The sequence below is a fragment of the Cohnella faecalis genome (assembly GCF_003570905.1).
GTDB lineage: Bacteria > Bacillota > Bacilli > Paenibacillales > Paenibacillaceae > Cohnella > Cohnella faecalis.
The window spans coordinates 1-57671 of record NZ_QXJM01000017.1 but is presented as its reverse complement, the minus strand read 5'-3'; the positions used below and the strand labels follow the sequence as shown (position 1 = coordinate 57671).

At 49.3% G+C, this 57671-nt stretch carries 21 protein-coding genes and 7 pseudogenes (1 of these 28 running past the window's edge); all 28 read left to right on the top strand.

Translation table 11 applies throughout. The features are described 5' to 3' along the window. A protein-coding gene (locus D3H35_RS03300) for an ABC transporter ATP-binding protein (protein WP_158593931.1) crosses the window boundary here: on the top strand, positions 1-349 show its 3' end. The gene continues 1430 nt to the left of window position 1, outside the view; only the last 349 of its 1779 coding nucleotides appear in the window; the start codon falls outside the window, past its left edge; the stop codon is at positions 347-349. Beyond that, positions 349-1473 (top strand): ABC transporter transmembrane domain-containing protein, encoded by a 1125-nt coding sequence (locus D3H35_RS03295; protein ID WP_233567735.1) that lies wholly within the window; start codon positions 349-351, stop codon positions 1471-1473. The genes D3H35_RS03300 and D3H35_RS03295 overlap by 1 nt, the downstream gene beginning before the upstream one ends. Further along, positions 1434-2225 (top strand): ABC transporter ATP-binding protein, encoded by a 792-nt coding sequence (locus tag D3H35_RS03290; RefSeq protein ID WP_158593929.1) that lies wholly within the window; start codon positions 1434-1436, stop codon positions 2223-2225. Before D3H35_RS03295 ends, D3H35_RS03290 begins: the two co-directional genes overlap by 40 nt. Then, positions 2206-2730, top strand: coding sequence for a chorismate pyruvate-lyase family protein (locus D3H35_RS03285; protein WP_119147763.1), 525 nt, complete (start codon positions 2206-2208; stop codon positions 2728-2730). The genes D3H35_RS03290 and D3H35_RS03285 overlap by 20 nt, the downstream gene beginning before the upstream one ends. A 4-nt stretch (positions 2731-2734) precedes the next feature. Continuing rightward, the gene (locus tag D3H35_RS03280) at positions 2735-3937 is read left to right on the top strand and encodes a condensation domain-containing protein (RefSeq protein ID WP_158593928.1); all 1203 of its coding nucleotides are present in this window, start codon (positions 2735-2737) and stop codon (positions 3935-3937) included. Beyond that, positions 3916-5154 carry an AMP-binding protein gene (locus tag D3H35_RS03275; protein ID WP_147355729.1) on the top strand — a complete coding sequence of 413 codons (1239 nt, stop codon included), beginning with the start codon at positions 3916-3918 and terminating at the stop codon, positions 5152-5154. The genes D3H35_RS03280 and D3H35_RS03275 overlap by 22 nt, the downstream gene beginning before the upstream one ends. Before the next feature lie 44 nt (positions 5155-5198). Beyond that, a complete protein-coding gene (locus D3H35_RS03270) occupies positions 5199-7112 on the top strand; it encodes a condensation domain-containing protein (RefSeq protein WP_147355728.1) in 1914 nt (637 codons plus the stop codon). Next, positions 7093-9768, top strand: a complete 2676-nt coding sequence (locus D3H35_RS03265; protein WP_119147759.1) for a non-ribosomal peptide synthetase — start codon at positions 7093-7095, stop codon at positions 9766-9768. The genes D3H35_RS03270 and D3H35_RS03265 overlap by 20 nt, the downstream gene beginning before the upstream one ends. Before the next feature lie 65 nt (positions 9769-9833). Beyond that, complete coding sequence (locus tag D3H35_RS03260) at positions 9834-11408, top strand: serine hydrolase domain-containing protein (protein ID WP_119147758.1); 1575 nt, start codon at positions 9834-9836, stop codon at positions 11406-11408. After that, a complete protein-coding gene (locus tag D3H35_RS03255) occupies positions 11405-11734 on the top strand; it encodes a carbamoyltransferase N-terminal domain-containing protein (protein WP_119147757.1) in 330 nt (109 codons plus the stop codon). Before D3H35_RS03260 ends, D3H35_RS03255 begins: the two co-directional genes overlap by 4 nt. After that, entirely contained in the window at positions 11698-13386 is a 1689-nt protein-coding gene (locus D3H35_RS03250; protein WP_119147756.1) for a carbamoyltransferase family protein, read from the top strand. Before D3H35_RS03255 ends, D3H35_RS03250 begins: the two co-directional genes overlap by 37 nt. After that, entirely contained in the window at positions 13284-14726 is a 1443-nt protein-coding gene (locus tag D3H35_RS03245) for a macrolide family glycosyltransferase (RefSeq protein ID WP_119147755.1), read from the top strand. The genes D3H35_RS03250 and D3H35_RS03245 overlap by 103 nt, the downstream gene beginning before the upstream one ends. Before the next feature lie 88 nt (positions 14727-14814). Next, positions 14815-18843, top strand: a complete 4029-nt coding sequence (locus tag D3H35_RS03240; RefSeq protein WP_119147754.1) for a MupA/Atu3671 family FMN-dependent luciferase-like monooxygenase — start codon at positions 14815-14817, stop codon at positions 18841-18843. Beyond that, a complete protein-coding gene (locus D3H35_RS03235; RefSeq protein WP_119147753.1) occupies positions 18834-23594 on the top strand; it encodes a non-ribosomal peptide synthetase in 4761 nt (1586 codons plus the stop codon). The genes D3H35_RS03240 and D3H35_RS03235 overlap by 10 nt, the downstream gene beginning before the upstream one ends. A 27-nt stretch (positions 23595-23621) precedes the next feature. Continuing rightward, the gene (locus tag D3H35_RS03230; RefSeq protein WP_119147752.1) at positions 23622-31616 is read left to right on the top strand and encodes a non-ribosomal peptide synthetase; all 7995 of its coding nucleotides are present in this window, start codon (positions 23622-23624) and stop codon (positions 31614-31616) included. Then, positions 31565-32161: pseudogene (locus D3H35_RS31960) on the top strand (condensation domain-containing protein). The gene D3H35_RS03230 and the pseudogene D3H35_RS31960 overlap by 52 nt, the downstream one beginning before the upstream one ends. 94 nt (positions 32162-32255) lie before the next feature. Then, positions 32256-32570, top strand: a complete 315-nt coding sequence (locus tag D3H35_RS03215; protein WP_158593925.1) for a hypothetical protein — start codon at positions 32256-32258, stop codon at positions 32568-32570. Between the two features lie 1268 nt (positions 32571-33838). Continuing rightward, positions 33839-34495 carry an AMP-binding protein gene (locus D3H35_RS03210; protein WP_119147748.1) on the top strand — a complete coding sequence of 219 codons (657 nt, stop codon included), beginning with the start codon at positions 33839-33841 and terminating at the stop codon, positions 34493-34495. Next, positions 34492-34686, top strand: a complete 195-nt coding sequence (locus D3H35_RS34595; RefSeq protein WP_158593924.1) for an AMP-binding protein — start codon at positions 34492-34494, stop codon at positions 34684-34686. The genes D3H35_RS03210 and D3H35_RS34595 overlap by 4 nt, the downstream gene beginning before the upstream one ends. Continuing rightward, positions 34653-36110: pseudogene (locus D3H35_RS31955) on the top strand (AMP-binding protein); the annotation flags it as partial. The gene D3H35_RS34595 and the pseudogene D3H35_RS31955, both read left to right, overlap by 34 nt. 98 nt (positions 36111-36208) lie before the next feature. Further along, a pseudogene (locus tag D3H35_RS35340) lies at positions 36209-41998 on the top strand (non-ribosomal peptide synthetase). 50 nt (positions 41999-42048) lie between these two features. Beyond that, positions 42049-48865 (top strand): annotated as a pseudogene (locus D3H35_RS35335) (non-ribosomal peptide synthetase); the annotation flags it as partial. 42 nt (positions 48866-48907) lie between these two features. Continuing rightward, the gene (locus D3H35_RS03175; protein ID WP_158593922.1) at positions 48908-51031 is read left to right on the top strand and encodes a condensation domain-containing protein; all 2124 of its coding nucleotides are present in this window, start codon (positions 48908-48910) and stop codon (positions 51029-51031) included. A gap of 34 nt (positions 51032-51065) precedes the next feature. Beyond that, a pseudogene (locus tag D3H35_RS03170) lies at positions 51066-54134 on the top strand (non-ribosomal peptide synthetase); the annotation flags it as partial. A 6-nt stretch (positions 54135-54140) separates the two neighbouring features. Then, positions 54141-55552 (top strand): annotated as a pseudogene (locus D3H35_RS35330) (condensation domain-containing protein). A 29-nt stretch (positions 55553-55581) separates the two neighbouring features. Next, positions 55582-56465, top strand: a pseudogene (locus tag D3H35_RS03160) (AMP-binding protein); the annotation flags it as partial. A gap of 22 nt (positions 56466-56487) precedes the next feature. Next, a complete protein-coding gene (locus tag D3H35_RS31195; RefSeq protein WP_119147737.1) occupies positions 56488-56904 on the top strand; it encodes an AMP-binding enzyme in 417 nt (138 codons plus the stop codon). Between the two features lie 28 nt (positions 56905-56932). After that, the coding region (locus D3H35_RS03145) for a condensation domain-containing protein (protein WP_233567729.1) at positions 56933-57671 on the top strand (739 nt) is incomplete at its 3' end.

The following is a 57671-nucleotide window of genomic DNA, read 5'->3' as shown; positions in this document are numbered from 1 at the left end:
TGAACGGGGACTTCGTTTGTCCGGTGGGGAGCGGCAACGGATCGCGTTGGCCCGAGCCTATGTCCGCAATCCGGAATTCCTTTTGTTGGATGAGCCGACTTCGGCACTGGACGGACAGAACGAACACCTTTTGCAAGAAGCGTTGGGCAAATTGATGGTCGATCGTACCGTAGTAGTTGTCGCCCATCGGCTATCTACAATACAAAACGCGGATTGCATCGTCGTTATGGAAGAAGGCTGTATCACGGAGTACGGCACACACGAAGAGTTGATGGCCAAAGCTGGTCGCTATGCCGCAATGGTTCGCAGGGGAGAATGGGAACATCAGGTGGAGAGGGTGGATATTTGATGATCCAAACGGCATCAGCCGCCAAGGAGCCTCGTATAGGCGACGTAATACCTCTGTTGTGGGAACGGCTTGGTCCGAATCGTCTTATGTATATTTTCGCATTGCTGTTATGTCTCGGGCAGACGCTCAGCCATATTTTGGTTCCCATCGGGGTCTCGATTTATTATCAAAAGCTGGAGCAAGGTGAATACGGATATATTCAAGCACTCGTCCTGGTTTGCACGGCTGTAACTTTTTTCTTGTTAGGGCTGAATATGCTTGGCGTGTATTTGAAGCTTGTTGCCATGACGAGACTGAACCGCGACGTGACGCTGCGTCTTGCAGACGAAGCGCAGCGATTGCCGCTTGAACGAGCCCAAGGGTCCCATTCCTCCGATCTGGTGCAACGGGTGACCAGTGATTCCAGTCGTACCACTGGGCTGTTGACTTTGGTCCTAGACGATATGGGTAATCTGTTCATAGTGATATTGTGTGCTTCCGTGTATATGATGTGGCTTCAATGGCAGGTTGCGTTGCTAATCTTGATGATTGCACCTGTGATCATCGTATTGAGCCATTCACTAGGATATCGACTTCAACGTATCGGTTACGAAGTCGCGGAACAGGAAGCCGTTGTCCGACAGTATCAACAGGAAACGCTCCAAGGGATCGAAACGATTCGCGCCTATGGGATCGAAGAATGGATGACAGAGAGCTTCGTCGGGGAGCGAGCCCGGTTGAACAAGATGTACATGAAGAGAATGTGGTGGCAGCAATGGATATCCGTTGTAACTTCAGCCATTTCGAACATGATGGTGATCGTGATGTTATTGGTGGTCGGTTGGTTGGCCGTCAACGGCTCCATGCCGATTGGTTCCCTGATGGTGTTCTTCATGCTGATCAGCCAGATGATCCAGCCGATGCAGGCTCTGGTCGGTGTTCTGGGACAAATAAACGGAGGGCTCGGAGGAGCCGTCCGTATGATGGCACTCGAGCGGGCTGAGAAAGAGCCGACGAAGATCCGTCTGCCGGATTCGGACTTGACCACTGGGAACCCGGGATTATGGTTGACGGATACCCGATTCTCCTACCGGAACATGCGTCATTGGATGTCGCTGACGCAGAGTTGGGTGTTGAAGGGCTAAAGCCTTCTCTTGGCAAAGAAGTGTTGGAGCCTTTTGATTTGCAAGCTCAACCCGGATCGTTCACGGCCATTGTTGGACCAAGCGGTTCCGGCAAATCGACTGTGGCCAAACTTGCGGCGGGATTATTATTTCCTACGTGGGGCGAGGTCAGCATTGGCGGTCTTAATCCGCTGCACGATGCGGAACATGCACGTCTTAAGGTAGCCTATGTGCCGCAAATCTCCTTCTTATTTCCGGGAACCGTAAGAGAGAATTTGATGATCATTCGACCGAGTGCAAGTGACGAAGAGTTATTGGAAGCCGTTCGCATCGCGCAAGCGCAGGAATTCATCGAAGCGCTGCCAAATGGATATGATACATCGCTTCGGGAATACGGTAATTTGCTCTCCGGTGGACAGAAGCAGCGATTAGCTATTGCCCGTGCCATGCTGGCTGATCGACCGATTTGGATATTTGATGAGGCGACGTCTGCACTCGATATGGAAACCGAATACAAGATAATGCAGGAGATCACAAAGTCGGCCAAGGAACAAGGCCGAACGCTACTGATGATTGCCCATCGACTGACAACGGTGCAAGATGCGGACCGAATAGTCGTGATGGAGCATGGGTGTATCGTACAACAAGGAACACATCAGGAACTTTTGAACGGCGAATCGGATTTGTATCGGCGGTTATGGGGTCGCTCGGCGGATACGCAAACCGGAAGGATCGCGAGAAAGGAGTACATCGATGTTGCGAACGTCAACTGACGGAGCCGTAGTCCGTATGCTGCTGCGCAGCGACGGATCAACCACCTTGTTGCTGGAAAGTCTTCTCGACAGGAAACTCACCGTCGAGGTTACAGGCCAATACTTGGCATCGCGCGAGGAAATTCATCCCGATATTTTGGCGCATTTGCAGACGGAGTCGACGGACAGGCTCTATATTAGGCGATCTGCATTACAAACAGACGAACGTATTAAAGTATCTTTTAATTACTTGGTAATGCGCGTACCTCTCGGTCAGGAAAACTTGTACGAAACTTTGTGCACGAGAGACATTCCGTTGGGAAAACAGATCGCGAACAATCGGATCGAACATCACCGGCACCTTATCGGCGACGGACGGATCGAACAGGAAATCGACGGCCGCAAACGAGTTTGCTATTTTAAACACTATTTGCTCGAACTATCCCGGGAACCGATCTTTTATATTCATGAATCGTTTCATCCCGACTATTTACCTGTGGAAGACACATTCGCCATACGGGGGTAATCGAATGATGAAACCGGACCAACAACAACGTTATTACCCTCTTACACATGCCCAAAACAGGATTTGGTATATCGAAAAGCTGTATCCCAAGACCCCGCTGTTTAATCTAGGTGGGACGATTACGTTCAAGGGACATACGGATCTCAAACGCCTTGAACAGGCTCTTATACGATTTATCTCCAATAATGACTCCCTACGATTGAAATTCGTGGAAGTCGAGGGCCAAGTTCAGCAATATTTCTCCAAGGATGATACACCCGAAATCGAGTATGTCGATTTCAGTTTCGCCATCGACCCGTTATCCAGGTACAAGGAATGGGTGGCAGAGCAAGTATCCATAGGATTTGAACTGATTGAAAGCCCCCTCTTCTATATAGCTTTATTCAGGCTTAATCCCAATACGTGCGGGTATTTCGTCAAATTTCATCATTTGATCGCGGACGGCTGGTCGATGAATATCCTCACCAGTCAAGTGTGCGAGATGTACGGTCGCCTTATCGACCATTCGGAGCCCGACTCTCTTGGCGAATATTCTTTTGAAGCCTATATTCCGGCAGAGAAGGAACTACAGACGAAAGACAGATTTCATAAGGATAAGACGTTCTGGAGAGAAAAGTTTCTTGAGCTGCCTGACGCTTTCCTTGTGAAAAGCTCGGATGATATTCGGGCGGAGAGAATGACATTCTTTTTGGATGAAGCCAAGACGCAACTTGTCAAACAATTTATTAAGAGACATAACTTGTCCATGAATTCGTTCTTTATGACGATCATGCTCATTTACCTGTTCAGGACGACGCACAACGAAGATCTTATCGTAGGCACACCGGTCTTGAACCGGTCGGGAAAACGTGAAAAAAATATTTTCGGAATGTTTGTCAATATGATGCCTTTCCGAAAACAGATTCGCGAAAACGAAGACACTATCGCATTATTCGATCAAGTGAACAGAGAGTTGATTCAGTGCTTTTTCCATCAGAAATATCCTTTCGATTTGTTGGTCAAAGACCTGGAATTGCATAGAAAAGGCTACGACCAATTGTTTCAAATATGCGTGAATTATAGCAACGCCAAGTTGGTTGACCAGCTTGAGGGATTACGATCGAGAACGAGGAATTTTTCCAGGGTCATTCGATCTATTCGCTTCATTTGCTCATCAAGGATTGGTATGAATCCGGAAGCTTGCGATTGGATTTCGAATACAAGGTAAAGGATTACACCGCCCGGCAAGTAAGCGGAATATTCGGTTGCTTGGAAGCGCTCGTGGATCAAATCGTAACCTATCCTTCCGTCCCGATAGGCGAACTGAATGTCGTGACACCTGAAGAAACCATGCTTCTCTTGCAGCAATTTATGTCGAACACCGCGGATATTCCGCAATATAAGAAATTTTCTTCGCTTTTCGAAGAACAGGCGATGCGGACGCCCGAACGAATTGCCGTTATTTGCGGCAACGAGACGATCACGTATCGGCAGCTTGACGAGAAGGCGAACCGATGGAGCAGCTTGTTGCGCGGTAAGGGAGTTTCTTCGAACACGATCGTAGCGGTCATGATGGAAAGGTCTATTGATTTGATCGCAAGTTTATTGGCCATATCTAAAGCCGGAGGTGCCTACCTTCCGATCGACCCCGATTTTCCCGAGGACAGAATCGCATTTATGCTTGCTGACAGCAAGGCATGTTTATTGATCACAGAGCCTCATCTTGGCAGAAAGCTCGACAATGTTGAACAACTTCTTATTCGTCAAACGGCTGTCACGGGAATGGAAGAGGATACGAATCCGAATAACACATGCGGCAAACCAGACGATTTGGCGTATCTGATCTACACTTCCGGGTCCACTGGGAAACCAAAAGGAGTCATGGTCAGTCACAAAGCTATATATCATTTTTTCGCCGGCGTAACGCAGCGCATTCCTCTTCAAAAATTCCGCTCGATTTTGTCGTTAACGACGATATCGTTCGATATCTTTGTTTTGGAGTCGTTGCTTCCCCTCGCTTGCGGATTGAAGATTGTGTTGGTCAGCGATGAGCAAAGGGACCATTTATATGAATTGTCTCAACTTATCGAATTGAACGATATCGATTTGATGCAAACGACGCCATCCCGATTAAATATCATGATCAACGATGTTCATTTGGTTTCTGCCTTATCCAAAATAAAGGTTCTCTTGGTCGGCGGAGAAGCATTCCCTCTTCCATTGCTTCAGAAGCTTAAAAAAACGACGAATGCCAGAATATTCAACATGTATGGGCCGACAGAGGCAACTGTATGGTGTACGATGGGCGAATTAACGGAAAATGACGGTGCCTGCATCCATATCGGTTCGCCATTAGTCAACACGCGAGTTTATATTGTGGATAACGGGAATCGGCTTATACCGATTGGAACTCCCGGGAATTATGCATTGGTGGGGCCGGTTTAGCCGAAGGATATCTAAATCGGCCGGAATTGACGCAAGAGCGGTTCGTGAACGACCCATTCGTGTCCGGCGAGCGGATGTACAAGACGGGCGATTTTGTAAAGTGGCTCCCTGATGGGAATATAGAGTACTTAGGGAGAATGGATCAGCAGATCAAGTTCCATGGATACCGGATCGAAACACAAGAAATCGAAGCGCGATTGTTAGATATAGAGGCGATACGGGAAGCGGCAGTTCTTCTTGTTACCCAAAATGAAAGTACGTATTTATGCGCTTACTATAGCGCGGATAGACAACTGAGCTATAACGAGCTTCGGGCAAATCTCAGCGAAGTGTTGCCTGTTTACATGATTCCGACTAGCTTTATGAAAATGGATGCTATCCCTCTTACTCCGAATGGAAAAATCGATCGAAAAGCGTTGCCCGAACCGATCGGCCGGGAGATCAAAACGACATCAGATTACATATCAACCTCAAGGACAGAACAAACGGTAATGACTGAGATTCAGGAACTGCTGAATTTATCGAATATTTACCCGGACCGCAATTTCTTCGAACTCGGCGGAGACTCGATCAAAGCGCTAATTCTCATCAATCGGTTGCACGGAAGCGGCATTCTGCTGGAAACGAAGGACATCATATATTCGAATTCGATTTCCGATATCGTATCAAGCGTCAAACACGCGGACATGTCGTTCGTCCAATCGCAATTCAGTGGAATCGTGAAAAAGACTCCTGCGATGGAATGGCTGATGGCCCGGGGGTTGCCCTACATCAATCAACGTCACCAATCGGTATTCTTGCAGTTACAAGTTCCGATAGAGGGATCGGAATTGAAAAGGATCCTTCTCGAGATCATACGGCATCATCAATTATTTCGAATTCGGCTAGATGATGATACGGGAGATTTCTATTTGGATAACTCACAGCCGCCGCTTGAACCGGAAATCGATTTGATAACCTTGTCCGACTACGGGTTGGCAGAGCTTTCGAAAATCATGGAGGAAGCCAGAGTGAGGTCAACATCGAGCCTCGTTCTCGATAGAGGAAATGTGGTTCAAGCTTGCATGTTTGCGGGTGAAGACGGACAGATTGCTCATCTGATGCTGTCGGCTCACCGTTTGGTCATGGATCTCGATTCGTGGGGCATCTTGTCGAAAGATCTTTCAACGATGCTTCGCTTACATCTGAACGGAGAAGCCGCACGGTTGGCTGCCCCTCGTTCAATAGACCTCCAACCTGCGAATGGAAATCAAGGATCCGGTAAACGAACCTATGATTCGTTAGGAATTGATGCAAACGAACTCCTTGAAGCCAATCATGCCTACCATACGAGAACGGCAGAATTGCTTATCATCGCGTTGGTCTTGACCATGCATGAACGGTTAAGTCCTCTTGCATTTGGGGTTGAAATCGATCTCGGAGAAAGAGGGGGGAGCGTAACCGAAGATGAGGTCAGCGGGATCGGCTGCTTGGCTCCTATCTACCCTGCCGTATTTCAAGTCCATTCAACAGACCTTCATGACCAGATAAAGGAAGTCAAAGAACAGATTAGAGGTGTGCTGAAAGACGGTCAAAGCCTCGGGGGATTGCAGGAACGGCTGGAACAGTTTGAGGAACCAAACCGACGATTGGTCGGGTTTCGTTACGGAGGGGACTTGGACGCGATATTCGAAAACGATATATTCACCCTCATGAGGTTCGAAGAGGGTTTCGAAAATTCTCATCCGCGTTTCCTTGATTTCAGGTTCGTATTTCGCCATCGAACCTTACAGCTCGACGTGCATTATAACCCCGCTGAGCTTGCCGATTTTGCCGTAAACGAATGGGTAGAAGTGCTGGTACGTAACATGAAAAAAATTATACTTCATTGTGCCATGAAGAAAACTTCGGAGTTTACACCTTCCGATTTCAAAATGATGAAGATAAGCCAAAGCGATCTTGATTTGTTATTCGAGTAATAGAGAGGAGGTTTTCGTCCTGGATCAATATGCGGTAAACGTCCTGCTTTCCAGCGGAGAGTTGGATGAAGAGAAGGAGTATTGGTTATCCAAGCTGAAGGATGAAACCACCAAAACTGAAATGCCTCCAGATTATCCGCTGGGAAAATATTCGGATTATCAAAAGGGAAGCGTGACTTCCTTCATGCCATACGAGCTGACTTCGAAAATCAACAAGTTAAGCAATCATTCGGACCTCGGAGCCTATATCGTAATGTTATCTGCCGTAATGTATGTCCTGCATCGATATACTGGAAGCCGATATGTCGTGACGGGTACTGCCGTTTTGAAACCGCAAATCCCAGAGCCGGACGTGCCTATCAACCGATTGCTACCCTTGAGATGCAATGCAGGCGATTCGCCGGATTTTAGACATTGGCTGAAGGAAGTCCAAAACACGTTGGCAGAAGCTGGGAATAACCAACGTTTTCCACTGGATCACATTTGGCGAACGTTATATCCGAATGAGAATGAGGCGAAGCCGGAGTTTTACCATACCGCCGTCGTCATGGAATCCTTGCACGATCAATCGTTTTTGGATGATGAAGTTCCACTGAACCAAGTGTTTTGTTTTTTCAAAGAAGGAAGCGACATCGGCCTAACGATCCATTTTAACGCGAATTTGTATGCCGCAGATTCGATGAAACGTTTCGTTTCCCACTTCGCAAATTTTCTAAATGCAGCCATCGACACGCCGGAGCAGCCGTTATCCGACATTGAGATTCTGTCCGTCGAAGAGAAAAAGCAGCTCCTGTTCGATTTCAACGATACTAGGGTCGAGTACTCAGCTCACAAAAAAGTCCATCAGCTGTTCGAGGATTCCGTCCGGATGTCGCCAAACCGAGTTGCCTTGCTCATGGACAGCGATACGAGTATCACCTATGCGGAATTGAATAGGAAATCTAACCAATTAGCCGGAAAGTTAAGGCACTTGGGCGTAACGGAAGGATCTTTCGTGGCAATATCCATGGATCGATCTTTTGAAATGATCATCTCGTTGTTGGCGATTTTGAAGGCCGGTGGAATCTATGTACCAGTGGATGAAAGCGCGCCTTTGAGCAGAACGAATCGTATTTTTCTAAGGTTAGGCATTCGTCATGTGCTCATCGGCAACAGTCAGAATGGGTGGATCAAACAAATCTCTCACGAACTACCGGAACTCGATTGTGTTCTTCAGGTGAGCTTGTATAGCAATCCAATCTGCGAGGCTGTCGACAATTGTGTGTCGCTTTGTACAAATGACCAATTAATCGCGTATTCCGACGAGGATTTGCAAGTCGAGTTATCTCGCCATCCGTATGCGTATGTCATTTTCACATCCGGATCAACAGGTGAGCCTAAGGGAGTACTTGTGGAACACGGGCCGATCGTCAATTTAATCGAATGGGTCAACCATACTTTCGAAGTTTCCGAAAAAGACCGATTATTTTTCATCACTTCCCTTAGTTTTGACCTTTCCGTGTATGACATTTTCGGTATTTTGGCTGCGGGCGGATCCATTCGGATTGCAACGAATGAAGAACTCGCGAACCCCTACGCCATGTTTGAAGCTTTGTGCACGGAGTCGATCACATTCTGGGACTCGGCGCCGGCGGCTTTGCAGCAAGTGTTGAGTTATTCTTTGGAAGACAGGACCGGTCCGAGTTTGAGGCTCGTGTTCTTAAGCGGAGACTGGATTCCTATGACAGTGCCCGGGACCGTAAAAGCGATTTTTCCTCATGCCCGAGTAATTAGTTTAGGCGGAGCGACGGAAGCGACAATTTGGTCCAACTATTTTCCCATAGACAGTATGGATGCTCGTTGGACGAGCATCCCTTATGGCAAACCGATTCAAAACGCCCAATACTATATTCTCGGCGATCAATTCCAACCTAGTCCGATAGGCGTTCCGGGGAAATTGTATATCGGAGGAGTATGTCTAGCATCCGGCTATATCGGCGATCCCGAATTGACAAACGCCAAATTCAAGGCAAATCCGTTTATTGAAAATCAACGCATTTACGATACCGGAGATCTGGCCCGCTGGCTGCCTGACGGCAACATGGAATTTTTGGGTAGAGTAGATCATCAAGTGAAAATACGCGGTTATCGGATTGAACTGGGCGAAATTCAAATTCAATTGGCAAAATTCCCTTCCATCCAATCAGCGGTTGTTATCGATCGAGAGGACCAAACGGGAACCAAACATCTTTGCGCTTATTTTGTCTCGGAAGACCGGATCAGTTCGTTCGTGCTGAGAAGGTATCTGACCGATCTATTGCCAGGGTACATGATTCCTTCGTATTTCCTACAGGTTGATCAGATGCCCGTGACATCAAACGGAAAACTGGATCGGAAGGCGCTTCCGGTGCCGGAGGGAGGAGTGGAATCGGACTGCGAGTACGAAGCCCCCGGTGATGAGCTGGAATCAATGCTGGCTGAAATTTATGGGGAGGTATTAGGGATTAGCCGCGTAGGAGTAAACGATAATTTCGTACAACTGGGTGGACATTCTTTGAAAGCTACTACGCTTGTTAACCAAATTCAAAAGAAATTAAATGTTCAGATTCCTTTATGGAAAGTTTTTGATTCTCCTACGATTAGAGAATTGGCTAATTCGATAAGGGAAATGAAGTGAGGCGAAATAGACGACACGTCTTTGACAGTCAGTGATGGGGATCAGGATGAAAAGGAGGGATCGAGGTGATTAAGAATAAGGTAAGTCATGCCAAGAAAAAAAGGAGTTTAAAGAAATTTCTGATCGGTACGGTTCTGTTGACATGGACGATCCTAACCTCAACGGTTGCGTCAGGTGAAGAGCTATCCCAGTATGGACTTGCGGATGAAAAGATCCAAAAGATTGACCGCTTGGTGAGAGATGAAATGAAGAGAAACCATGCGCCAGGCCTTGCATTGTCCATCGTGATGAACAATAAAACGGTTTACCAGAAATCTTATGGGTTCGCAAATTTAGAAAAAAAAATCCCTGTCACGGACGACACATTATTTGAGATTGGTTCAAATACAAAGGCGTTTACAGCAATCGCGGTAATGCAGCTTTCAGATAAAGGACTCATTGATCTTACGGACCCGGTTCAAAAATATATTCCATGGCTCAAAATGAAATATTCAGGCCAGATTGCGAATATCACAATTGAACAACTGTTGCATCATACGAGCGGTATCCCATTTGAAAGTATTGGAGATATACCGGTTTCTTCCGATAACAAATCTTTGGAAATTACAGTGAGAAAGCTTACGAATCATGAATTAAAGTTCGCTCCGGGTGAAGTCTTCGAATATGCGACGATTAATTACGCTATTCTGGGATTGATTATTCAGACGGTATCCGGACAATCTTATGAAGATTATATGAAAGAATATATACTTAATCCCCTCGAATTGGATAACACCTACTTTTTCATTGATAAAACCAAGAAACACCTGAAGGCTCAGGGTTACAAGTTCGGCTTCAATAAACCAATGGCTTTTGACCCGCCATATTATCGCGGAAATGCACCAAGTTCGAATATGGTTTCTAATCTCCATGATATGGATCATTGGTTAAAGATTCAATTGGAAACAGACAACTCGCAGCCACTGTACAAATTCATAAAAGAGTCTCAGAATTCGCCGAAGTTATCTAAAGATCTTCAATATGGCATGGGATGGAATATTGCGGGGAATGGAGCGGTTTTATTTCATAATGGAAGCACTCCGTCTTTCTCGTCGTTTATAGTCTTGCATCCAGAGGAACGGTTAGGAATTGTGGTATTGTCCAATTCCCTATCAACGTTTACGGATCCGCTGGGAAAAGTCATTGATGCGATCATTCATGGCGGGTTTCCTGAACAGGCGCCTATGATCGAAAATGATTATTATGTAGGTTTGGATAAAACTTATTCGATGGTTACCTATATTGTTTCACCGATTGCTATGCTCGTATTGTTCCTTTTGGCCCGCATGCTGTATAGAATGGCAACGAAGCAAAGGTTTTTCAGCGGGTTTAATTCCCGGTTCTATATAAGCACAGCCATTCTTTTCTTCTATATTTCTGCTTTTTCCCTTTTGTTCTACTCATTACCCGATCTATTATTCAGGAAATTACCGTGGCGTTTTGTAATCGTTTGGGCGCCATACAGCATTTATGCGGCTTTAATTTTAATTTACAGTTTAATCAATTTGAGCTTTGTGTATTTTTGGTTGAGATATATCTTTAAGGTCAAACGAAAATTGAATGAGATTAGTTCGGTTAGTTCCTGGGAGGATAGAATATGAAGATAATAGGGATAAATGGATGGTCTGAGAAGTTTGATGATCCCGCCACAAGAGGGCACGATGCTGCGGCTGTATTGCTCGTAGATGGACGAGTAGTCGCAGGAATAGAAGAAGAACGGCTAACGAGAGTTAAACATACTGGTAAAATCCCTATTTCTGCAATCCGCTTTTGTTTGAATTATGGTAATTATTCCATTCGCGACATCGATTACATAGCGATATCCATCAGTGAAAGCAGTTTGAATGTAAATATAAAGCTAGATAAACTCTACCATCCTGAACAAAAAACATGGACCGGGACATCAAATCTTATATTCAAAGGTTGATTTTCGAAGAATTTCAGTATTTATTCGAATTAGGAAAGATCGTTTTTGTTGATCATCATTTGTCACATGCAGTTAGTGCGTATTCTCTATCAGGTTTTAACAGCAGTTTAGTTTTGACCATTGATGGGACAGGTGAAGGTATCTCCGGTACGGTTTGGAGTGGTAATGCCAATCGTCTTGAGTTGCTGCAATCCTATTCGGATTCCAACTCACTTGGTTTTTATTACAAAGAAGTCATTCGTTTTCTTGGTTATGAGATGTTTGACGAATACAAAGTAATGGGTCTCGCGCCTTATGGGGATCCACGCAGATATCGGCGGTTTTTCAAAAAATTCTACACTTTGCTGCCAGAGGGTCAATATGAAATACATTTTGAAAATATTTATTATCTGTCAAATATATTGTCTCCGAGAAAGAAATCGGAGCCTTTTGCTCAAGTACATAAAGACGTTGCGGCTTCTCTGCAAGAGTCCCTTGAGGTAATCGTTTCCCATATCTTAAATTATTTTAAGCAGAAGTCAGGTCATCAAAAATTGTGTTTGGCAGGGGGAGTTGCACAAAATTGTACATTAAACGGAAAAATTTTATATTCGAATCTATTTGAAGAACTGTTCGTGCAGCCGGCTGCGCATGATGCTGGGTGTGCATTGGGAGCAGCGCTTTATATACATGATAGCGTTGTTCCGCAAGAGAAAACGAATAAGCTGGAACACCTTTACTGGGGGAGCGATATCGGCGAACCGGAAGCGATAGAGAAAACCCTCAAGGAGTGGAGCAGCTGGTTGGAATTCAAGAAGGAAGATCATATTGAGAAGAAGACGGCAACCTTGCTTTCCGAAGGCAAGGTGATAGGCTGGGTGCAAGGCCGGTCGGAATTCGGTCCAAGAGCATTAGGTAATCGAAGCATTCTGGCAGATCCTAGGCCACCAGAAAATCGGGAGGTCATTAACGCAATGGTAAAGCTCAGAGAGGGCTATCGACCGTTTGCTCCCTCCGTGCTTGAAGAATATGCGCCTCAATTTTATGAAATTCCGCCCGGGCAAAATATGTTCCCTCACATGATAATCGTTCTTAGAGTTAAGGAAGAAAAGCGAACGCTGCTCGGAGCGGTTACCCATGTAGACGGGTCAGCAAGAGTTCAGACGGTTAATCGTCACACTAACCCCAAATATTGGGGGTTGATTCACGCATTTAAGGAGCTGACAGATACTCCAATCTTACTGAACACTTCGTTTAATAATAATGTCGAACCGATCGTGGACTCCGTGTATGATGCGATCATTTGTTTTTTGACCACCAAGATACATTTCCTTGTCATAGGGGATTTTTTGATTTCTAAAATAGAGGCTGATGCAAAACGGTTTTTGCCAATGAGGATTTCACTGTCGCCATATGCAACCATCACACAATCAAAACGACATGTCTCTGAAAAATCGGAAAGCATTTTCCATGAAATTGGTGTCGTTTATAGTGATAAATATACAATCCCCCTATCTTCTGAACTTTATCGTATTTTGCTTCTAAGCGACGGAAAGAGAACCTTACATTCATGTTTGCAAGAGATTTCACCTTGCGACGTAACGAACGAGGAGCTTGTAGAAGAAATACAGGAATTATGGTCGAGAAGATTAATCGTATTATATCCTGCGTAGAAACCAACAGACATATCGGCTTTTCAGCCCCAATTGCTTGGGTGAATTCTCAGCCCCTGAATGAAAGGAGCCACTTGAATATGAATATCGTTTTCTTCTCGTTTCCTTACACAGGTCATATAAACCCAACGCTTGGTTTAGTTGCGGAATTAACCAGCAGGGGCCATAAGGTTGAATATTATGCTATAAATCAGTTCAAGGGTGAAATCGAAAATACAGGTGCGAATTACCGGGAGTATCCAGTTGGAATTATCGATGAAGATGTAACTGTCAACGAGGAAAGGAGAGGGAAAGACCCCCAAAATCCTTTCAGCGGTTTTGCAAAAAAAGTTTTGCATCAATTGGACATGACTGAGATGATGACGGCTGAATTACTTATTGAATCAGCCAGTTTAAAACCCGACTGTATTATTCATGATTCATTTTGTGGATGGGGTAAAAGAATTGCAAAATTGCTGAATGTGCCCGCAGTATCCTCTATTACCACTTTTGCATTTGATGATGAAATTATCAACTTGGATCCCGAAAACGTTGCAAAAAGTCTTTTTGCAATGACTTTAGAAAATTTCAATAAGACATCCATGAAGAGACAATTGGATAGGTTCAGAACTACCATCGAAAAAAAATACAAGTTAGATCAATTTCGCTTATTTGATGTATTTATAAATAGAGAACCCCTTAATATCGTATATACCTCAGAACTTTTTCAGATTCATTCGGAACTGTTTGACAACACTTTTAAGTTTGTGGGTCCCTCTTTTGATTTTCGAACGGAGAATTCTGTTTTTCCGTTTGAGACACTTGCAGGGAAAAAGAACATCTTTATTTCGCTCGGTACGATATCAGGTGATGATGTCGGATTTTGGAAAGCCTGCTTTCATGCATTTTGCAATTCAGATATGCAAGTGATCATTTCAAGCGGCAACCAAACGAATTTATCCCTTCGATCCGAAGATGTTCCGGACAATTTCATTGTGAAAGACTATGTCCCACAAATAGAACTCCTTAAACATATAGATATTTTTATTACCCATGGTGGCTTCAACAGTGTCAATGAGGGTTTATTTCATCATTTGCCTCTTCTCGTTTTTCCTTTGAAAGTGGATCAGTTTCTGGTTGCCAATCAAGTAGAAAGACTTGGAGCGGGGATCAACCTCAAAAACTCATCTTCGAACGAATCGGTCAACTATCTTGAGCTTCAATTGGCAGTCGAGCGATTATTTCATGATAAGACCTACAGAATGAAGAGTAGAATCATTGGAGAGTCCATGAAATCTGCTGGTGGTGCAAAGAGAGCAGCAGACGAGATCATACAGTATATTGAAGGATTACTTGTTTGAAATGGAAGATAACGGCGGAAAAAATTCGTCTGTCTGAGCGCGAGCGTTGTGTTTGATTATAAATACGTTCAATAGAAGGAGATTCTAAATGTCGCGAGAGAAAAAAATAGATCGTGAAAACGTGAGTGATATTCTTCCGTTGACGCCGCTTCAAGAAGGATTATTGTTTTATTATTTAGAAGACTCCAGCTCGGAAATGTATTTGGAGCAATTAAGTTTATCTATGTCCGGGGATTTAAAGGATCATGTATTGGTACAGGCTTGGGATGTTGTCGTTGAAAATAATGATGTGTTAAGATCCGTGTTCCGATGGGAAAAGCTTGATCGACCAGTGCAGATTTTACTAAAAGAAAAAAAAATGAAGATAACTTTTTTCGATTTTACTCATTTGTCTGACGAGGAATCCAAGGCCGAAATCGAAAAGATTAAAATGAAGGATCGCAAGAAAAAAATCGATATTGCCATTCATCCCATGAGAGTATTGGTTTGCAAAGTTACTGAGCAATCTTATGAGATGATCATGACAAGCCATCATATTCTGTTTGACGGTTGGAGTTATGGCATATTGTTAAAAGAATTCGTAGATGCATACAATGACATCTTTGCCGGAAACAAAGGAGAAGCAAAGAGGACCAAAAGTGGTTATAAAAGTTATATAAATTGGATTCACAATCAGGATAAACATCTTGAAAATGTTTACTGGTCCAAGTATTTTCAAGATTTCGATGCGAATACCTTGTTGCCGTTCGAACCGAAGAAAGGTGACGACCATCGGCCAAAGATTGGCAATCTTGAATATACATGCGATGAAGATTTCACTTCGCGTATTCTTCGTTTTGTCAAGGAACAGAGGGTAACTTTGGCGACTTTGTTCTATGTCGCATGGGGTTTATTGCTGCAAAAGTACAATGATTCGGAAGATGTTGTTTTTGGTACTACGGTTTCGGGAAGGAATGTCAAAATTGAAGGTATCGAACAAATCGTGGGCTTGTTTATTAATACGCTGCCTCTTCGCGTAAAAACGGGACAAGATGAAAAAGTAACCGATATTCTTCAAAAAATATTAAAAGATGTCCATGACCGGGATGCCTGGTCCGGCTCTTCGTTAGTAGAAATCAAGAACAACACCAAACTCAGTCAAAACAGTGTATTATTCGACTCCATAGTGGTTGTGGAAAACTATCCATTAAACGATGGTTTAAATAGCGGTAATGGTAAAATCGGGATCGACGCCTATACCATGTTCGAAATGACGAATTATGATATTGTGCTGACCCTTACTACCTTTGGAAACATTGTGATCAAATTAACTTATGATGAGAATTTGATTTCCCCTTCTTCGATGAATCAAGTTATGAGCCATTACATCCACCTGATTGAAAATATACTGAGGCAACCCAACGCGTCTGTTCATGAATTAGAGATGTTGTCTCAAGAGGAAAAGCATCAACTGTTGACGGAATTTAATCGAACGGATGCCGATCAACACGATGATAAACTTATTCATGAATTTATCGAGGAACAAACGGAGAAAACACCTCACATGACTGCTGTTAGAAGCGGTCATGTTGATTTATCTTATGAGCAATTAAATGTACAAGCCAATCAATTGGCTTCTTTACTGGTTTCCAAATACCGAATCCAGCCTGGGGATTTGATCGGCGTGATGTTGGATCGATCGGTTTCAATGGTCGTGACACTGCTCGGAATACTCAAATCGGGCGCTGCATACGTGCCGATCGATCCCGCATTTCCTGTTGATCGTATACGGTACATTATTGAAGACAGCAAAATAAAAACATTGATTACTACTTCTCGCTATTTGGAAAAGTGCGCCACTACGAACCTGATTCTATTAGATCAAAAGATAGAAAGCATGACGGGAGTTTCCCAACTTCCAGTTCGAAATAATAGAAGCAGTAACGATTTGGCTTATGTCATTTATACTTCCGGTTCCACGGGAAATCCCAAAGGAGTTATGGTCACACATAGTAACGTTGTGAATTTCTTCTTTGGAATGGATCAGAAAGTGCCGTTTGACAATGATGATTGTTTCTTGTCCGTTACGACGATTTCTTTTGACATTTCCGTTTTGGAGCTTCTTTGGACATTATCTCGCGGAATTCCAGTCGTCGTTCACGATTCTTCCGATGCAAACAACGATCAGTTCGATCGTTATCTCAGTCATCAGCCTCTTGATGTGGATTTTAGCCTGTTTTTCTTTTCCAGCTATAATGACGATGAGCAAAACAAATATGATTTATTGATGGAGTCAACCCGCTTTGCTGACGAAAAGAATTTTAAAGCCGTTTGGATTCCTGAAAGGCATTTTCATGAATTTGGAGGATTGTTCCCGAATCCGTCAATCGTTTCATCGGCGTTGTCTACTGTAACTAGCCAAATTCAGATCCGCGCTGGGAGCGTGGTTGCACCTTTACATCATCCGATCCGAATAGTAGAGGAGTGGTCAGTAGTCGATAATCTGTCCAACGGACGTGTCGGACTCTCCTTCGCGCCGGGATGGCATGCGGATGATTTTGTGTTAGCACCCGAACATTATAATGATCGCGTAGATTTTATGTACGATTGCATCGAAAATGTGAAGAGTTTGTGGAGCGGTAAATCCATACAGCAAACGAACGGCCTGGGGAAAATGGTAGAAATCAAGACATTCCCGAGACCAGTCCAAAAAGAATTGCCAATTTGGATTACTACGGGCGGTTCAAAGGAGTCTTTCGTGAAAGCCGGCAAAGTTGGTGCGAACATTTTAACGCATTTGCTGGGGCAAGATCGTCATGTGTTAGCGGAAAATATCCGATCATACCGTCAGTCCCTGCAAGAAAACGGATTTGATCCCGAGTCGGGTAAGGTAACGTTGATGGTGCATGCCTTTATTGGCGATGACTTAGAAGAAGTCAAGCGCAAAGTAAAGCCATCCTTTTGTGAGTATTTGAAATCAAGCGTTGGGTTGATTCGCAACTTGGCGTTGAACGTGGGCGTCAATATGGAGGAAGCGGGACTCAATTCTCCTTTAGTCATGGACGAGTTGGTCGAGTTGGCTTTCGAAAAATATTGGTTTACCTCTGCGTTTTTAGGGACAAAAGAATCTTGCACGGTAACCGCAAATGAATTGGCCCGCATAGGGGTAAACGAATTTGCATGTCTGATCGATTTTGGTCTTGATAAAGATTCCGTTATGGGAAGTCTCGTTCGATTGGCGGATATGAAAAATGATCTTTCCAGTAAATCGAAGAGCAGCAAAGACGATTCCGCAAAAATCAAACCGATTACCATCATGCAAGGTACACCTTCACAAATCCAAATGATGTACAATGATCCGACGTCGAGAAAGTTTTTGGGCTCACTAAAAACACTGCTTGTTGGAGGGGAAGCATTCAGCGAGCGATTGGCAGATGATCTTAACCTTAATATAGATGCGCGAGTTATCAATATGTACGGACCGACTGAAACTACGATTTGGTCGACAACATACACCATTCGCAAGGAAAGTCCAAGCGTACTCATCGGCACTCCGATTGCTAACACGAAAATCTATATTCTCGATTCTCGGCTGAGGGTGGTGCCCGTCGGGGTAGCGGGTGAAATTTATATTGGCGGAAAAGGCGTCGCACAGGGCTATTGGAATAGAGAGGAATTGACGCGCGAAAGGTTTATCGACTCTCCTTTCGATGAAGGTGGAAAGATTTATAGAACGGGTGATTTAGCCTGCTGGCTTCCCGATGGCAATATCCGATTTCTTTCACGTAAAGACTATCAAGTAAAAGTACGCGGTTATCGAGTTGAACTGGGTGAAATCGAATCCAGGCTGCTTCATCATCCCGAGATTTCAGAAGCGGTGGTTGTGGCGACTGAGGATTTAGATGGATCAATGCAGCTTTGTGCCTTTATTGTTTCAAAAAGAAACGTCGAAAGCTCTGAAGTAAAAGAACATCTCATGTTTTCATTGCCGGCCTATATGGTGCCTGCTTTTTTTATCAGGCTTGACGCATTACCTAAAACTCCTAACGGAAAAATCGATCGAAAGGCGTTGCCTTCTCATCGGGAATATATTCCGCTTCGAATTGACAACACGGCCCCCGAAATGAATTGGAATTAAAACTGGTTGAAATCTGGAGGCATGTTTTGGGAGTTAGTCGAGTCGGAATCACGGACAATTTTTACGAACTTGGCGGTCATTCTTTGAAGGCGACTCAACTGATGTCACGCATTCGTAAAGAGCTGGACATCGAGATTCCGCTTCGGGAAATTTTTCGCAATCCAACGATCATGGCGTTGTCCGATTCTTTTCAGCACTTCCGAACCCATCGTTATTCGTCGATAAAAAATGCTCCTTCAAGCAATCATTATCCGTTATCTGTGCAGCAAAAAAGAATGTTCATTCTACATAAATTCGAACAGGAAAGTACCCGCTACAATGAAACCATCTGTGCGCAAATTAAGGGATCTTTAAATATAGACCGCGTTAAAGAAGTGATTGGAACTCTGATTTCAAGGCATGAAATTTTGCGTTCTTCGATTGGTATTGTGAACGATGAGCCTGTTCAAACGATCCATTCTGATTTGGAATTCGAAATATGGCATAAAACGTTGTCGGATATGAAACAGCTTAAGCAGACCATTCATGAGTTCATCCAACCGTTTGATTTGACTCGCGCGCCACTCTTTCGAATGGGTCTTGTTCAAGTTGCAGAAAATGAATACATATTAATCTGCGATGCCCACCATATCATTACTGATGGCGTATCGATGAATGTGCTTCTTGAAGAGTTTATCGAGCTTTATGAGGGTGGATTGTTGCCGCCATTGCCCATTCAGTACAAGGATTACGCTGTATGGCAGCAAGATTTCATGCAAAGCGAGAACATTAAAAAGCAGGAAAAGTATTGGTTAGAGACATACACCGGAGAACTGCCGATACTGGAGATTCCGGCAGATTATTCAAGACTCGTCTTGCAACAAGCTGAAGGGGACCAAGTCAGCATCTCCATAGATAAGGAATTATCTTTCCAACTAAACCAAAAAGCCTTGGAGTCAGGAACAACCCTCTATATGCTGCTGCTGGCAGGGTATAGTGTTTTGCTCTCCAAATATACTGGGCAAGAAGACATCATAATAGGGTCACCAATCGCAGGCAGGCAACAAGCCGAAGTGGACAGGGTGTTAGGCATCTTCCTGAATACACTCGCTATGAGAACAAGACCCGAAAGCAATAAGAAATTTTCCGCGTTTTTACGGGAAGTCAAGGAATTCGCCCTGCAAGCTTATGAGAATCAAGACTATCCATTCATGGAATTGGTCGAAAAGTTGAACCTTCAAAGGCATCTCAACCGCAACCCGCTTTTCGATACGATGTTTATGATGCAAAACCGGAATGCAATCGAAAGGAAAGTTCAGAATATCTCTATTCAGCCATTTGATTTTACGCATCCCTCTTGTAAATTTGACATCTCGCTAACTGCGGTCGAAACGAACAAGGAGCTTGAATTCAAATTTGAATACGATATCGCGCTTTTCCGACGGGAAACTGTAGAACGATTAGCTAAGCACTGGGTGCACTTATTGCGTGAAATTTCAAGTGATAATGACAAAAATTTGAATGAAATTGAAATGTTGGACGATAACGAAAAAAGCCAACTTCTACATTCATTCAACGATACAACGATCGTGAACGGTGTGGTCGAAACGTCGATCGTTCATTTGTTTGAGGAGCAGGTGAAGAGGACGCCGAATCATGTAGCCGTCCAATTTGAATCGAGTTCATTAACATATGCGGAACTGAACGCACTTTCGAATCAGCTTGCGCGGGGCTTAAAAAGAAAAGGTGTTGGATCGAATCGGGTCGTTGGCGTCATGGTTAAGCGTTCTGTAGAACTGTTCGTCGCGATTTTTGGCATTTTGAAAGCCGGCGGCGCTTATTTGCCGATCGATCCGGAATACCCGCTCGATCGAATTGAATATATGTTGAGCGACAGTTGCAGTGGTCTGTTGATCACACAGAAACAGCTAATAGACATGCAAGATGGATTCATGGGAGAAATCGTTTTTCTGGAAGATGGGGGAGTATACGACGAAGATCAATCGAATCTAGAAAACAGGAGTAATCCTGAAGATTTGATATATGTCATCTATACTTCGGGTTCAACGGGGAAACCCAAAGGTGTCATGATTGAGCATATGGCCGTGCATAATTTTATCCATGGAATGTTGGATAGAATTCCGTTCTTATCTTTCAATACAGTTATAACATTGACGACAATTTCCTTTGATATCTTTGTTCTTGAAACATTGCTGCCATTGACGCAAGGGTTAAAGGTCGTGATCGCTGGAGAGCATCAGCAAAATGATCCGGAAAAACTTCTGAATTTGATTGCAAATCACAATGTGGACATTCTGCAATCTACTCCGTCGCGATTACAGTTACTGCTTAATCATAACAATGCTGATGCATGTCTATCCCATCTTAAAGTGGTTTTAGTAGGCGGCGAGGCTTTTTCAGAAACGCTTAGGGAACGACTTTTGTCGTTCCCCAAATTACTTATCTTTAATATGTATGGTCCTACAGAAACGACAGTATGGTCAACTGTTGCGGAGATAAATAGCTCGTCATCAATAACCATTGGAAAGCCAATAAATAACACACAAATTTATATTTTAAATTCAGAACAATTATTGCAACCGATAGGGATTAAAGGAGAACTATGTATTTCTGGTTTGGGTTTATCGCGGGGGTACTTGAACCGGCCGGAATTGACAGCGGAAAGATTTGTTGCCCATCCATTTAATCATGGTGAGCGAATATATAAGACGGGAGATTTAGCGCGTTGGCTGCCAGACGGGAACATCGAATTTTTGGGTCGTGTCGATGATCAAGTGAAAATTCGCGGTTATCGTATCGAATTGGGTGAAGTGGAATCAGCGCTCATTGCACACGACGCAATCGAGGAAGTTTCGGTTATTGCTCGCGAGGATGCTGAAGGAAAAAAAATTTTATGTGCCTATTTCATTGCTGATGAGCAATTGAGTGCAAAAATATTGAGAAGTTATTTAACGAGGATTTTACCAGTTTATATGATACCATCCTTTTTTGTGCAAATGGAGCGGATGCCATTGACATCCAACGGTAAGTTGGATCGAAAGGCATTGCCGCTGCTGCCTGGAAATATTAAAACCGAAGTAGCGTATGAGGCGCCGAGAAATAAGCTTGAGGAAATTTTGGTAAATATTTGGAAGGAAGTTTTAGGTGTTCAGCGCGTAGGGATCTGGGATAACTTCTTCGAGCTGGGTGGGGATTCTATTAGTGCGATACGGATCTCCACACGCATGCAAAATTATCAAATAAAAATGGAGGTCAAAGACCTATTCCATCATCTGTGTATTGGTGAGTTGAGCTCCTATATTTATCAGAATCCTATCATGATTAATCAAGAAGTAGTACAAGGTCATGTGGGACTCACACCGAACCAACGTCGGTTTTTTGAATATCAATTAATAGAGAAGCACCCCACTACGCAATCAATCATCCTATTTCGATCAGAGGGAATTGATGAGGTAGCGGTCCGAGAGGTTCTTGGGCAAATCGTGACTCACCATGACGTATTAAGAACGATTTTTAGCAATACAAGTGGAGAATTCGATTCGTGGATCAGAGGACTGGAAGGAGAGTTGTTCCAGCTTAAAGTCTACGAAGAATCACAGGGAGAGCGGATACATGAAGTTATTAAAGCTCGGATCGATGAAATCGAAGAAAGTCTAGATCTAAGTGAAGGTCCATTATTGAAAGGCGGATTGTTTAAAACTGGTCAAGGCGATTACTTGTTACTTGTTGTTTCTCGTTTGGTGATCGACGGAGAATCGTGGCGAATCCTGCTAGAAGACTTGAACATGAGTTACGACCAAATTTTGAACAATGAGAAGATACAGCTCCCAGCAAAAACTGATTCTTATCGAAGTTGGGCGAGATTATTGCAAGATTATACGAACAGCGAGCAGATTTTGAATGATATTTTGTATTGGCAAAATAATGGACAAATTGAATTGAAGCAATTGCCCAAAGACTATGAGAACGAAGGAAGTTCGTACATAGACATTGGATACGAATCTTTTGATCTGACAGACCAGGAGACGGAAGAACTGCTAAAAAACACACATTATGCATTTAATACAGACCCTAATGATATCTTGTTAGCGGCATTGGGAACGGCGATCTATGAATGGAATGACAGTAATCATGTGGTTATCGAACTGGATGGTTATGGGAGATCCTCTTTTAAAGATCAAATAGATCTTAGACGTACGATGGGATGGTTTACCAATCGATTCCCCATCATTTTAGAGACCGATCCTAGCAAAGGCCTATCTTACGTCATCAAATCGGTAAAAGAGCAACTTCGCCACATACCGAATGAGGGAATCGGTTATGGGGCATTAAGGTACTCGCATACGCCTAGTCTTGCAACACCATTGACGGATACGATTAGACCTGAAATTGGCTATCAAAGGCTGGTACATTTTGATCAAGAGAATCAAACAGAACATTTTACTACGTCCTCTTTTGATATCGGCCTGTCTACGAATGAGAACATCGAAGGAAAAGTAATTATTCATATGCATGGTGTGGTTTTGGACGGGCGGTTGCGAATGACGGCAACTTACAATAGGAATGTATTTTCTAAAGTAACAATCAGCAATTTTACGGTTAGGTACATGCATCATATACAAAGTATGATAGAGCATTGTTTGAGCGTAGAGAATAAGGAAAAAACACCAAGTGACTTATCATTCAACAGTATATCTTTGGATGAAATGGAAGATTTAAAAAAATCAATTGTTTCCCTATTAAAAAAGTGATTCCGATGTCGAGGGGATAGAATCCGAATGAGCACTAATATTGAAATAGAAGATATATATCCTTTAAGTCCCTTGCAACAGGGAATGTTTTTTCACAGTTTTATTAATCAAGATTCAAATTCATATAGATCGCAAATGTTTATGGAGTTTAAAGGAGATTTCGACGTCGATTTATTCGAGAAGAGTGTAAATAAGATAATTGAAAGACATCAGATTTTTCGTACCATTTTCAATAATCAAAACAAGGACAATAAATTATTACAAATCGTAATCGAAGAACGTCCAACCAAAGTATTTTTTGAAGATATTTCAGCTCTAGGAGTTTTAGAACAAGATAAATTATTTAGCCACTTCAAAGAGAAAGACCTTATTGCTAAATTCGATTTATTTAAAGACCATTTAGTTAGGTTTTATTTATTCAAGACAGGTGATCAATCTTTCCGCAGTATATGGAGCTTTCACCATATTCTGTTGGACGGATGGAGTGTGTCAACGGTTGCTAGTGAACTGATTGCGATATATCAATCGCTGCGAGTGCAAAAACCGCATGGCTTGGGTCCTGTTACACCGTACAGTCAGTATATTAAGTGGCTGGGAAAACAAGATCGTGCGGCGGCTTCGCAATACTGGGAAGGGTATTTGGAAGGGTATGAGCTTTCCGTCACATTGCCGACCTTGGGCAACCAGCAAAGCGAAGCCTACATGCTGGAGAAGATGTCTCTGACTCTGGAAGAAGACTTGACCAGAAGATTGACGCGGACAGCGAACGAGCATCAGGTAACGGTAAACACGTGGCTGCAAACGATATGGGGAGTACTGCTGCAAACATACAATGGCGTGGACGATGCGGTATTCGGCTCGGTCGTATCGGGCCGCCCTTCCGAGATTGCGGGCATTGAGCAAATGATCGGCTTGTTTATCAACACGATACCCGTTCGTATTCAAAGCAGGCCAGGCATGACTTTTTCCGACCTTGTGAAACAAGTGCAACGGTCATCGCTTTCGTCGGCGGAGTACGACTATTATCCGCTTTACGAAATTCAGGCGAGCTCTCCGCTGAAGCAAGGATTGGTCAATCATGTCATGGTGTTCGAGAATTACCCGATCGGAGAAGCCATCGAACAATCGAGCGGACAAAGCATCGGGTTTGCGATTAGCAACGTAGAGACGTTTGAACAAACCAACTATGACTTTAGTATCATGATTTTGCCTGGCAAGAAAATGACGATCGAATTCAGCTACAATGCGGCGCGAATCGATCGAGGAATGGTAGCGAGAATACGCGGGCACTTGCAAGAGGTCATCGGCCAGGTCGTGGAAACCCCGCATGTAGGCATCGATCAGTTGGAAATCGTGACGGAAGAAGAGAAGCGCCAGCTTCTGCATGCGTTCAACGACACGAAGGCATCGTATCCGGCGGATCAAACGATTCACGGGCTGTTTGAAGAACAGGTAAAGAAGACACCGGATCATACGGCTGTCGTATTGGAGTCGGAGTCGCTGACGTATGCGGAACTGAACGGACGAGCGAATCAACTGGCGAGAGTGCTGAGGGGCAAGGGCGTTGGAGCGGATCGGATCGTGGGGATCCTGGCGGAGCGGTCGCTGGAGATGATCGTGGGGATCCTGGGGATCCTGAAAGCCGGAGGGGCGTACCTGCCGATCGATCCGGACTATCCGGCGGAGCGAATCGGGTACATGCTGGAGGACAGCGGAGCGGATATCCTGCTGACGCAGAAACGGCTGCAAGGGCAGACGATAGGATTCGCGGGAGAAGTGCTGCCTGTCGATGACGAACGGTTATACGCCCTGGATGACACCGATCTCGATCATACCGGCAGTTCCAAAGATCTGGCGTATGTGATCTATACTTCGGGCTCCACCGGGAAACCGAAGGGCGTTATCGTGGAACACCGGTCTCTAGTTAACCTCTGTGAGTGGCATCGAAATGAATTTAAGATCACAGCTTCAGATCGAAGCACCCAGTATGCGCCGAGTGTATTCGACGCTTCGGTGTGGGAGTTATTTCCTTATTTGATTTCAGGTTCAGAGGTACACCTGCTTGATGATGTAATACGATTGGATGTAAACGAGCTCAACCGGTACTATCACGAGAACGACATCACAATCACTTGGATGCCACCTCAAGTTTATGAGCAGTTTGCTGCGCTGGAGAACCGCTCCTTACGTATTTTGCTTACGGGCGCAGATAAGGTCAAAGGCTACCAGCTGAATAACTACGAAGTAAGGAATACCTACGGTCCGACGGAAAGCACAGTGATCTGTACCCATTATGCGATCAGTCATAATGCCGCTAATATTCCGATCGGCACCCCGATTGCGAACACGAAAGTGCATATCGTGGATGCCGGCGGACGGTTATTGCAACCGATCGGAATACCGGGAGAGCTATGCATCTCGGGAGCCGGCTTGGCACGTGGATACTTGAATCAACCGGAGCTCACCGCGGAGAAATTCGTGGCCAACCCGTTCGCGCCTGGCGAGCGGATGTACCGGACGGGAGACCTGGCGCGCTGGCTGCCGGACGGGAACATCGAATACTTGGGACGGATCGACGAGCAAGTGAAAATTCGCGGCCACCGCATTGAATTGGGCGAAGTGGAATCGGCGCTTCGGTCACACGAGTCGGTCAAGGAAGCAACGGTCATCGCGCGTAAGGATGAAGAAGGAAGCGCGTATTTATGCGCCTATTTCGTCGCGAACGGCAATCTTGGCGCAGCGGAACTGAGGAAGCATCTGTCGGAAATGTTGCCCCAATACATGATCCCGTCGTTCTTCGTGCGGGTAGAGCAGATGCCGCTGACGCCCAACGGGAAGCTGGACCGGAAGGCATTGCCGTCGCCAGAAGGAACGCTCGAGAGGGGCACGGTGTACGAGGCGCCAAGAAATGCGCTGGAAGAAACCCTCGCGAATATTTGGCAAGGGGTGTTGGGCGTCTCGGCCATCGGGATCGCGGATAACTTCTTTGAACTGGGCGGCGATTCGATCAAAGCCATCCAGATCTCCGCGCGCCTGCATGCCCATCACTTGAAGATGGAGATCAAAGACTTATTTCAGCATCCAACGATCGGGGAGCTGAGTTCTTGTCTCCGTCCTGTGGGAAGAACGATCGATCAGGGCTTGGTGGAAGGCGAAGTGGAACTCACGCCGATCCAGCGCTGGTTCTTCGAACAAAACTTCACGGACAGGCAGCACTGTAATCAGGCTGTGATGCTGCATCGTAAAGACGGATTTGACGAGCGGATCGTTCGTGAGGTTCTCGCGAAATTGGCTGAGCATCATGACGGATTGCGAATGGTGTATCACCCGGGCAGCGAGGGATATACGCAGCGGAACCGGGGGATGGAGGGAGAAGTCTTCCACCTTGAGGTTCGCGATGTCACGGGGGATCAGCAGGCTGAAGAAGAAGTGATTCAAGCATGTGCCACCGAAATTCAAGCGAGCATGGATCTTGGCAAAGGCCCGCTGTTAAAAGCGGGATTATTCAAAACGGCCGAAGGAGATCATTTGCTGCTGGCCGTCCATCATCTGGTTGTGGACGGGATATCTTGGCGGATTGTGCTGGAAGATTTAAATACGGGTTATCGTCAGGCGATGAATGGGGAGGCGATCCGTTTTCCGGCGAAAACCGATTCCTACCAGGCATGGGCGAAGGCGCTGCAAGGCTACGCCAACAGCGGGCAGGTGTTGGAAGAAGCCGAATATTGGCAAGCCGTTGAGCGCGTGGAAGTCAAGCCGCTTCGCAAGGATTCTGAAGTCGGAGCAGGCCTCATGAAAGACGGCCGGCATGTATCCTTGACCCTGACGGAAGAACAGACGGAAAAACTGCTGAAGCAGGTCAACAAGGCGTACAACACGGAAATTAACGATATTTTGTTAACGGCGTTGGGATTGGCGATCGGCGAATGGAATGACAGTAAGCAAGCGGCCATTGAGCTGGAGGGACATGGCCGGGAAGAGATCGGTCATGAAGTGGATATCAGCCGGACGGTGGGGTGGTTTACCACCCAATATCCCGTGATATTGGAGATGGAACAAAGTCGGGAGTTATCGTACCAAATCAAGACGGTAAAAGAACACCTGCGCCGAATCCCGAATAAAGGGATCGGATACGGGGTGTTAAAGTACGGGAAGGCAGCTGCTGAAGGGCGGACATGGAAGCTGAAGCCGGAGGTCAGTTTCAACTACCTGGGACAATTCGACCAGGACGTGGAAACGGGACTTTTTGCGGGATCGAGGTACGGCGCGGGCAGCTCGGTCAGTCCGAACGGAGAAAGAACGTCGACGCTGTCGATCAACGGAATGGTTCTGGGCGGGCAACTGCAGCTTACGATCGATTACAACGGGAAAGCCTATGAAGCGGATACGATTGAAAAGCTGGCAGCCGGGTACAAGCGTCATCTGGAAGCCATCATCGAGCATTGTGCGGATAGAAGAGAGACGGAAAAAACGCCAAGCGATTTATTGTTCAACGAACTGTCCATCGAAGCGCTGGATCAAATCCACGAGGCATTCATGCATGTGGGCAAAGTAGACAACATCTATCCATTGGCTCCTTTGCAACAGGGGATGCTGTTCCACCATGTATTCGATCCCGGCTCACATGCTTATTTTGAGCAGACAAGCTTTGAGATCGATGGCTATTTGGATGTCGGATTGTTTGAAAAAAGCATAAATACGTTGATTGAGCGCTATGACATCTTCCGGACCGTGTTTCACTATGGAGAAGGCAACAGATTGTTGCAGATGGTGTTAAGGGAGCGCCCGATTCAAATCCAGCTTGCAGACCTCGCGGAGTACGGTATCGAGGAACAAAACGGCGTGATCGAACAATTCAAGCAAAAGGACAAGGCGCAAGGGTTCGATCTGAGCGAAGGTCCGTTAATGCGGCTGGCTTTATTCCGCAAAGGAACAGCGGGCTACACGATGGTATGGAGCTTTCACCATATTCTGATGGACGGCTGGTGTCTTTCGGTCGTAGCCAAAGAACTGTTTGCGATTTATCAATCGCTGCGAGAGCAAAAACCGCATGGCTTGGGTCCTGTTACACCGTACAGTCAGTATATTAAGTGGCTGGGAAAACAAGATCGTGCGGCGGCTTCGCAATACTGGGAAGGGTATTTGGAAGGGTATGAGCTTTCCGTCACATTGCCGACCTTGGGCAACCAGCAAAGCGAAGCCTACATGCTGGAGAAGATGTCTCTGACTCTGGAAGAAGACTTGACCAGAAGATTGACGCGGACAGCGAACGAGCATCAGGTAACGGTAAACACGTGGCTGCAAACGATATGGGGAGTACTGCTGCAAACATACAATGGCGTGGACGATGCGGTATTCGGCTCGGTCGTATCGGGCCGCCCTTCCGAGATTGCGGGCATTGAGCAAATGATCGGCTTGTTTATCAACACGATACCCGTTCGTATTCAAAGCAGGCCAGGCATGACTTTTTCCGACCTTGTGAAACAAGTGCAACGGTCATCGCTTTCGTCGGCGGAGTACGACTATTATCCGCTTTACGAAATTCAGGCGAGCTCTCCGCTGAAGCAAGGATTGGTCAATCATGTCATGGTGTTCGAGAATTACCCGATCGGAGAAGCCATCGAACAATCGAGCGGACAAAGCATCGGGTTTGCGATTAGCAACGTAGAGACGTTTGAACAAACCAACTATGACTTTAGTATCATGATTTTGCCTGGCAAGAAAATGACGATCGAATTCAGCTACAATGCGGCGCGAATCGATCGAGGAATGGTAGCGAGAATACGCGGGCACTTGCAAGAGGTCATCGGCCAGGTCGTGGAAACCCCGCATGTAGGCATCGATCAGTTGGAAATCGTGACGGAAGAAGAGAAGCGCCAGCTTCTGCATGCGTTCAACGACACGAAGGCATCGTATCCGGCGGATCAAACGATTCACGGGCTGTTTGAAGAACAGGTAAAGAAGACACCGGATCATACGGCTGTCGTATTGGAGTCGGAGTCGCTGACGTATGCGGAACTGAACGGACGAGCGAATCAACTGGCGAGAGTGCTGAGGGGCAAGGGCGTTGGAGCGGATCGGATCGTGGGGATCCTGGCGGAGCGGTCGCTGGAGATGATCGTGGGGATCCTGGGGATCCTGAAAGCCGGAGGGGCGTACCTGCCGATCGATCCGGACTATCCGGCGGAGCGAATCGGGTACATGCTGGAGGACAGCGGAGCGGATATTCTGCTGACGCAGAAACGGCTGGAAGCGCAGACGATGGGATTCGCGGGAGAAGTGCTGCATGTCGATGACGAGCGGTTGTACGCCCTGGATGACACCGATCTCGCGCACACGGGCAGTTCCAAAGATCTGGCGTATGTGATCTATACTTCGGGCTCCACCGGGAAGCCGAAGGGCGTCATGATCGAGCAAGACGGAGTAATCAATGCGCTGCTTTGGCGCAAACAGGCGTATGGATTTAACGAAACGCATAGCGTTCTGCAATTGTTTTCCTATTCATTCGATGGATTTGTGACCAGCTTTTTCACGCCTATCCTGTCCGGTGCGAGAGCCATCCTGTTGCAAGACACAAGAAACCCGTATGCGATCGTGAAAGCGATCGCCACTTCAAAAGTAAGTCATTTCATTTGCGTACCTTCTTTGTTTCAGGCGATACAAGAATATTTATCGCCACAAGATGCTGAGCATTTGCAAGTTATCACGCTAGCCGGAGAAAAAGCAGATTCTGGAGTTATCGAGAAAACGGTTGGCAGGTACGGACATATTGAAATCGTGAATGAATACGGTCCTACCGAGAACAGCGTGGTAACGTCCTATTTGAGGCATGTAGAGCGTGCATTGAAACTTACGATCGGCAGCCCGATTGCGAACACGAAAGTGCATATCGTGGATGCCGGCGGACGGTTATTGCAACCGATCGGAGTACCGGGAGAACTGTGCATCTCGGGAGCTGGCTTGGCACGTGGATATTTGAATCAGCCGGAGCTCACCGCGGAGAAATTTGTGGCCAATCCGTTCGCACCTGGCGAGCGGATGTACCGGACGGGAGACCTGGCGCGCTGGCTGCCGGACGGGAACATCGAATACTTGGGACGGATCGACGAGCAAGTGAAAGTCCGTGGCCACCGCATCGAATTGGGCGAAGTGGAATCGGCGCTTCGATCACACGAATCGGTCAAGGAAGCAACGGTCATCGCGCGTAAGGATGAAGAAGGAAGCGCGTATTTATGCGCCTATTTCGTCGCGAACGGCAATCTTGGCGCAGCGGAACTGAGGAAGCGTTTGTCGGAAATGTTGCCCCAGTACATGATCCCGTCGTTCTTCGTGCGGGTAGAGCAGATGCCGCTGACGCCCAACGGGAAGCTGGACCGGAAGGCATTGCCGTCGCCAGAAGGAACGCTCGAGAGGGGCACGGTGTACGAGGCGCCAAGAAATGCGCTGGAAGAAACCCTCGCGAATATTTGGCAAGGGGTGTTGGGCGTCTCGGCCATCGGGATCGCGGATAACTTCTTTGAACTGGGCGGCGATTCGATCAAAGCCATCCAGATCTCCGCGCGCCTGCATGCCCATCACTTGAAGATGGAGATCAAAGACTTATTTCAGCATCCAACGATCGGGGAGCTGAGTTCTTGTCTCCGTCCTGTGGGAAGAACGATCGATCAGGGCTTGGTGGAAGGCGAAGTGGAACTCACGCCGATCCAGCGCTGGTTCTTCGAACAAAACTTCACGGACAGGCAGCACTGTAACCAGGCTGTGATGCTGCACCGTAAAGACGGATTTGACGAGCGGATCGTTCGTGAGGTTCTCGCGAAATTGGCTGAGCATCATGACGGATTGCGAATGGTGTATCACCCGGGCAGCGAGGGGTATACGCAGCGGAACCGGGGGATGGAGGGAGAAGTCTTCCACCTTGAGGTTCGCGATGTCACGGGGGATCAGCAGGCTGAAGAAGAAGTGATTCAAGCATGTGCCACCGAAATTCAAGCGAGCATGGATCTTGGCAAAGGCCGCTGTTAAAAGCGGGATTATTCAAAACGGCCGAAGGAGATCATTTGCTGCTGGCCGTCCATCATCTGGTTGTGGACGGGATATCTTGGCGGATTGTGCTGGAAGATTTAAATACGGGTTATCGTCAGGCAATGAATGGGGAGGCGATCCGTTTTCCGGCGAAAACCGATTCCTACCAGACATGGGCGAAGGCGCTGCAAGGCTACGCCAACAGGGCAGGTGTTGGAAGAAGCCGAATATTGGCAAGCCGTTGAGCGCGCGGAAGTCAAGCCGCTTCGCAAGGATTCTGAAGTCGGAGCAGGCCTCATGAAAGACGGCGGCATGTATCCTTGACCCTGACGGAAGAACAGACGGAAAAACTGCTGAAGCAGGTCAACAAGGCGTACAACACGGAAATTAACGATATTTTGTTAACGGCGTTGGGATTGGCGATCGGCGAATGGAATGACAGTAAGCAAGCGGCCATTGAGCTGGAGGGACATGGCCGGGAAGAGATCGGTCATGAAGTGGATATCAGCCGGACGGTGGGGTGGTTTACCACCCAATATCCGTGATATTGGAGATGGAACAAAGTCGGGAGCTATCGTACCAAATCAAGACGGTAAAAGAACACCTGCGCCGAGTCCCGAATAAAGGGATCGGATACGGTTGTTAAAGTACGGGAAGGCAGCTGCTGAAGGGCGGACATGGAAGCTGAAGCCGGAGGTCAGTTTCAACTACCTGGGACAATTTGACCAGGACGTGGAAACGGGACTTTTTGCGGGATCGAGGTACGGCGCGGGCAGCTCGGTCAGTCCGAACGGCGAAAGAACGTCGACGCTGTCGATCAACGGAATGGTCCTGGGCGGGCACCTGCAGCTTACGATCGATTACAACGGGAAAGGCTATGAAGCGGATACGATTGAAAGCTGGCAGCCGGGTACAAGCGTCATCTGGAAGCCATCATCGAGCATTGCGCAATAGAAGAGAGACGGAAAAACGCAAGCGATTTATTGTTCAACGAACTGTCCATCGAAGCGCTGGATCAAATCCACGAGGCATTCATGCATGTGGGCAAGTAGACACGTCTATCCATTAGCCCTTTACAGCAGGGGATGCTGTTCCACCATGTATTCGATCCCGGCTCACACGATGCTTATTTTGACAGACAGCTTTAAGATCGATGGCTATTTCGATGTCGGATTGTTTGAAAAAAGCCATAAATACGGTTGATTGACGCCTATGACATCTTCCGACCTGTAACTAGGAGCGCCTATCTCCCTATGGAGAAGCAACAATTGTTGCACGATGGTGTTAAGGGAGCGCCCGCAGTCAAATCCAATCTGAAACCTCGCGAGTTACGGTATCGAGGAACCAAACGGCGTGATTCGAACAATTCAAGCAAAAGACAAGGGCGCAAGGATTCGATCTGAGCGAAGCTCCTTAATGCGTGCTGCTTGTATTCCGCAAAGGAACCGCGGCTACACGATGGTATTGAGCTTTCACCATATTGCTGATGGGTAAGGCTGGTGTTCTTCGGTCGTGAGCCAAAGAACTGTTGCATTTATCAATCGCTGCGAGAGCCAAAACCGCATGGCTTGGGCCTGTTTACACCGATACACGTCAGTATATTAAGTGGCCTGGGAAAACAAGATGTGCGCGCTTCACAATTACTGGAACCGGGTATTTGGAAGGTATGAGCTTCCGTCACATTTGCCGACCTTGGGCAACCAGCAAAAGCGAAGCCTACATGCTGGAGAAGATGTCCTGACTCTGCGAAGAAGACTGCACCAGAAGATTGACCGACAGCGAACGAGCATCAGGAAACTGAACACGTGCCTGCAAACGATATGGGAAACTGCTGCAAACATTACAATGGCGGGACGATTGCGGTATTCGGCTCGTCGTATCGGGCCGTCCTTCCGAGATTGCGGGCATGAGCAAATTATCGGTTGTTTAGCAACACGATACCCTTCGTATTAAAAGGCCAAGACCGGCATGTCTTTTTCGACCTGTGAAGCAAGTCCAGCTGTTATCGCTTTCGTTCGGCGCAGTATGACTATATCCGCTTTTACGAAATTCAGGCGACACTCTCCGCTGAAGCAAGGATTGTCAATCATGTCATTGCTTGTTCGAGATTACCCGATTCGAAGAAGCCATCGAACAATCGAGCGGACCAAAGCATCGGGTTTGCGATTAGCAAACGTAGAGACGTTGAAAACCAACCAACTATGACTTAGAAGTATCCTGATTTGCCTGGCAAGAAAATGACGATCGAATTCAGCTACAATGCGGCTCGAATCGATCGAGGAATGGTAGCGAGAATACGGGGGCACTTGCAAGAGGTAGTCGCCCAGCTCGTGGAAACCCCGCATGTACACATCGATCAGTTGGAAATCGTGACGGAAGAAGAGAAGCGTCAGCTTCTGTATGAGTTCAACGACACGAAGGCGTCGTATCCGGCGGATCAAACGATTCACGGGCTGTTTGAAGAACAGGTAAAGAAGACACCGGATCATACGGCTGTCGTATTGGAGTCGGAGTCGCTAACGTATGCGGAATTGAACGGACGAGCGAATCAACTGGCGAGAGTGCTGAGGGGCAAGGGCGTTGGAGCGGATCGGATCGTGGGGATCCTGGCGGAGCGGTCGCTGGAGATGATCGTGGGGATCCTGGGGATCCTGAAAGCCGGAGGGGCGTACCTGCCGATCGATCCGGACTATCCGGCGGAGCGAATCGGGTACATGCTGGAGGACAGCGGAGCGGATATTCTGCTGACGCAGAAACGGCTGGAAGCGCAGACGATGGGATTCGCGGGAGAAGTGCTGCATGTCGATGACGAGCGGTTGTACGCCCTGGATGATACCATCTTGAGCATACGGGCAGTTCCAAAGATCTGGCGTATGTGATCTATACTTCGGGCTCCACCGGGAAGCCGAAGGGCGTCATGATCGAGCATGACAATGTCGTAAGATTATTCTTTAACGACAGAACTCCATTTCAGTTCTCCTACAAAGATACTTGGACGTTGTTTCATTCCTTCTGTTTTGATTTTCTGTTTGGGAAATGTATGGTGCCATTCTGTATGGCGGGAAATTGATTGTTGTTCCCAAAGAGGTCAGCAAAAATCCTAGGGAATTTCTGACGTTATTAAGAACGGAAAAGGTAACGGTATTAAATCAAACGCCAACCTATTTTTATCAGTTGGTTGAAGAAGATCGGCTTCAGGCAGAGCCTCTGTTGCTTCGGATGGTTATTTTTGGGGGGGAAGCGCTGAAGCCATCGTTACTCGAGAATTGGAAGTCGAAGTATCCGAACGTAGAGCTTATTAATATGTACGGCATCACAGAAACAACGGTCCATGTCACCTATAAACAAATAAAACAGACGGAGATTGAAGGGCACATAAGCAATGTGGGTCAGCCTCTTCCCACTTTGCACACTTATATATTGGGTTCGGATCATAAATTGCGGCCCGTTGGAGTGCCCGGAGAATTGTGCATCTCGGGAGCTGGCTTGGCACGGGGATATTTGAATCAACCGGAGCTCACCGCGGAGAAATTCGTAGCCAACCCGTTCGCACCTGGCGAGCGGATGTACCGGACGGGAGACCTGGCGCGCTGGCTGCCGGACGGGAATATCGAATACTTGGGACGGATCGACGAGCAAGTGAAAGTCCGCGGCCACCGCATCGAATTGGGCGAAGTGGAATCGGCGCTTCGGTCACACGAATCGGTTAAGGAAGCAACGGTCATCGCGCGTAAGGATGAAGAAGGAAGCGCGTATTTATGCGCCTATTTCGTCGCGAACGGCAATCTTGGCGCAGCGGAACTGAGGAAGCGTTTGTCGGAAATGTTGCCCCAGTACATGATCCCGTCGTTCTTCGTGCGGGTAGAGCAGATGCCGCTGACGCCCAACGGAAAGCTGGACCGGAAGGCATTGCCGTCGCCAGAAGGAACGCTCGAGAGGGGCACGGTGTACGAGGCGCCAAGAAATGCGCTGGAAGAAACCCTCGCGAATATTTGGCAAGGGGTGTTGGGCGTCTCGGCCATCGGGATCGCGGATAACTTCTTTGAACTGGGCGGACATTCTCTCAAAGCGACGACGCTGGTTAGCCGCATCCACAAGGAATTGAACGTCCAGGTCCCGTTGCGCGAAGTGTTCCAGTCGCCGACGATCAAGGAATTGGCGCAGGCGATTCGGGGAATGGAGGCGCATGCTTACGCTTCGATAGAACCGGCTCCGCTGCGCGAGTATTACCCGGTGTCTTCCGCGCAGAAGCGGATGTATATCCTAAGCCAATTGCAAGGCGCGGACGAAAGCTACAATATGCCCGGCGCGGTGATGATGGAGGGCAAAGTGGACCGGGAACGGTTCGAGCGTGCCTTCCGGCAGCTGATTGCGCGCCACGAGGCGTTGCGCACATCCTTTGAATGGGTAGAGGGCGAGCCCGCGCAGCGGATTCACCTGGAAGTGGATTTCGAGATCAGCTATAAGAAAGCAGAGGAAGGCGGGCTGCGGCAGATCGCCGAGTTTATCCGCGCGTTCGATCTGGGGCAGGCGCCCTGCTGCGGGTGGGGCTGCTGGAGTTGGAGCCGGAGCGCCAGGTGTTGCTGTACGATATGCACCATATTATTTCCGACGGGGTGTCCATGGACATTCTCGTACGGGAGTTTGTCGGGCTGTATGGGGGTCAAACGCTGCCTGCCCCGCGGCTGCAATACAAAGATTATGCGGTATGGCAGCAGGCGTTCATGCAGAGCGAAGCGATGAAACGGCAGGAGACGTATTGGCTGGAGACGTTCTCGGGGGAACTGCCGGTATTGGAGATGCCGACGGATTATCCGAGACCGGCGGTTCAAAGCTTCAAAGGGGATCAAATCCAATTTGTGCTGGACGGGGAGCTGTCGGCAGGATTAAACCGAATCGCGGCGGAAACGGGAACGACCCTGTATATGGTATTGCTTGCGGGTTACAGCGCCTTGCTCTCCAAATACACGGGGCAGGAAGACATCGTGGTAGGCACGCCGATTGCAGGGCGTCCGCATGCGGACGTCGAGAACATCATCGGCATGTTTGTCAATACGCTGGCGATGCGATCGAGGCCGGCAGGGGAGAAAACATTTACGGCGTATTTGCAGGAAGTGAAAGAGGTAGCGCTGCAAGCGTATGAACATCAAGAGTATCCGTTCGAAGAACTGGTAGAGAAATTGAACGTAAGGAGGGACCTGAGCCGCAATCCGATATTTGACACGATGTTTTCCTTGCAAAACATGAGCGAGGAAGAGACGGAGATCGAGGAGATGCGGTTCTCCCCATACGGGTTCGAACATTCGGCATCCAAATTCGATATGAGCTTGACCGCGGTGGAAACGGGGCGCGAAATCGGACTGAGCCTGTCGTATTGTACGGCGATATATACGAAGGAAACGGCAGAACGGCTGGGGCGGCATTATGTTGCGTTATTGCGCGACATCAGCAGTCAGACGGCGAAACAGCTGAAGGCCATCGAACTGCTTAGCGCGGAAGAGAAGCGTCAGCTTCTGCATGCGTTCAACGACACGAAGGCGTCGTATCCGGCGGATCAAACGATTCAGGGGCTGTTTGAAGAACAGGTAAAGAAGACACCGGATCATACGGCTGTCGTATTGGAGTCGGAGTCGCTGACGTATGCGGAATTGAACGGACGAGCGAATCAACTGGCGAGAGTGCTGAGGGGCAAGGGCGTTGGCGCGGATCGGATCGTGGGGATCCTGGCGGAGCGGTCGCTGGAGATGATCGTGGGGATCCTGGGGATCCTGAAAGCCGGAGGGGCGTACCTGCCGATCGATCCGGACTATCCGGCGGAGCGAATCGGGTACATGCTGGAGGACAGCGGAGCGGATATCCTGCTGACGCAGAAACGGCTGCAAGGGCAGACGATGGGATTCGCGGGAGAAGTGCTGCATGTCGATGACGAGCGGTTGTACGCCCTGGATAACACCGATCTCGATCATACCGGCAGCTCCAAAGATCTGGCGTATGTGATCTATACTTCGGGCTCCACCGGGAAGCCGAAGGGCGTCATGATCGAGCAAGACGGAGTAATCAATGCGCTGCTTTGGCGCAAACAAGCGTATGGATTTAACGAAACGCATAGCGTTCTGCAATTGTTTTCCTATTCATTCGATGGATTTGTGACCAGCTTTTTCACGCCTATCCTGTCTGGTGCGAGAGCCATCCTGTTGCAAGACACAAGAAACCCGTATGCGATCGTGAAAGCGATCGCCACTTCAAAAGTAAGTCATTTCATTTGCGTACCTTCTTTGTTTCAGGCGATACAAGAATATTTATCGCACAGATGCTGAGCATTTGCAAGTTATCACGCTAGCCGGAGAAAAGCAGATTCTGGAGTTATCGAGAAAACGGTTGGCAGGTACGGACATATTGAATTCGTGAATGAATACGGTCCTACCGAGAACAGCGTGGTAACGTCCTATTTGAGGCATGTAGAGCGTGCATTGAAACTTACGATCGGCAGCCCGATTGCGAACACGAAAGTGCATATCGTGGATGCCGGCGGACGGTTATTGCAACCGATCGGAGTACCGGGAGAGCTATGCATCTCGGGAGCTGGCTTGGCGCGTGGATATTTGAATCAACCGGAGCTCACCGCGGAGAAATTCGTAGCCAACCCGTTCGCACCTGGCGAGCGGATGTACCGGACGGGAGACCTGGCGCGCTGGCTGCCGGACGGGAACATCGAATACTTGGGACGGATCGACGAGCAAGTGAAAGTCCGCGGCCACCGCATCGAATTGGGCGAAGTGGAATCGGCGCTTCGGTCACACGAATCGGTTAAGGAAGCAACGGTCATCGCGCGTAAGGATGAAGAAGGAAGCGCGTATTTATGCGCCTATTTCGTCGCGAACGGCAATCTTGGCGCAGCGGAACTGAGGAAGCATCTGTTGGAAATGCTGCCCCAATACATGATCCCGTCGTTCTTCGTGCGGGTAGAGCAGATGCCGCTGACGCCCAACGGGAAGCTGGACCGGAAGGCATTGCCGTCGCCAGAAGGAACGCTCGAGAGGGGCACGGTGTACGAGGCGCCAAGAAATGCGCTGGAAGAAACCCTCGCGAATATTTGGCAAGGGGTGTTGGGCGTCTCGGCCATCGGGATCACGGATAACTTCTTTGAACTGGGCGGACATTCTCTCAAAGCGACGACGCTGGTTAGCCGCATCCACAAGGAATTGAACGTTCAGGTCCCGTTGCGCGAAGTGTTCCAGTCGCCGACGATCAAGGAATTGGCGCAGGCGATTCGGGGAATGGAGGCGCATGCTTACGCTTCGATAGAACCGGCTCCGCTGCGCGAGTATTACCCGGTGTCTTCCGCGCAGAAGCGGATGTACATCCTAAGCCAATTGCAAGGCGCGGAGCAAAGCTACAATATGCCCGGCGCGGTGATGATGGAGGGCAAGGTGGACCGGGAACGGTTCGAGCGTGCCTTCCGGCAGCTGATCGCGCGCCACGAGGCGTTGCGCACATCCTTTGAATGGGTGGAGGGCGAGCCCGCGCAGCGGATTCACCTGGAAGTGGATTTCGAGATCAGCTATAAGAAAGCAGAGGAAGACGGGCTGCGGCAGATCGCCGAGTTTATCCGCGCATTCGATCTGGGGCAGGCGCCCCTGCTGCGGGTGGGGCTGCTGGAGTTGGAGCCGGAGCGCCAGGTGTTGCTGTACGATATGCACCATATTATTTCCGACGGGGTGTCCATGGACATTCTCGTACGGGAGTTTGTCGGGCTGTATGGGGGTCAAACGCTGCCTGCCCCGCGGCTGCAATACAAAGATTATGCGGTATGGCAGCAGGCGTTCATGCAGAGCGAAGCGATGAAACGGCAGGAGACGTATTGGCTGGAGACGTTCTCGGGGAACTGCCGGTATTGGAGATGCCGACGGATTATCCGAGACCGGCGGTTCAAAGCTTCAAAGGGGATCAAATCCAATTTGTGCTGGACGGGGAGCTGTCGGCAGGATTAAACCGAATCGCGGCGGAAACGGGAACGACCCTGTATATGGTATTGCTTGCGGGTTACAGCGCCTTGCTCTCCAAATACACGGGGCAGGAAGACATCGTGGTAGGCACGCCGATTGCAGGGCGTCCGCATGCGGACGTCGAGAACATCATCGGCATGTTTGTCAATACGCTGGCGATGCGATCGAGGCCGGCAGGGGAGAAAACATTTACGGCGTATTTGCAGGAAGTGAAAGAGGTAGCGCTGCAAGCGTATGAACATCAAGAGTATCCGTTCGAAGAACTGGTAGAGAAATTGAACGTAAGGAGGGACCTGAGCCGCAATCCGATATTTGACACGATGTTTTCCTTGCAAAACATGAGCGAGGAAGAGACGGAGATCGAGGAGATGCGGTTCTCCCCATACGGGTTCGAACATTCGGCATCCAAATTCGATATGAGCTTGACCGCGGTGGAAACGGGGCGCGAAATCGGACTGAGCCTGTCGTATTGTACGGCGATATATACGAAGGAAACGGCAGAACGTCTGGGGCGGCATTATGTTGCGTTATTGCGCGACATCAGCAGTCAGACGGAGAAACAGCTGAAGGACCTCGAACTGCTTAGCGCGGAAGAGAAGCGTCAGCTTCTGCATGCGTTCAACGACACGAAGGCGTCGTATCCGGCGGATCAAACGATTCACGGGCTGTTTGAAGAACAGGTAAAGAAGACACCGGATCATACGGCTGTCGTATTGGAGTCGGAGTCGCTGACGTATGCGGAATTGAACGGACGAGCGAATCAACTGGCGAGAGTGCTGAGGGGCAAGGGCGTTGGAGCGGATCGGATCGTAGGGATCCTGGCGGAGCGGTCGCTGGAGATGATCGTGGGGATCCTGGGGATCCTGAAAGCCGGAGGGGCGTACCTGCCGATCGATCCGGACTATCCGGCGGAGCGAATCGGGTACATGCTGGAGGACAGCGGAGCGGATATTCTGCTGACGCAGAAACGGCTGGAAGCGCAGACGATGGGATTCGCGGGAGAAGTGCTGCATGTCGATGACGAGCGGTTGTACGCTGGAGATAACACCGATCTCGATCATACCGGCAGTTCCAAAGATCTGGCGTATGTGATCTATACTTCGGGCTCCACAGGAAGGCCGAAGGGCGTTATCGTGGAACACCGGTCTCTAGTTAACCTCTGTGAGTGGCATCGAAATGAATTTAAGATCACAGCTTCAGATCGAAGCACCCAGTATGCGCCGAGTGTATTCGACGCTTCGGTGTGGGAGTTATTTCCTTATTTGATTTCAGGTTCAGAGGTACACCTGCTTGATGATGTAATACGATTGGATGTAAACGAGCTCAACCGGTACTATCACGAGAACGACATCACAATCACTTGGATGCCGCCTCAAGTTTATGAGCAGTTTGCTGCGCTGGAGAACCGCTCCTTACGTATTTTGCTTACGGGCGCAGATAAGGTCAAAGGCTACCAGCTGAATAACTACGAAGTAAGGAATACCTACGGTCCGACGGAAAGCACAGTGATCTGTACCCATTATGCGATCAGTCATAATGCCGCTAATATTCCGATCGGCACCCCGATTGCGAACACGAAAGTGCATATCGTGGATGCCGGCGGACGGTTATTGCAACCGATCGGAATACCGGGAGAACTGTGCATCGCGGGAGCCGGCTTGGCACGGGGATATTTGAATCAACCGGAGCTCACCGCGGAGAAATTCGTGGCCAACCCGTTCGCACCTGGCGAGCGGATGTACCGGACGGGAGACCTGGCGCGCTGGCTGCCGGACGGGAACATCGAATACTTGGGACGGATCGACGAGCAAGTGAAAATCCGCGGCCACCGCATTGAATTGGGCGAAGTGGAATCGGCGCTTCGGTCACACGAATCGGTCAAGGAAGCAACGGTCATCGCGCGTAAGGATGAAGAAGGAAGCGCGTATTTATGCGCCTATTTCGTCGCGAACGGCAATCTTGGCGCAGCGGAACTGAGGAAGCGTTTGTCGGAAATGCTGCCCCAATACATGATCCCGTCGTTCTTCGTGCGGGTAGAGCAGATGCCGCTGACGCCCAACGGGAAGCTGGACCGGAAGGCATTGCCGTCGCCAGAAGGAACGCTCGAGAGGGGCACGGTGTACGAGGCGCCAAGAAATGCGCTGGAAGAAACCCTCGCGAATATTTGGCAAGGGGTGTTGGGCGTCTCGGCCATCGGGATCACGGATAACTTCTTTGAACTGGGCGGACATTCTCTCAAAGCGACGACGCTGGTTAGCCGCATCCACAAGGAATTGAACGTCCAGGTCCCGTTGCGCGAAGTGTTCCAGTCGCCGACGATCAAGGAATTGGCGCAGGCGATTCGGGGAATGGAGGCGCATGCTTACGCTTCGATAGAACCGGCTCCGCTGCGCGAGTATTACCCGGTGTCTTCCGCGCAGAAGCGGATGTACATCCTAAGCCAATTGCAAGGCGCGGACGAAAGCTACAATATGCCCGGCGCGGTGATGATGGAGGGCAAGGTGGACCGGGAACGGTTCGAGCGTGCCTTCCGTCAGCTGATCGCGCGCCACGAGGCGTTGCGCACATCCTTTGAATGGGTAGAGGGCGAGCCCGCGCAGCGGATTCACCCGGAAGTGGATTTCGAGATCAGCTATAAGAAAGCAGAGGAAGACGGGCTGCGGCAGATCGCCGAGTTTATCCGCGCATTCGATCTGGGGCAGGCGCCCCTGCTGCGGGTGGGGCTGCTGGAGTTGGAGCCGGAGCGCCATGTGTTGCTGTACGATATGCACCATATTATTTCCGATGGGGTGTCCATGGACATTCTCGTACGGGAGTTTGTCGGGCTGTATGAAGGTCAAACGCTGCCTGCCCCGCGGCTGCAATACAAAGATTATGCGGTATGGCAGCAGGCGTTCATGCAGAGCGAAGCGATGAAACGGCAGGAGACGTATTGGCTGGAAACGTTCTCGGGGGAACTGCCGGTATTGGAGATGCCGACGGATTATCCGAGACCGGCGGTTCAAAGCTTCAAAGGGGATCAAATCCAATTTGTGCTAGACGGGGAGCTGTCTGCGGGATTAAGCCGAATCGCGGCGGAAACGGGAACGACCCTGTATATGGTATTGCTTGCGGGTTACAGCGTCTTGCTCTCCAAATACACGGGGCAGGAAGACATCGTGGTAGGCACGCCGATTGCAGGGCGTCCGCATGCGGACGTCGAGAACATCATCGGCATGTTTGTCAATACGCTGGCGATGCGATCGAGGCCGGCAGGGGAGAAAACATTTACGGCGTATTTGCAGGAAGTGAAAGAGGTAGCGCTGCAAGCGTATGAACATCAAGAGTATCCGTTCGAAGAACTGGTAGAGAAATTGAACGTAAGGAGGGACCTGAGCCGCAATCCGATATTTGACACGATGTTTTCCTTGCAAAACATGAGCGAGGAAGAGACGGAGATCGAGGAGATGCGGTTCTCCCCATACGGGTTCGAACATTCGGCATCCAAATTCGATATGAGCTTGACCGCGGTGGAAACGGGGCGCGAAATCGGACTGAGCCTGTCGTATTGTACGGCGATATATACGAAGGAAACGGCAGAACGTCTGGGGCGGCATTATGTTGCGTTATTGCGCGACATCAGCAGTCAGACGGAGAAACAGCTGAAGGACATCGAACTGCTTAGCGCGGAAGAGAAGCGTCAGCTTCTGAATGAGTTCAACGACACGAAGGCGACGTATCCGGCGGATCAAACGATTCACGGGCTGTTTGAAGAACAGGTAAAGAAGACACCGGATCATACGGCTGTCGTATTGGAGTCGGAGTCGCTGACGTATGCGGAATTGAACGGACGAGCGAATCAACTGGCGAGAGTGCTGAGGGGCAAGGGCGTTGGAGCGGATCGGATCGTGGGGATCCTGGCGGAGCGGTCGCTGGAGATGATCGTGGGGATCCTGGGGATCCTGAAAGCCGGAGGGGCGTACCTGCCGATCGATCCGGACTATCCGGCGGAGCGAATCGGGTACATGCTGGAGGACAGCGGAGCGGATATTCTGCTGACGCAGAAGCGGCTGGAAGCGCAGACGATGGGATTCGCGGGAGAAGTGCTGCATGTCGATGACGAGCGGTTGTACGCCCTGGATGACACCGATCTCGCGCACACGGGCAGTTCCAAAGATCTGGCGTATGTGATCTATACTTCGGGCTCCACCGGGAAACCGAAGGGCGTCATGATCGAACATAAGAATGTAGTCAATGTCGTTTCTTGGTTTCATGCTCAATATGAATTGTCTCTCAACCCCAATATTGTGTTAATGACCGAATACACATTTGATCCTAGCGTAGAACAAATATTCGGCACCCTGCTCCATGGCGCTAAATTGCACTGCATTCGAAAAGAAACCCTGTTGAACAAATACAAGTTTGTTCAATACGTGAAAGAAAATCAAATTCATATCATTAATGGTACTCCGTCGCTATTGCATGAATTATTGGGCGATCAGCAAAAGATAGAGAGTTTAAGAGTACTCATTAGCGGTGGAGAGCGATTAGATGATCAACAAAAGGAGAAATTTCTGAAGCAAGGGTACGTTCTTCACAATCATTACGGTCCTACGGAAACCACCATTGATGTCATAGTTGGAGAATGTACGGAAAGCGAAAGAGTACGGTTAGGGAAACCCATTAAGAATACGAAAGTTTATATTTGCAACAATCAAGGGTTATTGCAACCGATCGGAGTACCGGGAGAACTGTGCATCTCGGGAGCTGGCTTGGCGCGTGGATATTTGAATCAACCGGAGCTCACAGCGGAGAAATTCGTGGCCAACCCGTTCGCGCCTGGCGAGCGGATGTACCGGACGGGAGACCTGGCGCGCTGGCTGCCAGACGGGAACATCGAATACTTGGGACGGATCGACGAGCAAGTGAAAATCCGCGGCCACCGCATTGAATTGGGCGAAGTGGAATCGGCGCTTCGGTCACACGAGTCGGTCAAGGAAGCAACGGTCATCGCGCGTAAGGATGAAGAAGGAAGCGCGTATTTATGCGCCTATTTCGTCGCGAACGGCAATCTTGGCGCAGCGGAACTGAGGAAGCATCTGTTGGAAATGCTGCCCCAATACATGATCCCGTCGTTCTTCGTGCGGGTAGAGCAGATGCCGCTGACGCCCAACGGGAAGCTGGACCGGAAGGCATTGCCGTCGCCAGAAGGAACGCTCGAGAGGGGCACGGTGTACGAGGCGCCAAGAAATGCGCTGGAAGAAACCCTCGCGAATATTTGGCAAGGGGTGTTGGGCGTCTCGGCCATCGGGATCGCGGATAACTTCTTTGAACTGGGCGGCGATTCGATCAAAGCCATCCAGATCTCCGCGCGCCTGCATGCCCATCACTTAAAGATGGAGATCAAAGACTTATTTCAGTATCCAACGATTGGGGAGCTGAGTTCTTGTCTCCGTCCTGTGGGAAGAACGATCGATCAGGGCTTGGTGGAAGGCGAAGTGGAACTCACGCCGATCCAGCGCTGGTTCTTCGAGCAAAACTTCACGGACAGGCAGCACTGTAATCAGGCTGTGATGCTGCACCGTAAAGACGGATTTGACGAGCGGATCGTTCGTGAGGTTCTCGCGAAATTGGCTGAGCATCATGACGGATTGCGAATGGTGTATCACCCGGGCAGCGAGGGATATACGCAGCGGAACCGGGGGATGGAGGGAGAAGTCTTCCACCTTGAGGTTCGCGATGTCACGGGGGATCAGCAGGCTGAAGAAGAAGTGATTCAAGCATGTGCCACCGAAATTCAAGCGAGCATGGATCTTGGCAAAGGCCCGCTGTTAAAAGCGGGATTATTCAAAACGGCCGAAGGAGATCATTTGCTGCTGGCCGTCCATCATCTGGTTGTGGACGGGATATCTTGGCGGATTGTGCTGGAAGATTTAAATACGGGTTATCGTCAGGCGATGAATGGGGAGGCGATCCGTTTTCCGGCGAAAACCGATTCCTACCAGGCGTGGGCGAAGGCGCTGCAAGGCTACGCCAACAGCGGGCAGGTGTTGGAAGAAGCCGAATATTGGCAAGCCGTTGAGCGCGTGGAAGTCAAGCCGCTTCGCAAGGATTCTGAAGTCGGAGCAGGCCTCATGAAAGACGGCCGGCATGTATCCTTGACCCTGACGGAAGAACAGACGGAAAAACTGCTGAAGCAGGTCAACAAGGCGTACAACACGGAAATTAACGATATTTTGTTAACGGCGTTGGGATTGGCGATCGGCGAATGGAATGACAGTAAGCAAGCGGCCATTGAGCTGGAGGGACATGGCCGGGAAGAGATCGGTCATGAAGTGGATATCAGCCGGACGGTGGGGTGGTTTACTACCCAATATCCCGTGATATTGGAGATGGAACAAAGTCGGGAGCTATCGTACCAAATCAAGACGGTAAAAGAACACCTGCGCCGAATCCCGAATAAAGGGATCGGATACGGGTTGTTAAAGTACGGGAAGGCAGCTGCTGAAGGGCGGACATGGAAGCTGAAGCCGGAGGTCAGTTTCAACTACCTGGGACAATTCGACCAGGACGTGGAAACGGGACTTTTTGCGGGATCGAGGTACGGCGCGGGCGGCTCGGTCAGTCCGAACGTCGAAAGAACGTCGACGCTGTCGATCAACGGAATGGTCCTGGGCGGGCACCTGCAGCTTGCGATCGATTACAACGGGAAAGCCTATGAAGCGGATACGATTGAAGAGCTGGCAGCCGGGTACAAGCGTCATCTGGAAACCATCATCGAGCATTGCGCAAATAGAAGAGAGACGGAAAAAACGCCAAGCGATTTATTGTTCAACGAACTGTCCATCGAAGCGCTGGATCAAATCCACGAGGCATTCATGCATGTGGGCAAAGTAGACAACATCTATCCATTGGCTCCTTTGCAACAGGGGATGCTGTTCCACCATGTATTCGATCCCGGCTCACATGCTTATTTTGAGCAGACAAGCTTTGAGATCGATGGCTATTTGGATGTCGGATTGTTTGAAAAAAGCATAAATACGTTGATTGAGCGCTATGACATCTTCCGGACCGTGTTTCACTATGGAGAAGGCAACAGATTGTTGCAGATGGTGTTAAGGGAGCGCCCGATTCAAATCCAGCTTGAAGACCTCGCGGAGTACGGCATCGAGGAACAAAACGGCGTGATCGAACAATTCAAGCAAAAGGACAAGGCGCAAGGATTCGATCTGAGCGAAGGTCCGTTAATGCGGCTGGCTTTATTCCGCAAAGGAACCGCGGGCTACACGATGGTATGGAGCTTTCACCATATTCTGATGGACGGCTGGTGTCTTTCGGTCGTAGCCAAAGAACTGTTTGCGATTTATCAATCGCTGCGAGAGCAAAAACCGCATGGCTTGGGTCCTGTTACACCGTACAGTCAGTATATTAAGTGGCTGGGAAAACAAGATCGTGCGGCGGCTTCGCAATACTGGGAAGGGTATTTGGAAGGGTATGAGCTTTCCGTCACGTTGCCGACCTTGGGCAACCAGCAAAGCGAAGCCTACATGCTGGAGAAGATGTCTCTGACTCTGGAAGAAGACTTGACCAGAAGATTGACGCGGACAGCGAACGAGCATCAGGTAACGGTAAACACGTGGCTGCAAACGATATGGGGAGTACTGCTGCAAACATACAATGGCGTGGACGATGCGTATTCGGCTCGGTCGTATCGGGCCGTCCTTCCGAGATTGCGGGCATTGAGCAAATGATCGGCTTGTTTATCAACACGATACCCGTTCGTATTCAAAGCAGGCCGGGCATGTCTTTTTCCGACCTTGTGAAGCAAGTCCAGCTGTCATCGCTTTCGTCGGCGCAGTACGACTATTATCCGCTTTACGAAATTCAGGCGAGCTCTCCGCTGGAGCAAGGATTGGTCAATCATGTCATGGTGTTCGAGAATTACCCGATCGAAGAAGCCATCGAACAATCGAGCGGACAAAGCATCGGGTTTGCGATTAGCAACGTAGAGGCGTTTGAACAAACCAACTATGACTTTAGTATCCTGATTTTGCCTGGCAAGAAAATGACGATCCAATTCAGCTACAATGCGGCGCGAATCGATCGCGGAATGGTAGCGAGAATACGCGGGCACTTGCAAGAGGTCATCGGCCAGGTCGTGGAAACCCCACATGTACACATCGATCAGTTGGAAATCGTGACGGAAGAAGAGAAGCGCCAGCTTCTGCATGAGTTCAACGACACGAAGGCGTCGTATCCGGCGGATCAAACGATTCACGGGCTGTTTGAAGAACAGGTAAAGAAGACACCGGATCATACGGCTGTCGTATTGGAGTCGGAGTCGCTAACGTATGCGGAATTGAACGGACGGGCGAATCAACTGGCGAGAGTGCTGAGAGGCAAGGGCGTTGGAGCGGATCGGATCGTGGGGATCCTGGCGGAGCGGTCGCTGGAGATGATCGTGGGGATCCTGGGGATCCTGAAAGCCGGAGGGGCGTACCTGCCGATCGATCCGGACTATCCGGCGGAGCGAATCGGGTACATGCTGGAGGACAGCGGAGCGGATATTCTACTGACGCAGAAGCGGCTGGAAGCGCAGACGATGGGATTCGCGGGAGAAGTGCTGCATGTCGATGACGAGCGGTTGTACGCCCTGGATGACACCAATCTTGAGCATACGGGCAGTTCCAAAGATCTGGCGTATGTGATCTATACTTCGGGCTCCACCGGGAAACCGAAAGGAAGTCTAACCATGCACCGAAGTGTAGTCAGGGTTGTCCGAGAAACCAACTATATTGATATCTCACGCAACGATATAATTCTTCAATTATCCAATTATGCATTTGATGGATCAGTATTTGATATTTATAGTTCGTTATTAAATGGTGCCCAGCTCGTTTTAACGGCTAAAACCAATATTTTAGATTTAGATAAATTAGCTGACGTAATTGAACGACACGGAATTTCAGTTATGTTTATTACGACTGCCTTATTCAATGTGCTTGTTGAGAATGAAAAGGACAATTTGCGTAATGTTCGGAAAATCTTTTTGGTGGAGAACGTGCGTCCGTTTCTCATGTAAAAAGCGCATTGCAGTATATGGGGAAAAATAAAATAATCCATGTTTACGGTCCGACTGAATCTACTGTTTTCGCGACGTATTATGAGGTCAATGAGGTCGCCGAAGAAGATGTGAATGTACCAATTGGACGCCCTATACGAAATACCATGCTTTATGTTTTAAATAAAACGAATAGATTGCAACCGATCGGAGTACCGGGAGAGCTATGCATCTCGGGAGCCGGCTTGGCACGTGGATACTTGAATCAACCGGAGCTCACCGCGGAGAAATTCGTGGCCAACCCGTTCGCGCCTGGCGAGCGGATGTACCGGACGGGAGACCTGGCGCGCTGGCTGCCGGACGGGAACATCGAATACTTGGGACGGATCGACGAGCAAGTGAAAATTCGCGGCCACCGCATTGAATTGGGCGAAGTGGAATCGGCGCTTCGATCACACGAATCGGTCAAGGAAGCAACGGTCATCGCGCGTAAGGATGAAGAAGGAAGCGCGTATTTATGCGCCTATTTCGTCGCGAACGGCAATCTTGGCGCAGCGGAACTGAGGAAGCGTTTGTCGGAAATGTTGCCCCAGTACATGATCCCGTCGTTCTTCGTGCGGGTAGAGCAGATGCCGCTGACGCCCAACGGGAAGCTGGACCGGAAGGCATTGCCGTCGCCAGAAGGAACGCTCGAGAGGGGCACGGTGTACGAGGCGCCAAGAAATGCGCTGGAAGAAACCCTCGCGAATATTTGGCAAGGGGTGTTGGGCGTCTCGGCCATCGGGATCGCGGATAACTTCTTTGAACTGGGCGGCGATTCGATCAAAGCCATCCAGATCTCCGCGCGCCTGCATGCCCATCACTTGAAGATGGAGATCAAAGACTTATTTCAGCATCCAACGATCGGGGAGCTGAGTTCTTGTCTCCGTCCTGTGGGAAGAACGATCGATCAGGGCTTGGTGGAAGGCGAAGTGGAACTCACGCCGATCCAGCGCTGGTTCTTCGAACAAAACTTCACGGACAGGCAGCACTGTAACCAGGCTGTGATGCTGCACCGTAAAGACGGATTTGACGAGCGGATCGTTCGTGAGGTTCTCGCGAAATTGGCTGAGCATCATGACGGATTGCGAATGGTGTATCACCCGGGCAGCGAGGGGTATACGCAGCGGAACCGGGGGATGGAGGGAGAAGTCTTCCACCTTGAGGTTCGCGATGTCACGGGGGATCAGCAGGCTGAAGAAGAAGTGATTCAAGCATGTGCCACCGAAATTCAAGCGAGCATGGATCTTGGCAAAGGCCCGCTGTTAAAAGCGGGATTATTCAAAACGGCCGAAGGAGATCATTTGCTGCTGGCCGTCCATCATCTGGTTGTGGACGGGATATCTTGGCGGATTGTGCTGGAAGATTTAAATACGGGTTATCGTCAGGCGATGAATGGGGAGGCGATCCGTTTTCCGACGAAAACCGATTCCTACCAGGCGTGGGCGAAGGCGCTGCAAGGCTACGCCAACAGCGGGCAGGTGTTGGAAGAAGCCGAATATTGGCAAGCCGTTGAGCGCGCGGAAGTCAAGCCGCTTCGCAAGGATTCTGAAGTCGGAGCAGGCCTCATGAAAGACGGCCGGCATGTATCCTTGACCCTGACGGAAGAACAGACGGAAAAACTGCTGAAGCAGGTCAACAAGGTGTACAACACGGAAATTAACGATATTTTGTTAACGGCGTTGGGATTGGCGATCGGCGAATGGAATGACAGTAAGCAAGCGGCCATTGAGCTGGAGGGACATGGCCGGGAAGAGATCGGTCATGAAGTGGATATCAGCCGGACGGTGGGGTGGTTTACCACCCAATATCCCGTGATATTGGAGATGGAACAAAGTCGGGAGCTATCGTACCAAATCAAGACGGTAAAAGAACACCTGCGCCGAGTCCCGAATAAAGGGATCGGATACGGGTTGTTAAAGTACGGGAAGGCAGCTGCTGAAGGTCGGACATGGAAGCTGAAGCCGGAGGTCAGTTTCAACTACCTGGGACAATTTGACCAGGACGTGGAAACGGGACTTTTTGCAGGATCGAGGTACGGCGCGGGCGGCTCGGTCAGTCCGAACGTCGAAAGAACGTCGACGCTGTCGATCAACGGAATGGTCCTGGGCGGGCACCTGCAGCTTACGATCGATTACAACGGGAAAGCCTATGAAGCGGATACGATTGAAAGCTGGCAGCCGGGTACAAGCGTCATCTGGAAGCCATCATCGAGCATTGTGCGGATAGAAGAGAGACGGAAAAAACGCCAAGCGATTTATTGTTCAACGAACTGTCCATCGAAGCGCTGGATCAAATCCACGAGGCATTCATGCATGTGGGCAAAGTAGACAACGTCTATCCATTAGCCCTTTACAGCAGGGGATGCTGTTCCACCATGTATTCGATCCCGGCTCACATGCTTATTTTGAGCAGACAAGCTTTGAGATCGATGGCTATTTGGATGTCGGATTGTTTGAAAAAAGCATAAATACGTTGATTGAGCGCTATGACATCTTCCGGACCGTGTTTCACTATGGAGAAGGCAACAGATTGTTGCAGATGGTGTTAAGGGAGCGCCCGATTCAAATCCAGCTTGAAGACCTCGCGGAGTACGGTATCGAGGAACAAAACGGCGTGATCGAACAATTCAAGCAAAAGGACAAGGCGCAAGGATTCGATCTGAGCGAAGGTCCGTTAATGCGGCTGGCTTTATTCCGCAAAGGAACCGCGGGCTACACGATGGTATGGAGCTTTCACCATATTCTGATGGACGGCTGGTGTCTTTCGGTCGTAGCCAAAGAACTGTTTGCGATTTATCAATCGCTGCGAGAGCAAAAACCGCATGGCTTGGGTCCTGTTACACCGTACAGTCAGTATATTAAGTGGCTGGGAAAACAAGATCGTGCGGCGGCTTCGCAATACTGGGAAGGGTATTTGGAAGGGTATGAGCTTTCCGTCACATTGCCGACCTTGGGCAACCAGCAAAGCGAAGCCTACATGCTGGAGAAGATGTCTCTGACTCTGGAAGAAGACTTGACCAGAAGATTGACGCGGACAGCGAACGAGCATCAGGTAACGGTGAACACGTGGCTGCAAACGATATGGGGAGTACTGCTGCAAACATACAATGGCGTGGACGATGCGGTATTCGGCTCGGTCGTATCGGGCCGTCCTTCCGAGATTGCGGGCATTGAGCAAATGATCGGCTTGTTTATCAACACGATACCCGTTCGTATTCAAAGCAGACCGGGCATGTCTTTTTCCGACCTTGTGAAGCAAGTCCAGCTGTTATCGCTTTCGTCGGCGCAGTATGACTATTATCCGCTTTACGAAATTCAGGCGAACTCTCCGCTGAAGCAAGGATTGGTCAATCATGTCATGGTGTTCGAGAATTACCCGATCGAAGAAGCCATCGAACAATCGAGCGGACAAAGCATCGGGTTTGCGATTAGCAACGTAGAGACGTTTGAACAAACCAACTATGACTTTAGTATCCTGATTTTGCCTGGCAAGAAAATGACGATCGAATTCAGCTACAATGCGGCTCGAATCGATCGAGGAATGGTAGCGAGAATACGGGGGCACTTGCAAGAGGTAGTCGCCCAGCTCGTGGAAACCCCGCATGTACACATCGATCAGTTGGAAATCGTGACGGAAGAAGAGAAGCGTCAGCTTCTGTATGAGTTCAACGACACGAAGGCGTCGTATCCGGCGGATCAAACGATTCACGGGCTGTTTGAAGAACAGGTAAAGAAGACACCGGATCATACGGCTGTCGTATTGGAGTCGGAGTCGCTAACGTATGCGGAATTGAACGGACGAGCGAATCAACTGGCGAGAGTGCTGAGGGGCAAGGGCGTTGGAGCGGATCGGATCGTGGGGATCCTGGCGGAGCGGTCGCTGGAGATGATCGTGGGGATCCTGGGGATCCTGAAAGCCGGAGGGGCGTACCTGCCGATCGATCCGGACTATCCGGCGGAGCGAATCGGGTACATGCTGGAGGACAGCGGAGCGGATATTCTGCTGACGCAGAAACGGCTGGAAGCGCAGACGATGGGATTCGCGGGAGAAGTGCTGCATGTCGATGACGAGCGGTTGTACGCCCTGGATGATACCAATCTTGAGCATACGGGCAGTTCCAAAGATCTGGCGTATGTGATCTATACTTCGGGCTCCACCGGGAAGCCGAAGGGCGTCATGATCGAGCATGACAATGTCGTAAGATTATTCTTTAACGACAGAACTCCATTTCAGTTCTCCTACAAAGATACTTGGACGTTGTTTCATTCCTTCTGTTTTGATTTTTCTGTTTGGGAAATGTATGGTGCCATTCTGTATGGCGGGAAATTGATTGTTGTTCCCAAAGAGGTCAGCAAAAATCCTAGGGAATTTCTGACGTTATTAAGAACGGAAAAGGTAACGGTATTAAATCAAACGCCAACCTATTTTTATCAGTTGGTTGAAGAAGATCGGCTTCAGGCAGAGCCTCTGTTGCTTCGGATGGTTATTTTTGGGGGGGAAGCGCTGAAGCCATCGTTACTCGAGAATTGGAAGTCGAAGTATCCGAACGTAGAGCTTATTAATATGTACGGCATCACAGAAACAACGGTCCATGTCACCTATAAACAAATAAAACAGACGGAGATTGAAGGGCACATAAGCAATGTGGGTCAGCCTCTTCCCACTTTGCACACTTATATATTGGGTTCGGATCATAAATTGCGGCCCGTTGGAGTGCCCGGAGAATTGTGCATCTCGGGAGCTGGCTTGGCACGGGGATATTTGAATCAACCGGAGCTCACCGCGGAGAAATTCGTAGCCAACCCGTTCGCACCTGGCGAGCGGATGTACCGGACGGGAGACCTGGCGCGCTGGCTGCCGGACGGGAATATCGAATACTTGGGACGGATCGACGAGCAAGTGAAAGTCCGCGGCCACCGCATCGAATTGGGCGAAGTGGAATCGGCGCTTCGGTCACACGAATCGGTTAAGGAAGCAACGGTCATCGCGCGTAAGGATGAAGAAGGAAGCGCGTATTTATGCGCCTATTTCGTCGCGAACGGCAATCTTGGCGCAGCGGAACTGAGGAAGCGTTTGTCGGAAATGTTGCCCCAGTACATGATCCCGTCGTTCTTCGTGCGGGTAGAGCAGATGCCGCTGACGCCCAACGGAAAGCTGGACCGGAAGGCATTGCCGTCGCCAGAAGGAACGCTCGAGAGGGGCACGGTGTACGAGGCGCCAAGAAATGCGCTGGAAGAAACCCTCGCGAATATTTGGCAAGGGGTGTTGGGCGTCTCGGCCATCGGGATCGCGGATAACTTCTTTGAACTGGGCGGACATTCTCTCAAAGCGACGACGCTGGTTAGCCGCATCCACAAGGAATTGAACGTCCAGGTCCCGTTGCGTGAAGTGTTCCAGTCGCCGACGATCAAGGAATTGGCGCAGGCGATTCGGGGAATGGAGGCGCATGCTTACGCTTCGATAGAACCGGCTCCGCTGCGCGAGTATTACCCGGTGTCTTCCGCGCAGAAGCGGATGTATATCCTAAGCCAATTGCAAGGCGCGGACGAAAGCTACAATATGCCCGGCGCGGTGATGATGGAGGGCAAAGTGGACCGGGAACGGTTCGAGCGTGCCTTCCGGCAGCTGATTGCGCGCCACGAGGCGTTGCGCACATCCTTTGAATGGGTAGAGGGCGAGCCCGCGCAGCGGATTCACCTGGAAGTGGATTTCGAGATCAGCTATAAGAAAGCAGAGGAAGGCGGGCTGCGGCAGATCGCCGAGTTTATCCGCGCGTTCGATCTGGGGCAGGCGCCCCTGCTGCGGGTGGGGCTGCTGGAGTTGGAGCCGGAGCGCCAGGTGTTGCTGTACGATATGCACCATATTATTTCCGACGGGGTGTCCATGGACATTCTCGTACGGGAGTTTGTCGGGCTGTATGGGGGTCAAACGCTGCCTGCCCGCGGCTGCAATACAAAGATTATGCGGTATGGCAGCAGGCGTTCATGCAGAGCGAAGCGATGAAACGGCAGGAGACGTATTGGCTGGAGACGTTCTCGGGGGAACTGCCGGTATTGGAGATGCCGACGGATTATCCGAGACCGGCGGTTCAAAGCTTCAAAGGGGATCAAATCCAATTTGTGCTGGACGGGGAGCTGTCGGCAGGATTAAACCGAATCGCGGCGGAAACGGGAACGACCCTGTATATGGTATTGCTTGCGGGTTACAGCGCCTTGCTCTCCAAATACACGGGGCAGGAAGACATCGTGGTAGGCACGCCGATTGCAGGGCGTCCGCATGCGGACGTCGAGAACATCATCGGCATGTTTGTCAATACGCTGGCGATGCGATCGAGGCCGGCAGGGGAGAAAACATTTACGGCGTATTTGCAGGAAGTGAAAGAGGTAGCGCTGCAAGCGTATGAACATCAAGAGTATCCGTTCGAAGAACTGGTAGAGAAATTGAACGTAAGGAGGGACCTGAGCCGCAATCCGATATTTGACACGATGTTTTCCTTGCAAAACATGAGCGAGGAAGAGACGGAGATCGAGGAGATGCGGTTCTCCCCATACGGGTTCGAACATTCGGCATCCAAATTCGATATGAGCTTGACCGCGGTGGAAACGGGGAGCGAAATCGGACTGAGCCTGTCGTATTGTACGGCGATATATACGAAGGAAACGGCAGAACGGCTGGGGCGGCATTATGTTGCGTTATTGCGCGACATCAGCAGTCAGACGGCGAAACAGCTGAAGGCCATCGAGCTGCTTAGCGCGGAAGAGAAGCGTCAGCTTCTGCATGCGTTCAACGACACGAAGGCGTCGTATCCGGCGGATCAAACGATTCAGGGCTGTTTGAAGAACAGGTAAAGAAGACACCGGATCATACGGCTGTCGTATTGGAGTCGGAGTCGCTGACGTATGCGGAATTGAACGGACGAGCGAATCAACTGGCGAGAGTGCTGAGGGGCAAGGGCGTTGGCGCGGATCGGATCGTGGGGATCCTGGCGGAGCGGTCGCTGGAGATGATCGTGGGGATCCTGGGGATCCTGAAAGCCGGAGGGGCGTACCTGCCGATCGATCCGGACTATCCGGCGGAGCGAATCGGGTACATGCTGGAGGACAGCGGAGCGGATATCCTGCTGACGCAGAAACGGCTGCAAGGGCAGACGATGGGATTCGCGGGAGAAGTGCTGCATGTCGATGACGAGCGGTTGTACGCCCTGGATAACACCGATCTCGATCATACCGGCAGCTCCAAAGATCTGGCGTATGTGATCTATACTTCGGGCTCCACCGGGAAGCCGAAGGGCGTCATGATCGAGCAAGACGGAGTAATCAATGCGCTGCTTTGGCGCAAACAAGCGTATGGATTTAACGAAACGCATAGCGTTCTGCAATTGTTTTCCTATTCATTCGATGGATTTGTGACCAGCTTTTTCACGCCTATCCTGTCTGGTGCGAGAGCCATCCTGTTGCAAGACACAAGAAACCCGTATGCGATCGTGAAAGCGATCGCCACTTCAAAAGTAAGTCATTTCATTTGCGTACCTTCTTTGTTTCAGGCGATACAAGAATATTTATCGCCACAAGATGCTGAGCATTTGCAAGTTATCACGCTAGCCGGAGAAAAAGCAGATTCTGGAGTTATCGAGAAACGGTTGGCAGGTACGGACATATTGAATTCGTGAATGAATACGGTCCTACCGAGAACAGCGTGGTAACGTCCTATTTGAGGCATGTAGAGCGTGCATTGAAACTTACGATCGGCAGCCCGATTGCGAACACGAAAGTGCATATCGTGGATGCGGCGGACGGTTATTGCAACGATCGGAGTACCGGGAGAGCTATGCATCTCGGGAGCTGGCTTGGCGCGTGGATATTTGAATCAACCGGAGCTCACCGCGGAGAAATTCGTAGCCAACCCGTTCGCACCTGGCGAGCGGATGTACCGGACGGGAGACCTGGCGCGCTGGCTGCCGGACGGGAACATCGAATACTTGGGACGGATCGACGAGCAAGTGAAAGTCCGCGGCCACCGCATCGAATTGGGCGAAGTGGAATCGGCGCTTCGGTCACACGAATCGGTTAAGGAAGCAACGGTCATCGCGCGTAAGGATGAAGAAGGAAGCGCGTATTTATGCGCCTATTTCGTCGCGAACGGCAATCTTGGCGCAGCGGAACTGAGGAAGCATCTGTTGGAAATGCTGCCCAACACATGATCCGTCGTTCTTCGTGCGGGTAGAGCAGATGCCGCTGACGCCCAACGGGAAGCTGGACCGGAAGGCATTGCCGTCGCCAGAAGGAACGCTCGAGAGGGGCACGGTGTACGAGGCGCCAAGAAATGCGCTGGAAGAAACCCTCGCGGATATTTGGCAAGGGGTGTTGGGCGTCTCGGCCATCGGGATCACGGACAACTTCTTTGAACTGGGCGGACATTCTCTCAAAGCGACGACGCTGGTTACCCGCATCCACAAGGAATTGAACGTTCAGGTCCCGTTGCGCGAAGTGTTCCAGTCGCCGACGATCAAGGAATTGGCGCAGGCGATTCGGGGAATGGAGGCGCATGCTTACGCTTCGATAGAACCGACTCCGCTGCGCGAGTATTACCCGGTGTCTTCCGCGCAGAAGCGGATGTACATCCTAAGCCAATTGCAAGGCGCGGAGCAAAGCTACAATATGCCCGGCGCGGTGATGATGGAGGGCAAGGTGGACCGGGAACGGTTCGAGCGTGCCTTCCGGCAGCTGATCGCGCGCCACGAGGCGTTGCGCACATCCTTTGAATGGGTGGAGGGCGAGCCCGCGCAGCGGATTCACCTGGAAGTGGATTTCGAGATCAGCTATAAGAAAGCAGAGGAAGACGGGCTGCGGCAGATCGCCGAGTTTATCCGCGCATTCGATCTGGGACAGGCGCCCCTGCTGCGGGTGGGGCTGCTGGAGTTGGAGCCGGAGCGCCAGGTGTTGCTGTACGATATGCACCATATTATTT

Excerpts from the sequence above, each read along its gene's own strand:
- D3H35_RS03295 (WP_233567735.1), top strand. The coding sequence starts at position 349 with ATGATCCAAACGGCATCAGCCGCCAAGGAGCCTCGTATAGGCGACGTA.
- D3H35_RS03285 (WP_119147763.1), top strand. The coding sequence starts at position 2,206 with ATGTTGCGAACGTCAACTGACGGAGCCGTAGTCCGTATGCTGCTGCGC.
- D3H35_RS03280 (WP_158593928.1), top strand. The coding sequence starts at position 2,735 with ATGATGAAACCGGACCAACAACAACGTTATTACCCTCTTACACATGCC.
- D3H35_RS03255 (WP_119147757.1), top strand. The coding sequence starts at position 11,405 with ATGAAGATAATAGGGATAAATGGATGGTCTGAGAAGTTTGATGATCCC.
- D3H35_RS03250 (WP_119147756.1), top strand. The coding sequence starts at position 11,698 with ATGGACCGGGACATCAAATCTTATATTCAAAGGTTGATTTTCGAAGAA.
- D3H35_RS03245 (WP_119147755.1), top strand. The coding sequence starts at position 13,284 with ATGTTTGCAAGAGATTTCACCTTGCGACGTAACGAACGAGGAGCTTGT.
- D3H35_RS03240 (WP_119147754.1), top strand. The coding sequence starts at position 14,815 with ATGTCGCGAGAGAAAAAAATAGATCGTGAAAACGTGAGTGATATTCTT.
- D3H35_RS03230 (WP_119147752.1), top strand. The coding sequence starts at position 23,622 with ATGAGCACTAATATTGAAATAGAAGATATATATCCTTTAAGTCCCTTG.
- D3H35_RS31195 (WP_119147737.1), top strand. The coding sequence starts at position 56,488 with ATGCGGCGGACGGTTATTGCAACGATCGGAGTACCGGGAGAGCTATGC.